This is a genomic window from Komarekiella delphini-convector SJRDD-AB1 (assembly GCF_014831675.1).
Classification (GTDB): domain Bacteria; phylum Cyanobacteriota; class Cyanobacteriia; order Cyanobacteriales; family Nostocaceae; genus Komarekiella.
The window spans coordinates 1-57671 of the sequence record NZ_VJXY01000015.1 but is presented as its reverse complement, the minus strand read 5'-3'; the positions used below and the strand labels follow the sequence as shown (position 1 = coordinate 57671).

At 42.4% G+C, this 57671-nt stretch carries 55 protein-coding genes and 2 pseudogenes; 33 read left to right on the top strand and 24 right to left on the bottom strand.

What is annotated here, in order from left to right; all coding sequences use genetic code 11:
* The first annotated feature begins 39 nt into the window (after positions 1 to 39).
* Genes FNW02_RS15320 through FNW02_RS15310 form a run of 3 tightly spaced genes read left to right on the top strand, consistent with a single transcriptional unit; the run spans position 40 to position 1782 of the window.
* Entirely contained in the window at positions 40 to 384 is a 345-nt protein-coding gene (locus tag FNW02_RS15320) for a hypothetical protein (RefSeq protein WP_191758392.1), read from the top strand.
* Between the two features lie 27 nt (positions 385 to 411).
* Positions 412 to 1011: an anthranilate synthase component II gene (locus tag FNW02_RS15315; RefSeq protein ID WP_191758391.1), complete on the top strand. Its 600-nt coding sequence runs from the start codon at positions 412 to 414 to the stop codon at positions 1009 to 1011.
* A 3-nt stretch (positions 1012 to 1014) separates the two neighbouring features.
* A complete protein-coding gene (locus FNW02_RS15310) occupies positions 1015 to 1782 on the top strand; it encodes an MBL fold metallo-hydrolase (RefSeq protein ID WP_191758390.1) in 768 nt (255 codons plus the stop codon).
* A gap of 603 nt (positions 1783 to 2385) precedes the next feature.
* Here FNW02_RS15310 and FNW02_RS15300 read toward each other — a convergent pair.
* The 4 genes and pseudogenes from FNW02_RS15300 to FNW02_RS15285 form a co-directional block, all read right to left on the bottom strand.
* Positions 2386 to 3627 (bottom strand): FG-GAP repeat domain-containing protein, encoded by a 1242-nt coding sequence (locus FNW02_RS15300; protein WP_191758388.1) that lies wholly within the window; start codon positions 3625 to 3627, stop codon positions 2386 to 2388.
* Between the two features lie 565 nt (positions 3628 to 4192).
* On the bottom strand, positions 4193 to 5020 hold the full coding sequence (gene map / locus FNW02_RS15295) for a type I methionyl aminopeptidase (protein WP_191758387.1): 828 nt from the start codon (positions 5018 to 5020) through the stop codon (positions 4193 to 4195).
* Between the two features lie 176 nt (positions 5021 to 5196).
* Complete coding sequence (locus FNW02_RS15290; RefSeq protein ID WP_225225668.1) at positions 5197 to 5628, bottom strand: cupredoxin domain-containing protein; 432 nt, start codon at positions 5626 to 5628, stop codon at positions 5197 to 5199.
* A gap of 193 nt (positions 5629 to 5821) precedes the next feature.
* Positions 5822 to 6128, bottom strand: a pseudogene (locus FNW02_RS15285) (hypothetical protein); the annotation flags it as partial.
* Between the two features lie 376 nt (positions 6129 to 6504).
* Between FNW02_RS15285 and pstC the strand changes: the two are divergent.
* From pstC to pstB, 3 genes are read left to right on the top strand one after another with little or no spacing between them, the layout of a single operon-like run.
* A complete protein-coding gene (gene pstC, locus FNW02_RS15280) occupies positions 6505 to 7461 on the top strand; it encodes a phosphate ABC transporter permease subunit PstC (protein WP_191758385.1) in 957 nt (318 codons plus the stop codon).
* A 45-nt stretch (positions 7462 to 7506) separates the two neighbouring features.
* A complete protein-coding gene (pstA, locus tag FNW02_RS15275; RefSeq protein WP_191758384.1) occupies positions 7507 to 8397 on the top strand; it encodes a phosphate ABC transporter permease PstA in 891 nt (296 codons plus the stop codon).
* A 44-nt stretch (positions 8398 to 8441) separates the two neighbouring features.
* On the top strand, positions 8442 to 9272 hold the full coding sequence (gene pstB / locus FNW02_RS15270) for a phosphate ABC transporter ATP-binding protein PstB (RefSeq protein ID WP_191758383.1): 831 nt from the start codon (positions 8442 to 8444) through the stop codon (positions 9270 to 9272).
* Between the two features lie 42 nt (positions 9273 to 9314).
* On the opposite strand, the gene FNW02_RS15265 is transcribed toward pstB, so the two are convergent.
* The 4 genes from FNW02_RS15265 to FNW02_RS15250 form a co-directional block, all read right to left on the bottom strand.
* Entirely contained in the window at positions 9315 to 12176 is a 2862-nt protein-coding gene (locus tag FNW02_RS15265) for a M16 family metallopeptidase (RefSeq protein ID WP_191758382.1), read from the bottom strand.
* Between the two features lie 147 nt (positions 12177 to 12323).
* Positions 12324 to 12764: a VOC family protein gene (locus FNW02_RS15260; protein WP_191758381.1), complete on the bottom strand. Its 441-nt coding sequence runs from the start codon at positions 12762 to 12764 to the stop codon at positions 12324 to 12326.
* A 189-nt stretch (positions 12765 to 12953) separates the two neighbouring features.
* Positions 12954 to 13463: a TIGR02652 family protein gene (locus FNW02_RS15255; RefSeq protein ID WP_431356815.1), complete on the bottom strand. Its 510-nt coding sequence runs from the start codon at positions 13461 to 13463 to the stop codon at positions 12954 to 12956.
* Positions 13464 to 13517: 54 nt separating this feature from the next.
* On the bottom strand, positions 13518 to 13691 hold the full coding sequence (locus tag FNW02_RS15250) for a hypothetical protein (RefSeq protein WP_225225685.1): 174 nt from the start codon (positions 13689 to 13691) through the stop codon (positions 13518 to 13520).
* 14 nt (positions 13692 to 13705) lie between these two features.
* Here FNW02_RS15250 and FNW02_RS15245 point away from each other — a divergent pair, with 14 nt between their 5' ends.
* The 3 genes from FNW02_RS15245 to FNW02_RS15235 all read left to right on the top strand — a co-directional run bounded on the left by FNW02_RS15245 (position 13706) and on the right by FNW02_RS15235 (position 16484).
* Complete coding sequence (locus tag FNW02_RS15245; RefSeq protein WP_191758379.1) at positions 13706 to 14233, top strand: DapH/DapD/GlmU-related protein; 528 nt, start codon at positions 13706 to 13708, stop codon at positions 14231 to 14233.
* 348 nt (positions 14234 to 14581) lie between these two features.
* Positions 14582 to 14707, top strand: coding sequence for a photosystem II protein Y (locus FNW02_RS15240; RefSeq protein WP_191758378.1), 126 nt, complete (start codon positions 14582 to 14584; stop codon positions 14705 to 14707).
* 430 nt (positions 14708 to 15137) lie between these two features.
* Entirely contained in the window at positions 15138 to 16484 is a 1347-nt protein-coding gene (locus FNW02_RS15235) for a glutamate ligase domain-containing protein (RefSeq protein ID WP_191758377.1), read from the top strand.
* Positions 16485 to 16533: 49 nt separating this feature from the next.
* On the opposite strand, the gene FNW02_RS15230 is transcribed toward FNW02_RS15235, so the two are convergent.
* Positions 16534 to 17832, bottom strand: coding sequence for an ABC transporter substrate-binding protein (locus FNW02_RS15230; RefSeq protein WP_191758376.1), 1299 nt, complete (start codon positions 17830 to 17832; stop codon positions 16534 to 16536).
* 143 nt (positions 17833 to 17975) lie between these two features.
* On the opposite strand from FNW02_RS15230, the gene pilM reads away from it, so the two are divergent.
* From pilM to FNW02_RS15210, 4 genes are all read left to right on the top strand, one after another.
* A complete protein-coding gene (gene pilM / locus FNW02_RS15225; protein WP_191758375.1) occupies positions 17976 to 19082 on the top strand; it encodes a type IV pilus assembly protein PilM in 1107 nt (368 codons plus the stop codon).
* A gap of 84 nt (positions 19083 to 19166) precedes the next feature.
* Positions 19167 to 19937 carry a PilN domain-containing protein gene (locus FNW02_RS15220; RefSeq protein ID WP_191758374.1) on the top strand — a complete coding sequence of 257 codons (771 nt, stop codon included), beginning with the start codon at positions 19167 to 19169 and terminating at the stop codon, positions 19935 to 19937.
* A complete protein-coding gene (locus tag FNW02_RS15215) occupies positions 19934 to 20701 on the top strand; it encodes a pilus assembly protein PilO (protein WP_191758373.1) in 768 nt (255 codons plus the stop codon). The genes FNW02_RS15220 and FNW02_RS15215 overlap by 4 nt, the downstream gene beginning before the upstream one ends.
* Before the next feature lie 280 nt (positions 20702 to 20981).
* A complete protein-coding gene (locus FNW02_RS15210; RefSeq protein ID WP_191758372.1) occupies positions 20982 to 23444 on the top strand; it encodes an AMIN domain-containing protein in 2463 nt (820 codons plus the stop codon).
* Positions 23445 to 23779: 335 nt separating this feature from the next.
* On the opposite strand, the gene FNW02_RS38665 is transcribed toward FNW02_RS15210, so the two are convergent.
* Entirely contained in the window at positions 23780 to 24004 is a 225-nt protein-coding gene (locus FNW02_RS38665) for a hypothetical protein (protein WP_225225684.1), read from the bottom strand.
* 114 nt (positions 24005 to 24118) lie between these two features.
* Here FNW02_RS38665 and FNW02_RS15200 point away from each other — a divergent pair, with 114 nt between their 5' ends.
* From FNW02_RS15200 to FNW02_RS15185, 5 genes are all read left to right on the top strand, one after another.
* Positions 24119 to 24760 carry a Uma2 family endonuclease gene (locus FNW02_RS15200; RefSeq protein ID WP_191758371.1) on the top strand — a complete coding sequence of 214 codons (642 nt, stop codon included), beginning with the start codon at positions 24119 to 24121 and terminating at the stop codon, positions 24758 to 24760.
* A 223-nt stretch (positions 24761 to 24983) separates the two neighbouring features.
* Positions 24984 to 25148 carry a DUF5615 family PIN-like protein gene (locus tag FNW02_RS40135; protein WP_431356812.1) on the top strand — a complete coding sequence of 55 codons (165 nt, stop codon included), beginning with the start codon at positions 24984 to 24986 and terminating at the stop codon, positions 25146 to 25148.
* A gap of 522 nt (positions 25149 to 25670) precedes the next feature.
* The gene (locus FNW02_RS15195) at positions 25671 to 25955 is read left to right on the top strand and encodes an HU family DNA-binding protein (protein ID WP_015111786.1); all 285 of its coding nucleotides are present in this window, start codon (positions 25671 to 25673) and stop codon (positions 25953 to 25955) included.
* Positions 25956 to 25981: 26 nt separating this feature from the next.
* Positions 25982 to 27034, top strand: a complete 1053-nt coding sequence (gene cobD, locus FNW02_RS15190; protein ID WP_191758370.1) for a threonine-phosphate decarboxylase CobD — start codon at positions 25982 to 25984, stop codon at positions 27032 to 27034.
* A 297-nt stretch (positions 27035 to 27331) separates the two neighbouring features.
* Complete coding sequence (locus tag FNW02_RS15185) at positions 27332 to 28786, top strand: dihydrolipoyl dehydrogenase family protein (RefSeq protein ID WP_191758369.1); 1455 nt, start codon at positions 27332 to 27334, stop codon at positions 28784 to 28786.
* Between the two features lie 413 nt (positions 28787 to 29199).
* Here the strand turns inward: FNW02_RS15185 and FNW02_RS15180 are convergent, their stop codons facing one another.
* Positions 29200 to 29907 (bottom strand): diacylglycerol/polyprenol kinase family protein, encoded by a 708-nt coding sequence (locus FNW02_RS15180; RefSeq protein WP_191758368.1) that lies wholly within the window; start codon positions 29905 to 29907, stop codon positions 29200 to 29202.
* Positions 29908 to 29910: 3 nt separating this feature from the next.
* The gene (gene trmB / locus FNW02_RS15175) at positions 29911 to 30564 is read right to left on the bottom strand and encodes a tRNA (guanosine(46)-N7)-methyltransferase TrmB (protein ID WP_191758367.1); all 654 of its coding nucleotides are present in this window, start codon (positions 30562 to 30564) and stop codon (positions 29911 to 29913) included.
* A gap of 559 nt (positions 30565 to 31123) precedes the next feature.
* Here trmB and FNW02_RS15170 point away from each other — a divergent pair.
* Positions 31124 to 32281, top strand: coding sequence for a metallophosphoesterase family protein (locus FNW02_RS15170; protein ID WP_191758366.1), 1158 nt, complete (start codon positions 31124 to 31126; stop codon positions 32279 to 32281).
* Here FNW02_RS15170 and FNW02_RS15165 read toward each other — a convergent pair.
* The gene (locus FNW02_RS15165; protein ID WP_191758365.1) at positions 32237 to 33460 is read right to left on the bottom strand and encodes an FIST signal transduction protein; all 1224 of its coding nucleotides are present in this window, start codon (positions 33458 to 33460) and stop codon (positions 32237 to 32239) included. The genes FNW02_RS15170 and FNW02_RS15165 overlap by 45 nt on opposite strands.
* 369 nt (positions 33461 to 33829) lie before the next feature.
* Between FNW02_RS15165 and FNW02_RS15160 the strand changes: the two genes are divergently transcribed.
* From FNW02_RS15160 to FNW02_RS15145, 4 genes are all read left to right on the top strand, one after another.
* Positions 33830 to 34075 (top strand): Calvin cycle protein CP12, encoded by a 246-nt coding sequence (locus tag FNW02_RS15160; RefSeq protein WP_162398606.1) that lies wholly within the window; start codon positions 33830 to 33832, stop codon positions 34073 to 34075.
* 546 nt (positions 34076 to 34621) lie between these two features.
* On the top strand, positions 34622 to 35215 hold the full coding sequence (locus FNW02_RS15155; RefSeq protein ID WP_225225667.1) for a DUF3177 family protein: 594 nt from the start codon (positions 34622 to 34624) through the stop codon (positions 35213 to 35215).
* A gap of 37 nt (positions 35216 to 35252) precedes the next feature.
* The gene (locus FNW02_RS15150) at positions 35253 to 35549 is read left to right on the top strand and encodes a DUF7734 family protein (protein ID WP_191758364.1); all 297 of its coding nucleotides are present in this window, start codon (positions 35253 to 35255) and stop codon (positions 35547 to 35549) included.
* Positions 35550 to 35820: 271 nt separating this feature from the next.
* Positions 35821 to 36024: a hypothetical protein gene (locus FNW02_RS15145; protein WP_225225666.1), complete on the top strand. Its 204-nt coding sequence runs from the start codon at positions 35821 to 35823 to the stop codon at positions 36022 to 36024.
* On the opposite strand, the gene FNW02_RS15140 is transcribed toward FNW02_RS15145, so the two are convergent.
* The gene (locus FNW02_RS15140; protein WP_191758363.1) at positions 35993 to 36376 is read right to left on the bottom strand and encodes a winged helix-turn-helix transcriptional regulator; all 384 of its coding nucleotides are present in this window, start codon (positions 36374 to 36376) and stop codon (positions 35993 to 35995) included. The genes FNW02_RS15145 and FNW02_RS15140 overlap by 32 nt on opposite strands.
* 106 nt (positions 36377 to 36482) lie before the next feature.
* Between FNW02_RS15140 and FNW02_RS15135 the strand changes: the two genes are divergently transcribed.
* From FNW02_RS15135 to FNW02_RS15110, 6 genes are all read left to right on the top strand, one after another.
* On the top strand, positions 36483 to 37073 hold the full coding sequence (locus FNW02_RS15135; RefSeq protein ID WP_225225665.1) for a carboxymuconolactone decarboxylase family protein: 591 nt from the start codon (positions 36483 to 36485) through the stop codon (positions 37071 to 37073).
* Between the two features lie 204 nt (positions 37074 to 37277).
* A complete protein-coding gene (cbiD, locus tag FNW02_RS15130; protein ID WP_191758362.1) occupies positions 37278 to 38393 on the top strand; it encodes a cobalt-precorrin-5B (C(1))-methyltransferase CbiD in 1116 nt (371 codons plus the stop codon).
* A gap of 226 nt (positions 38394 to 38619) precedes the next feature.
* Entirely contained in the window at positions 38620 to 40242 is a 1623-nt protein-coding gene (gene guaA, locus FNW02_RS15125; protein ID WP_191758361.1) for a glutamine-hydrolyzing GMP synthase, read from the top strand.
* A 312-nt stretch (positions 40243 to 40554) separates the two neighbouring features.
* On the top strand, positions 40555 to 42000 hold the full coding sequence (locus tag FNW02_RS15120) for a cytochrome ubiquinol oxidase subunit I (RefSeq protein ID WP_191758360.1): 1446 nt from the start codon (positions 40555 to 40557) through the stop codon (positions 41998 to 42000).
* Positions 42001 to 42008: 8 nt separating this feature from the next.
* Positions 42009 to 43022 carry a cytochrome d ubiquinol oxidase subunit II gene (gene cydB / locus FNW02_RS15115; protein ID WP_191758359.1) on the top strand — a complete coding sequence of 338 codons (1014 nt, stop codon included), beginning with the start codon at positions 42009 to 42011 and terminating at the stop codon, positions 43020 to 43022.
* 330 nt (positions 43023 to 43352) lie between these two features.
* A complete protein-coding gene (locus FNW02_RS15110; RefSeq protein WP_191758358.1) occupies positions 43353 to 44522 on the top strand; it encodes a homocysteine biosynthesis protein in 1170 nt (389 codons plus the stop codon).
* A 170-nt stretch (positions 44523 to 44692) separates the two neighbouring features.
* Here the strand turns inward: FNW02_RS15110 and FNW02_RS15105 are convergent, their stop codons facing one another.
* Entirely contained in the window at positions 44693 to 45691 is a 999-nt protein-coding gene (locus FNW02_RS15105; protein WP_191758357.1) for a hypothetical protein, read from the bottom strand.
* Between the two features lie 378 nt (positions 45692 to 46069).
* Between FNW02_RS15105 and FNW02_RS15100 the strand changes: the two genes are divergently transcribed.
* Positions 46070 to 46966, top strand: coding sequence for a tetratricopeptide repeat protein (locus FNW02_RS15100; RefSeq protein ID WP_191758356.1), 897 nt, complete (start codon positions 46070 to 46072; stop codon positions 46964 to 46966).
* A 91-nt stretch (positions 46967 to 47057) separates the two neighbouring features.
* Here the strand turns inward: FNW02_RS15100 and FNW02_RS15095 are convergent, their stop codons facing one another.
* From FNW02_RS15095 to FNW02_RS15070, 6 genes are all read right to left on the bottom strand, one after another.
* Complete coding sequence (locus FNW02_RS15095; RefSeq protein WP_191758355.1) at positions 47058 to 47678, bottom strand: TMEM165/GDT1 family protein; 621 nt, start codon at positions 47676 to 47678, stop codon at positions 47058 to 47060.
* A 313-nt stretch (positions 47679 to 47991) separates the two neighbouring features.
* Positions 47992 to 48453, bottom strand: a complete 462-nt coding sequence (locus FNW02_RS15090) for an SET domain-containing protein (RefSeq protein ID WP_191758354.1) — start codon at positions 48451 to 48453, stop codon at positions 47992 to 47994.
* A gap of 1 nt (position 48454) precedes the next feature.
* Entirely contained in the window at positions 48455 to 48766 is a 312-nt protein-coding gene (locus FNW02_RS15085) for a DMT family transporter (RefSeq protein ID WP_191758353.1), read from the bottom strand.
* Positions 48767 to 48842: 76 nt separating this feature from the next.
* Positions 48843 to 49703 carry a fatty acid desaturase family protein gene (locus FNW02_RS15080; protein ID WP_191758352.1) on the bottom strand — a complete coding sequence of 287 codons (861 nt, stop codon included), beginning with the start codon at positions 49701 to 49703 and terminating at the stop codon, positions 48843 to 48845.
* A 621-nt stretch (positions 49704 to 50324) separates the two neighbouring features.
* Positions 50325 to 52052 (bottom strand): succinate dehydrogenase/fumarate reductase flavoprotein subunit, encoded by a 1728-nt coding sequence (locus tag FNW02_RS15075; protein WP_191758463.1) that lies wholly within the window; start codon positions 52050 to 52052, stop codon positions 50325 to 50327.
* 230 nt (positions 52053 to 52282) lie between these two features.
* Complete coding sequence (locus FNW02_RS15070) at positions 52283 to 52600, bottom strand: hypothetical protein (RefSeq protein ID WP_191758351.1); 318 nt, start codon at positions 52598 to 52600, stop codon at positions 52283 to 52285.
* A 264-nt stretch (positions 52601 to 52864) separates the two neighbouring features.
* On the opposite strand from FNW02_RS15070, the gene FNW02_RS15065 reads away from it, so the two are divergent.
* Positions 52865 to 53563, top strand: coding sequence for a Uma2 family endonuclease (locus FNW02_RS15065; protein ID WP_191758350.1), 699 nt, complete (start codon positions 52865 to 52867; stop codon positions 53561 to 53563).
* Positions 53564 to 53699: 136 nt separating this feature from the next.
* On the opposite strand, the gene FNW02_RS15060 is transcribed toward FNW02_RS15065, so the two are convergent.
* Together FNW02_RS15060 and FNW02_RS15055 are read right to left on the bottom strand one after the other, a co-directional pair.
* Positions 53700 to 54404 (bottom strand): cytochrome b/b6 domain-containing protein, encoded by a 705-nt coding sequence (locus FNW02_RS15060; protein ID WP_191758349.1) that lies wholly within the window; start codon positions 54402 to 54404, stop codon positions 53700 to 53702.
* Positions 54405 to 54694: 290 nt separating this feature from the next.
* Entirely contained in the window at positions 54695 to 56335 is a 1641-nt protein-coding gene (locus tag FNW02_RS15055) for a purple acid phosphatase family protein (RefSeq protein ID WP_225225663.1), read from the bottom strand.
* A gap of 670 nt (positions 56336 to 57005) precedes the next feature.
* Here FNW02_RS15055 and FNW02_RS15050 point away from each other — a divergent pair.
* Both FNW02_RS15050 and FNW02_RS38660 read left to right on the top strand, forming a co-directional pair.
* On the top strand, positions 57006 to 57200 hold the full coding sequence (locus FNW02_RS15050) for a hypothetical protein (RefSeq protein ID WP_191758348.1): 195 nt from the start codon (positions 57006 to 57008) through the stop codon (positions 57198 to 57200).
* 135 nt (positions 57201 to 57335) lie between these two features.
* Positions 57336 to 57482, top strand: a complete 147-nt coding sequence (locus tag FNW02_RS38660; protein WP_225225662.1) for a restriction endonuclease subunit S domain-containing protein — start codon at positions 57336 to 57338, stop codon at positions 57480 to 57482.
* 73 nt (positions 57483 to 57555) lie between these two features.
* On the opposite strand, the pseudogene FNW02_RS38655 reads toward FNW02_RS38660, so the two are convergent.
* Positions 57556 to 57671: pseudogene (locus FNW02_RS38655) on the bottom strand (IS630 family transposase); the annotation flags it as partial.

Sequence of the window (57671 nt, the reverse complement as noted above, 5' to 3'; positions counted from 1 at the left end):
TCGTATGATTTATTACTCCTAATCCAAGGATTACAGTTAATGCAAGTTCTAAAAAGAGCCATCAAACCAGAAATCTATATATCGTTCCTCTACATCTACCCAACTACTTGGGGAACTGCTGGTGATATCTGTTTAATCCGTGAATCTGTAGCTAATTCAAATGCATCGACAAAGTTTGTCGGTCACAAACTCCAACTAGCCCTTCCAAAAGGGATGGAGCGCGATCGCATCGCCGGCTTGCCGGTGATCAAAGTTGCAGGTAATGTAGGCGACGGGCATCCTAAAGAGCACCCGCTGGAATGGGAAGCTTATGAAGGTGTAGATGCAGAAATAGCGATCGCGGCTCTGAAACCTTGGGGCTTCAAATTAATTGAGTCCACGTAACCCCAATCAAGCTAGGAGCTATTAGTTTTGATTATAGTCATTGACAATTACGACAGTTTTACATACAACTTAGTGCAATATCTGGGAGAATTAGCGGCAGAGTTCCCAGTAGCAGCTGATATTAAAGTTTTTCGTAACGACAAGATATCCATAGATGAGATTCGGGCGTTAAAGCCGGAAGTCGTAGTCATTTCCCCTGGGCCTGGTCGCCCAGAAGATGCTGGAATTTCCCTAAAATTGATTGAACAACTAGGGCCTCAATTACCAATTTTGGGTGTCTGTTTAGGACATCAAAGTATTGGTCAAGTGTTCGGTGGTAAAATAGTTTCTGCTCCAGAGTTAATGCATGGCAAAACTTCTCAGGTGTCTCACACTGGGGTAGGAGTTTTCCGGGGATTGGAAAATCCCATGACCGCCACCAGATATCATAGTCTGGTGATTGATCGCGAGACTTGCCCTGATGTGTTGGAAATCACTGCTTGGGTTGAAGATGGCACTATTATGGGAGTGCAACACCGGAACTATCCTCACATTCAAGGTGTCCAGTTTCACCCAGAGAGTGTCCTGACATCTTCGGGAAAGCAGTTATTGCGAAACTTTCTGGAACAGTTACAGTCGAGAGAGTAATTAATGAAACGACGAAAGTTGATGGGCTATGCTGGGGCGGGGTTGGTCACAGCTTTCATTACTACCTTGAGTTCTGAATCTCAAGCTAACGCACAATCTAGCGGTTTATCAGTTCAGTGGTTGGGTCATACTTGCTTTCTATTTACCGGTGGCGGTGCGAAAATTCTCGTCAATCCATTTCGGACGGTCGGCTGTACTGCTAAGTATCGTCCACCAAAAGTTGCAGCAGATTTAGTACTGATTAGTAGTCAACTACTAGATGAAGGTGCGGTAGATGGACTACCGGGAAATCCAAAGCTAATCTACGAACCTGGAGTTTACGAGTTCCAAGGCATCAAATTCCAGGGAATTGCCATAGACCACGATCGCAAAGGTGGGAAGCAGTTTGGCTCAAACACCGCCTGGAGTTGGAAGCAAGGAGGAATTAATATCCTGCACTTAGGGGGAGCCGCTGCACCCATTTCCATTGAGCAAAAAATCCTCATGGGGCGTCCCGATGTGGCATTCATTCCAGTAGGAGGTAGTGCAAAAGCCTACAATGCCCAAGAAGCAAAGCAGGCGGTTCAGGTATTGAATCCCAAGCTGGTGATTCCCACCCATTACCGGACGCAGGCGGCTGACGCTGCTACATGCGACATTTCGCCACTGGATGATTTTCTCACTTTGATGCAAGGCATGACAGTACGTCGTAGCAATGGCGATACTATTTCTCTTAACCCTAGTAAATTACCAGAGAATGGGGAAATTCAGGTTTTGAGTTACAAGTTTTAAGCCTAACTGAACCGTATTGGGTTAAAAGGTGAATTTCATCTAATAGCAATTTAAAAAAAGAATGTGACAGATAGACCATGTAGAGACGTTGCAATGCAACATCTCTACCAAAGGATTTATTGCAATCATTAATTGTAGGACTTACGCACTGAAGGCTGAAACATAGATCCCCCCTAACCCACGCCAGTCGCTCATGGGGAGCCACCCCCTTGCGGAGGTTGCCGACACTCGTTCGCCCAGCGTGTCGCAGACAAGACTCGCTCTAAGCGTTGGCGAAGCCTCTCGAAGAGAAGCCATGCCGTTGGCGATCGCGCAGCGTGTCGCAGACAAGCCTCTCGAACAGAAGGCTTTACGCTGCGCTATCCGTTGTGGGGAGTGGCGTGGAAACCCCCTTGGCGCTAGCCTCTCCCTTTGGGAGAAGACCGCGCTGGCTCCCCTTCAAAAGGGGGGAATTTATAAAGCCCCCTTTTTAAGGGGGTTGGGGGATCTGAGTGCGTAAGTTCTGAATTGAATCGGTATAACGCATTGGGCATTTGTAACTTCTTCTCCATGCCCAAAAACTCCACCCCACTTGTGGGATGGAGTGTTTGATTCAGCAATATTTTAAGCGGTGTACCACTCTGGGCCAAGCTTATCTGCATCGCTTACAGCAGTCTCAGTCGCTCTCGTTCCGTCCATAGTCCAAATGGTGTCTGCACCTGATGTCTGATCACGCCAGTAAACGTCTGTCTTGCCATCAGCGTTGAAATCGCCAAGCGATGGTGTCAAAGATGCGCCATTACTGGGGAGAAAAGCTTGACTACTAACTGTTGTACCATCCATCAACCAAGCGGTGTTCTCACCGGTTGCCTGATTGTGCCATAAAATGTCGGTCTTGCCATCACCGTTGAAATCGCCAATGTTGGATTTCCAGTTTGAGTCAAGTGTTCCCACAGCACCCTCAGTTACGATAATGCCGTTCACTTGCCAAATCTTGTTCTCACCTGTTGTCTCATTGCGCCACAGAAGGTCAGTGCTTAAATCGCCGTTGAAATCGCCACGGGTAAAAGTCCAGCCGACATCTTGTGATTGCAGAGCAAAATTGCTTACTTGCGCGCCATCCATAAACCAAACGTTGTTTTCACCCGTTGTCTCATTGCGCCAGAAGATGTCGCTCTTGCCATTGCCGTCGAAATCAACCACGGTAGGAGTCAAGCCTGTAGTTGTAGTCTCTAGAACAGTCGCGCTGAGAACTGTTGTGCCATCCATCTGCCAAAGAGCATTTTCGCCGGTTGTGCCATTATTCCAGAAGATATCGGTTTTGCGATCGCCGTTGAAATCACCAATGTTTGGAGTCCAAGCTGGATCAACTCTGTCCAGAGCAACCGCACTCGCAACGTTGACTCCATCCATTATTGCAAGATTATTCTCACCCGTTGTTTTGTTACGGAGTAAAAAGTCTGTCTTGCCATCACCGTTAAAATCGGCAGTTTTATAAGTCCAGGCGGATATGTCAAACTGTCCCAAAGAACCTTGTTGGAGAACTTGTGTCCCATCCATTAGTCGAACCAAAATCTCACCGGTTTGAGAATTGACCCAAAGTTTGTCTGTTTTTCCATCACCGTTGAAATCAGGAAGAATCGCCGCATTAGTTATGTAAGGATTAGGATTGGGATTTGCAGCGGCTACTATAGGCTGGGTCAAAGATTGACTTTGGAATGTTTGTGAAGAACTCTTATTTCCAAAAGTATAATCAGAACTTAAATTCTCAACGGAAGATGTCAAGATTTGTGATTTGGCAAAAGAGTTTTTTGCCCATTGAGATGTATTCAAAGATAAGTTTGACGAAGTTTTACTTTCAAACATGATGTGTTCTTATGGGTAGTTGTCATATTTTTTTAACTTTTTTTTGCAATATCTTTCTGTTATCAAATAACATTTGCCAGAGCTTAAATATTTCTTTATAACTCTTTTTTTTTAATGAATGTCAATTTTTAAAGACAAATATTTGTTTGTTATAAATCATTTATTATGATTTTTCAAGTTGGATATAAACAATTAGGAAATATTAGTTTGTATTCTATGTATGTCAGGATTTAAAGATAAAATCTCCCTTTTTAAATATTCGTGAGAGAGGTTTAATAGCTGAATTTAAAACATACGTATATTTTGGAATGTTAATCAATTACATAAAAAATATCTACACTTGTAGCGATTATCAAATAGATATGATTTTTACCTCACGCAGAGACGCGAAGCCGCAGAGAAGATATTTGTATAAACTTCAGCCTTGGCGAATAGAATTCGCACGTCAGTTGCTTCAAAACGGGTTTTGCCTGTGTAGATGAAATTTCTGTTCAGACAAAAATAAAGAGGTAAAACGTTTAAAAACGATTTACCTCTCTTAACAATAAATAACTACAACTAGTAATTACACCTTAGTGCGATCGGTTAAAATCTCATAACCCGTATCTGTCACTAAGACTGTATGCTCAAACTGTGCCGATAGAGCATTATCTACTGTTACTGCTGTCCATCGGTCAGATAATGTTCGTGTATGTCTAGAACCAGCATTCACAATTGGCTCAATTGCCAGCGTCATCCCTGCACGGAGCTTAACATTCGGCATTTCGCGAGTTCGGAAGTTGAATACTGACGGTTCTTCATGCAAGTTACGACCGACACCATGTCCGGTGAATTCTTCCACTACACTAAAGCCATTGGCTTTCACATGGTCTTCAATTGCTCCGGCCAAGTCAAGCAGGTATACACCGGCTTTCACTTGTTCAATACCTTTATAAAGAGCTTCTTCTGCTACACGAATTAATTTAGCCGCTTCAGGGGTAACTTCGCCGACAGCAATTGTAATGCAAGAGTCCCCATGAAAGCCTTGGTAATAAGCGCCTGTATCTACTTTTAATACATCTCCAGTCCGAATAACTTTCTTGGGACTAGGAATACCATGTACAACTTCATTGTTAATACTGGAGCAGATAGAACCTGTAAAACCGTGATATCCTTTAAAGCTTGGTGTTGCATCCATTTCACGAATGCGTTTTTCTGCATAAGCATCTAAGTCAGCTGTAGTCATTCCTGGCTTTACTAGCTCAGAAATCTCTTTGAGCACGGTAGCTACAATTTTTGCTGATTGCCGCATAATTTCAATTTCACGCGGCGATTTAATTTCAATTCCTCGGCGTTGTTTTTTTGGAGGAGTAGACTGAGTTGCTTGAGAAAGTAAGTTACTGAGAATGTTCATGGGGAATTAATAATTACTGGCGTCTTGCGGCTTAAAAGTGAATGTTTTTTCTAGATTAGTTGAGAAATAATATCTATATTTAAGTTAACTTATTTTTCGTTACACACTCTGCTTCATAGCTCCAGTGCATTGAATTAACACATCTGAACATACTACCAGGATTAATCAAATAATTCTTAATTGCTGATGGCAATCTCTCCAGTCATACCTGCTTCCGTGTGTCCTGCAATTGGACAACGTAAGCCATATTTACCTGGTTTCAGGGGGACAAACACCCATTCTGCTTCAGCACCCGGCTTTAGTTCCAGTTCGTGAATAGCTCCTTTAATTTCTACTTTGCCTGCTTCGACTTTCTGTGTCCAGATGCCATCGGCAAAATCTTTTGCAGTGAAATAGTGCTTCTGTTGGCTGGGATTAATGAGCCGTAGTTGATAGCGTTTACCAGCCACTAATTCTAAGTGATTTGGCTCAAATTTGAGTTCATTAGCCGAATTACCTAAGCTAACTGTAATTTCTGTGGCTGGTTGCTTCAGCAAATTGCTAGACAAATTAGCGGCTACGGCTGGAGCAGCACTGGTAAAATTCCAGCATAAAAGCAACGTTAACATCACGCATAACCGCAGTATTGCTTGTAGCCGAATAGAAGTGAAGGAGGTGAAAATTACAATTAAAATTTGGTATAAATGCTTGTAAATTTGCGTAGATAACCCGATCATTTCCGTTACTAGTTTTAGTACTAATTCGTAATGTGCTACACCCCGCTGCGTACACCTACATAGAAACAAGCTATGGAGAGTGTCTTGTAGAGAAGACTTTGCCAGACCAAAAGTACCCAATTAATTCTGCGTATTTTGGATTACTATACAGGTTTTCTATCACTGTGTCATCAACACTTAAAATCCCTCCTTCTAAATTAATTATGTCCTTTACAATATCAAACAAATTTTTTGGTTCGTACCTTTTTCTTAGCAAAAAGTGGTTCACACTCTCATGTCAAATATCTTCTAATATCTCTGCTAATCTCCTGCACCCAACCTGCTTTGGCTCTGAATAGTAAAAATATAGTGTAATAAGGGTCTGCTAATTTCTCTAGTTGTCCGATACCTATTTATAAACTACACCTGTGGTTTAAAACACTATTTTATCACTCTGTCAATGCGTAAGTTCTAGATATGATACGTATTTAATTAAAATTTAACCTTAGAACTTAATTCCTTAAGACTAAATCTATCGCAAGTTGTAAAAAATTCAACAAGGTAAGCTATACAATACTACGTGTTAATCATCAAAATACTTCAGTTTATTGCTTTTTTAAATTGTAGATAAATAAAGAGTAGTAATTGTCAATTATTGAGATCAATTATTCATTCAGAAAAATATCTTTATATTCACTGTGTTTGCTGAGAAATATTTTGGATAGAAAAACCTCACGTAATAAACATTAATTGCATACATTATTAGCTTTGTTTTGATAGAGGTAATATATGACTTTAACAACCAGCAACGAATCTCAGATAGACTCTGAGGCAGCGCGATCGCAGACTGAAAAAACACTAGACCAGAGTTTTTTGTGGATAACACGCATATTAGCATTTGCTGTTGCAGCATTATTGCTTTGGATAGCTGTACAAGTCGCTATAAACTCAATACCTGCTATTCAAGAGTTTGGTCTACAATTCCTGATTAAAAGTGCTTGGAACCCTGTAGAAAACCTTTATGGAGTGTTACCCATGATTTATGGAACACTCTTGAGTTCATTAATTGCCTTGCTTTTAGCTGTGCCAATTGGTTTAGCAAGTGCAATCATTTTGAGTGAGAATTTTTTACCGTTATCAATTCGCACTATACTAACTTTTTTAGTGGAACTGCTAGCAGCTATTCCTAGTATTGTGTATGGTCTTTGGGGCATTTACGTCCTAATACCGTTTTTGAAACCTATAGGCAATTGGCTTTACGATAACTTTGATTACATACCTATTTTTTCCACACAGTATATAGGGCCGGGAATGCTACCTGCTGGGGTAATTTTAGCCATTATGATTTTGCCCATTATTACAGTGATTTCCCGCGATTCCCTTGCTTCTCTACCTTCCGAACTTCGTTGGGGATCTTATGGTGTGGGGTCAACCCGTTGGCAAACAATTTTCAACATTTTGATCCCAGCAGCTTTTTCTGGAATTGTAGGTGGAATCATGCTGGGATTGGGGAGAGCATTGGGAGAAACAATGGCTGTAACTTTGGTAATTGGTAACAGCAACAATTTAAATTTCTCTGTGCTTGCACCTGCAAATACAATTGCTTCTTTGTTAGCTAATCAATTCGCAGAAGCTAGTGGCTTGCAAAGAGCTTCCTTGTTTTATGCTGGTTTAATTTTGTTTGTAATCACACTCATAGTTAATATGCTTGCCGAACTTGTTGTGCGCCGAGTTAAAAAGTTTTAGTAGCGATAAAATTTCATCATCCAATTACAGTTTAGGTAGGCAATTATGACATCTAATAATCAAGCTAAACACTCTCTAAACACAGATGAGAGCATGGAATTTTCTTATGCTACTCGCCGAACATTAATTGGGGCTGTACTGACAGTATTAGCATTTCTTATGCTAGGTATTGCAATTCTGCCTTTAGGGTTAGTACTTGGTTATGTGATTATCCGAGGAGGTAGTCAATTTAATCTGGAACTATTTACTGGACAGATACCAACCGCGTTGCAAGAAGGTGGCGGTGTTAGTCCTGCTATTGTAGGAACATTAATTGTGGTGGGGATTGCTTCAGTATTGAGCATTCCTTTTGGGATTCTGGCAGCAGTTTATTTATCAGAGTTTAGTTCCGGCAGAATAGTTAATTGGATTCGCTTTGCTACTAATGTACTCAGTGGTGTACCCTCAATTATTGTGGGACTGTTTGCATATGGCGTGGTAGTCGCAACTACAAATCAATTCTCAGCTGTGGCTGGGGGTTTTGCCTTGGCGGTTTTGATGTTACCGATAGTGGTAAGAACTACTGACGAAGCCTTACAACTAGTACCTCAACAAGTGCGTTGGGCCTCAACAGGGGTAGGAGCTTCTAACTTTCAAACAGTTTTACAAGTTGTTTTACCATCAGCGATGGGGGCAATTATTACAGGTACGACTTTAGCGATCGCTCGTGCAGCCGGCGAAACTGCACCTTTAATTTTTACCGCTTTGTTTTCAAAATTCTGGCCTACAAGTATCTGGGAACCAATTCCCACTTTATCAATATTAGTTTATAAATTTGCCACCGTTCCCTACGACAATCAACAAGAAATTGCCTGGGCAGCTTCACTCATTCTAGTTTTATTAGTACTGATTACTAGCATTATTTCTCGCTTGGCAGCGCTTAAAAGTACTTATTGAAATTGCTCAATATTCAATAGTAATTTAACCATACAGGATTAACAATGTCTGCCCAAAATCAAACCAATAATCATCACAATACTAAAAATCCAAGCGAAACTACAACAGTTTTGCAAACAGAAAAACTCAGCGTTTACTATAGTGATACTTTGGCGCTACGAGATGTTTATATGGAAATACCAAAACAACGAGTAACTGCTTTGATTGGGCCTTCTGGCTGTGGTAAAAGTACCTTACTACGTTGCTTCAATCGTCTGAATGATTTGATTGACAAATGTCGGGTAGAAGGCAAGGTACTTTACCGGAATAAAAACCTCTATTCACCTAAAATCGATCCGGTAGAGGTGCGGCGGCGAATTGGCATGGTATTTCAAAAACCCAACCCGTTCCCCAAATCAATTTATGAAAATATCGCTTACGGAGCCAGGATTCAGGGACACAAAGATGATATGGATGAATTAGTTGAGCGATCGCTCCAGCGAGCTGCTTTATGGACTGAAGTTAAAGATAAACTCAAACAAAGTGGTTTATCTCTTTCTGGTGGACAGCAACAGCGTTTGTGTATTGCTAGAGCGATCGCCCTCAAACCAGAAGTAGTCTTGATGGATGAACCTTGTTCTTCTCTTGATCCGATCTCTACTGAGCGAGTTGAAGAACTGATTCAGGAACTCAAAGAAGAATACACAATTATTATCGTCACCCACAATATGCAACAAGCCTCGCGGGTGTCAGATTTTACTGCTTTTTTCAACGCAGAAGAGTCAGACAAGGGAAACCGCTTCGGTTACTTAGTAGAATATGACGAAACAGGAAGAGTTTTTGGCAATCCCCAAGCCCAAGCAACCAAAGAATATCTCAGTGGTAAGTTTGGGTGAAGTTCTACCACTGATGCTTTGCTTCTTAACATGTTCCTATTTCTATTTAATTCTTTGTTCTGCCAATACCGCTGGCCCAGCTGTGACAACCACAATTTGATCTGGGTGGAGTAACTCACGAGCTGCTTGATTGACTTGGGCAAGAGTGACTTGCTGAATTTTTTGAGTAAATGAGCGTAATTCTACTGTATCGAGTCCGTACACCTCATTCATTAGAATTCTATCTGTTAATTCCTCTGGGTTTGCTAGAGAAACGTTGTAGTTGCTGATTAGGGTGTGCTTTGCTGTCTCAACTTCTGGTGCGGTAACACCTTGTTGATGGATTTGCTGTAGGAGTTGGTGGGTGCTAGCGATCGCCTTTCCTGTATCTTCTGGGCTAGTTTGCATCTCAATCAAAAACGTCCCGACTTTCTTCCCGGCTTGAAAGTAGCTATAAATTCCATAGCTCAGACCTTGGCGATCGCGTACTTCTGCCCCCAGTCTACTTGATAAGGTATCGCCTCCTAAAATCTGATTTAACACTAAGGCTGCATGAAACCGGGAATCTTGACGGTTAATACCTGTGTAACCCATATAAGTGATGGCTTGGGCTTTACCCGGTAAAACTGGGTTAACACGCACTATTTTTTCTGGCAGTGACACTGTGGGATATTTTAACTTTGGTGGTTGCCCGATAACTTGCCAGTCACCAAACTTAGCTTGAAGGAGCGATCGTACTTTATCTAGCTCAAAATCTCCAACTAGCGCTATCACTAGCGTGTCTGGACGATAATGTTTTGCTTTGAAATCAATCACATCCTTACGGCTAATATGCTTTAAACTCTCCTGTGTGGGAAAGGTGTGTAAAGGATGTTTTTTCGGATAAATGGATTGAACAAACGTTCTTTTTGCTACTTCCGACGGGTCATCTAATTCCAGTTCAAGAGTAGTTAAAGTTTGTTGGCGATTTAGTTCCAACTCTTTTATTGGAAATGTACTATTTCTAACTACATCTGCTAAAGTTTCCAGGAGTATAGGTAAATCTTCTGCTAAACTATCGCCCTCAATACGCACGCCTTCGCGGTATGCTTCAAAGTCCAAACTTGCCCCCCTTTCTTCTAAGGCTTTAGCAATAGCTAAGACATCTTTGGCTTTAGTACCATTCATCAAGTTGTCTGCCACAACAGCAGCTAGTCCAGCTTTATCGGCTGGGTCAAATTCCATCCCTGCTTCGATGTAGCCACTCAAGGTGACGGTAGGAGTACTCTTGTCCGGTAATAGTAATACCCGCAGACCGTTGCTAAATGTGAATTGCTGCGGTAAAACTCGCGTGATGGTATCTGTTGCCGCTACAGGTGGTAAGTACTTCACCACTTCCGATGAAAGCTCAGGTGTGCTCAAAGAAAAATTTTCTGTAGTTTGTGCGGAGTGTGGTTTATTACTAATTTCTTTGAACTGCTTTTGAGTTGGTTCAAAAAAGCCTACTGTACGTACTTCTTTTTTCAGGTATTTTTTGATCACAGCCACAACATCTGCCTCTGTTACCTGGCTGACGGCTGCTAAGTAGCGATCTGTATAGCGATAATCATCAGCTGTTGTCTCGTCGTTGCCAAGTTGCATTGCTTGACTGGTGATATCGCGGTTACTTAAAATTACATCTGCTGTTAGTTGGGTCTTAGCTCGCTTTACTTCCTCTGGTTTAATCCCTTTTTCTACCACATTAGCGATCGCCCGACTCAGCACTGAATCAATTTTTTTCAATTTTTGATTAGGTGCAGCCGTAACCAACAACTCATACCAGCCTGATTCGCGCAAACTGGTAACACCTGCTGTTACTTCATTAGCTAAACCCGATTCTACCAATACTTGATAAAGGCGAGAATTTCGCCCCTCTGTCAAGATGTAATCCATCACATCCAACGCTGGCACATCTGGTTGATTCACATCCGGTAGCGGATACACCACTTGCAACAGCTGCCCTACTCCCGGTTCTCTTAATACTATGGAAGTGTTGGCTGTTGACTTTTGACTGTTGACTGTTAACTGTTGACTGTTGACTGTTGACTGTTGACTGTTGACTGTTGACTGTTGACTGTTGACTGTTGACTGTTGACTGTTTGGTAATTTCCCAAATACGTCTTTAACCATTTCAAGAACATTTGCAGTTTTAAAATCTCCGACAACTACTAATACAGCATTATCAGGATTATAGAAATTTTGATAGTAGTTTCGTACCTGCTCTACCTGAAACCTATCGACATCAACTTTAGTACCACCCACTGGCAACCCATAAGCGTGATTGGGAAATGCCGCTTGCATCACAGCGCGGTTGAGGCGGTATTCTGGGCTATTTTCGTAACCTTGTAGCTCAGAAATTACTACCCGCTTCTCACTTGCTAGCTGCTCTGCATTAATTAGAGAATTCTGCATTCTATCTGCTTCTAGCACTAAGAGCGCTTTGAGTTTATCCCGTTCTACAGTGCCGTAATATGCAGTTTGGTCATAGCTGGTGAAGGCATTTGAGTCGCTGCCTAAAGCACTAAACAAACGTCCAAATTGAATAGGACGATTTTTTGTGCCTTTAAACATCATGTGTTCTAACTGGTGAGCAATGCCATTTACTCCCGGTTCTTCATTCCGCGAACCGACTTTATACCATACTTGCACTGTCACTACTGGCGCAGTGTGCACTTCTTTTGTCAGGACAGTCAAACCATTTTCCAGCACTATTTTGCGGACGTTCTCTGTCACTGTTAGGGGCATGATTCTTTTTGCTACCAAGGTTGAATAATGATTTTTATTGTTATATGTTTCTATATGTTGGCTAGCAGCAGGCTTATCACTAAGTAAAAACACTGCTACTAACCAAAGTATAAGTATTAATAGCGGAAAACGATATCGATACCAAATGGAAGATACAGACATGTGTGTGGCGGATATAGCATGTCAATTATTTTACATATGTCTTGATGAGGATGACTATAGTCTAATTTTCGGTAAAAACATCTTACTTCGGTAACACTACAAAGATTAAGTATTTTATTAACAAAAATAATCAATAAAAAGGCTAGATTATGAGATTTTTTCTAAGATTCGGATGAATTCTAACGGTAAACCATCAGTATCGGCAATGAAAGCAACTTCGTAAATGCGATCGCCTATCTGTTGCTGTGTCGGTTCTAAAAGTACCTTTAGCGCTGGTAGTTCTGGTTGATTTTCTGCCGCTAATAATACACGTTCTTGTAGACTTGTCAACCAACTGGGTAAATCTGGTGTAATTTTAGTTAAATCAAATGAAAGATGATAGTACCCTACATAATGTTCGTCAGCGAATGCATCTGGGGCAGGTTTTGGTTGGGGAATTTGAATTAGTTCAATTCTGCCTCCTAATCCTTCCATCCAACAAGCTAGGGTGTAGCCTGTAGTGAAGCGTTCCGAAACTGTAAACCCTAACTGTTCATAAAAAGCGATCGCCTGATGAATGTTTGCCGTCCGAATCGAAGCATGGTGCATAATTTTGTCCTTTCTTACAAAGTTGAGCCAGTTGCTTGGGCGGGTTCCCCGACTTATGCATTAGCGTAGCGGTAGCGACGCAGGAGCGTCACTGGTGTTTGCTCAAAGGAAACCTCCGCTCAGACTTTGCGCTTTGTTCTTAGTCATTAGTCAAATGACCAATGACCAATGACTAATGACTAATGACAATTACTCAAATAATCTGAAATAAGGATAGCGTACAGGGACTCCAGGCTCTTTTTCCAAGTCAAAATTAATCACTTCCCAACATGGATCTTCTGGGGAATCAGGGCTAAACTCCACAGGTAAGCCGTATAGTCGCGCAGCCGTGATTTCCGGTTGTCCAGAACGCCAAGGTGTGCTGCGTTCTAAATAGCCACTCATCAATTCCTGATAGCGTCGAGCAATGATCACTCGTGTTGCTCGATAGCCTTGGGTATACAGCTTGTCTAATGCTTCGTGAATTTCAAACCGAATACCATCAGGATGGGTATGTTGTCTGTACCATTCATTATTCCATCTTCGCCAATGACGCCCAGACTGGAGATGGATTAATTCTCCGTTTTTGGGATTAGCTTCAAAAGCGCCATGACGCGGACATAAATACGTATCAGTTAGTGTCAGCGCCGGAATAGTCTGGCGACAATGGGGACACTGTATTTCAGGGCCAAATATTGGGTACTGCAAGCCTGGATTCATCATGAAGTGCGTACAAACATAGTTTTGTTTTCACCAGCACCAGTGGGTTGGATTTTACACTTCGGCTCCGTCACTTTGGGTTACTTGCTCACTGCTGCACGGATACGGAGTTGCGGCAGGAACATTTTTCACTAGTGTTTGCCTCAGCGTAGAGGCTTGACGCTGTGATATTCTGGTTGTGCAACCAGCCTCAATGGTTGGAGTTTCTCCAGTGTTCCTGGGTACCATATTCATATTCTATCGTGTCTACCGCTTCTTACTGGACATCTGTCGATTTTTCTCAAGCTGCCTTCGTCGCAGCCAATGCTGTTGTAGTCGGCTCTGTAACAATAGCAGCAGGAGTGAGCATTTGGTATGGAGCTGTAGTTAGGGGAGATGTAGAACGTATTGACATTGGCGAATGCACAAATATACAGGATGGAGCAATTCTACATGGTGATCCTGGTTTTCCAACAATTTTAGAAGATCATGTTACCGTAGGGCATCGCGCTGTGGTGCATTCCGCCTACATTGAACGTGGAACTTTGATTGGTATTGGCGCAGTTATTTTGGATGGGGTACGAGTGGGTACTGGTAGCATTATAGGTGCTGGTGCTGTGGTTACTAAGAATGTACCGCCTATGTCCCTTATCGTCGGCATTCCTGGCAAAGTGCAGCGTCAAGTAACAGACGTTGAAGCCGCAGAATTAATCGAACATGCTCAACGTTACCAAAAGTTAGCTTTGGTTCATGCCGGTCAGGGGACTGATCTAGGTTTTAACAAGGACTAGTGGTAGGGAGAGGAGGGAAGCAAGGGGAGCAGAAGAATTTTAGATTTTAGATTTTGCGGAAAGTTGTAAGGAGGGTTTCCCTCCGTAACAAACTTTTCAAGACAGATTTTGGATTGAACAATCTAAAATCCAAAATCGCAAATCCAAGATTGAATGTGCAGGGAAAGCAGAGGAAGAGAATAATTAATTACTCCTGTCTCCTAACTTCTGTCTCCTGTCTCCTGTCTTCTATCCCAACTTTAAACATTCTTTACACATTGATTGGGAAAAATTGCCCACTTCAGCTAAAAATAAAAATGAGAAGAGTTGACAAAAGTTTAATTTCTACTTAGCAGAGGGGTTCTAGACATGGATATTGATTTCCGTATAGCGATCGTTTTAGCACCAATCGCCATTGCTGCTGGCTGGGCAGTGTTTAATATTGGCGCTGCGGCTTTAAGACAAATTCAAGGCTTTTGGGATAGAGAAGCTTAAATCAGTAAACAGTAAACAGTAAACAGTTATCAGTCCTGACGGCGGCGTATGGTGGGGGATTTAAAACCGCTAGATAGTGTCTGCCACTAATCGACTTTGGGTTATTAGTTTTCGGTTGGAAGCGATTACCCCCTTAGTGGTTCTCCTTAAACCCAATTATCTTGACTGATAACTGTTAAATTCGATTCAATATCATCATTTTTTAACCGACTGTTTCTCTTTACCAAGACAGTCGGTTTTATTCATAATCAGTCAATGAGTCATTTATCATTAGTCACTTGTACTGAGCAAAGCCGTAAAGCCTGCGACATAGCTACGTTTAGGGCGCAACCTCTGTCTACGACACGCTACGCGAACGTAGAGAAGTATTTGTGATTAATTATTCTCTTCCCCTTGCTTCCCCTGCTCCCACAATCCCCAATCCCCAATCGTGGATATCGATTCTGTAATACAACCCTTTCAACGCTTTGGTGTCCATCTAGGACTCGATCGCATTGTGAAATTATTAGCAAAGCTCGGCAATCCCCATCACCAAATCCCAGTAATTCATGTTGCTGGTACTAACGGCAAAGGTTCGGTCTGTGCTTATCTTTCTTCTGTACTTACCGAGGCTGGTTATCGTACAGGACGCTACACTTCTCCCCATTTAGTCGATTGGACGGAACGGATTTGCCTAAACGAACAGCCAATTTCCTCTGAGGAATTGAGCCAATTATTAGAAAAAGTCCAAGCAGCTATTCGTGCAGGTGATGAGCCTGCAACTCAATTTGAAGTAATTACAGCAGCGGCTTGGTTGTATTTTGCTCAGCAACAAGTTGATATAGCAGTGGTAGAAGTGGGATTAGGAGGTCGTTTAGATGCTACTAATGTCTGTTTGCAGCCTTTAGTTACTGTCATCACTTCCATCAGCCGCGAACACTGGCAGCAACTTGGTTCTACTGTCGCTGAAATTGCCAGAGAAAAAGCTGGTATTCTCAAACCTGGATGTCCCGTTGTAATTGGACTATTGCCACCGGATGCCGAAAAAGTCGTGCGATCGCGTGCTTTAGAATTACAATGCCCAATTTTTCAGCCTCAGCCTTCTCGCCAGATAGCCCCAGGATGGGCGGAGTATGAAGGAGGGATAGTAGGGAAGCAGGGGGGCAGGGGAGTAGGGGAGCAGGGGGAGCAGGGGGAGATAGAAAAACTACGCCATCACTTTATTAAGTATCCTTTGCCATTAGCAGGACAAATTCAGTTGAGTAATTCGGCTTTAGCTTTGGCTACTTTAGAAATTATCCAACAGCAGGGTTGGCAGATTTCAAAAGAAGCGATCGCTCAGGGTATGGCAAAAACTCAATGGTTAGGGCGGATGCAATGGACTACCTGGAAAAACCATAAATTATTACTCGATGGCGCTCATAATCCAGCCGCCGCCCAGGTTCTTCGTGAGTATATCGATAGCTTAAACACAGTTAACAACAAGCCCATACATTGGGTTATGGGAATGTTCTCTGACAAAGATCACGCTGATATTTTTGCCGCCTTGCTGCGCCCAGGCGATCGCCTTTACTTAGTACCAATACCAATAGAGCCTTGGCCAGGAAGAACCTCCGCTGACTTACACAATTTAGCCAGCCTAGCTCACAACCTCTGTCCAAATTTAAGCGATCGCCAAATACATCCAGATTTATTCACAGCCCTAGATTCTGCAACCTCAAGCGCTACCACCAACGATTTAATCGTCTTATGTGGTTCGCTTTATCTAGTAGGAGAATTTTTACAAACACAAACATAACTCGTAAATCATAATTACGAATTACGAATTACGAATTATGATTTACGAATTACCTTTGATTCCACTGTTGCGCTGCATCTTCTACAGCTTTATCTACCGTCTTCTGGTCTAGCATTGCTGCTTGTAAGTTCTCGTAAACGGCCTTTTGCAGTTTTTTGAAATCCTTCAAAGTAGGAGTTAATATTTCTGCCTGTTGCAGTTGTTGAGCGGTAATAACTCTTGCTTTTTCTACTGTGGAAGCAGTAGCCGGGACATCTTTAAAGTAGCTGTCAGATAGCGCTTTGACTGTAGAAGGCAGGACATTTGCAGCTTTGGCAAAGGCTAGCTGATTTTCGTCATTGGTGACAAATAGAGCAAATTTAACAGCAGCGTCAGGGTTTTTAGTTTCGCGGGGAATAACTATGTTCATCACAGCTACATTTTTCTTCCCTGTATCACCCGTTAATTGAGGTGCGATCGCTGAGGCTTGAGCAATTTTCGGGGCATTATTGGCGATCGTTTTGAGAAACTCTGGCCCTGAAGCTAGAAACGCCGTTTCTCCAGCTTGGTATAAATCGATCGCATGGCGATGTCCCTGCGTTAACACCTCTTTAGGAAGCAACCCTTTTTTATACAAGTCCACCCAATACTGAAACGCTGCTTTACCTTGAGGAGAGTTAAACGCTGCTTTACCGTCAGTATCAATTAGAGTGACTCCCATCTGCACAAAAGATTCCAGCACTTCACCGGAATCTTGCGGAACGAAAGTCACAAAAAAGGCATATTTGCCAGTCTTATCTTTAATTTGTTGTGCCGCTTGTGCCAATTCTGCGTAGGTTGCAGGTGATTTATTGATACCTGCCTGTTTTAATAAATCAGTGTTATAAATGGTTAGCCTTGTGGTGAGATACCAGGGAATCCCGAAACTCTTGCCATTGAGTGTGCTTGCTTTCCAAATATTCGGCAAATAGGAGGAACGGACTTCATTCGGGACTTTTGTATTCAAATCCAACCAGGCATTTCTACCGGCGAGTTGGGAAGCAAAACCTGGATTGAGGTTAACAACATCAGGTGGCGTTTTTGCTGAGACAGCTGTTAAAATTTTGTTCTCCATTGCCGCCCAGGGTACATCTACCCAGTTAACCTTTATACCTGAGTTTTTCGATTCAAAATTTGTAATCAGGCTTTGGAAGTAATTGGTAAATTGCGGTTGGAGTTGCATCGTCCAAAACTCAACAGTTGTTGCTCCTGAAGTAGCCTGTTTTGTACTTGTACCAACGTTACCTGTGCTGCAACTTACAATCCAACTGGTAAATAAACCAAGTAGTGCCCAAGCAGCCAGTTGTTTGAATTTTCGCAATTGAATCATCTTACCAGTATTTTTACGCTTGTTCGGGGTGAAAATCTTATGCAAAATTGTCGAGATTATAAGCTAAATCGATTACCAGTAGAGACGTGATACATCGCATCTCTACATTAAATTTTCAATTTACCAGTCTAGCAGGCACAACTGTGGTTAAAAGCTTCAATAGTCTGTTTGGCAAATCTAATAAAGGGGTTGGCATTGAACTTGCCCCAGAACGGGTAAATGTAGTTCAGCTACGCAAACAACGTCAAGGCTTAAAAATAGAAGCCTTTACATCAGTAGCAGTTCCAGAAGGTGTAGTTACCGATGGTCAAATTACTGACCCTCCAGCAATGGCGCAGTTAATTCAACAGGCGCTAGCTGAGAGTAAAATCAAAGCCTCTCGTGTAGCTACTGCTGTACCAGGGCGTGATTCTATTGTCCGTCTGATACCTGTGCCGGCAGAGTTAGATGATAAAGAACTGCGAGAAATGGTAATTAACCATGAAGCAGGTTTGTATTTACCCTATCCCCGCGAAGAAGCTGATGTAGATTATCAGAAACTTGGGTACTTTGTAGACGAGGATGGTATTGAAAAAGTACAGGTACTTCTAGTTGCCACCCGCAAGGACGTGACTGATACCTATATAAGTACATTCGAGCAGGCAGGATTGCAAATTGATGTTTTAGAAATTAACAGTTTTGCTCTGCTTCGGACTATTCGCGATCAATTGCGGCAATTTGGGCCGCAAGAAGCAGCGGTACTAGTTGATATAGAGTTCGATAGTACAGAAATTGCCATCATTGTTAACGGAGTGCCGCAATTTTCGCGCACTGTGCCTATTGGCACTTATCAATTGCAAACTGCCCTAGCGAGGGCTATGAGCTTACCTACATCACGAGATATGGAAATGTTGCAGGGAATGACCATTCCCTCAACTCCCGTAGATGGCGGCAAAACTGGGGTTACTGGAATCGATCCTGGGATGGCGGCCATTGTCAGAGTATTAGCAGAACTAACAGATGAACTACGCCGTTCCATCGATTTTTACCTCAATCAGAGTGAAAACTTGGAGGTAGCACAGATTCTCCTAGCTGGGCCAGGAGGCGGACTTTCACAGTTAGATGAGTTCTTTACCCAACGCTTAAGCTTGCCAACTACCCAAATAGATCCCATTGGCTCTTTGTCCTTGGAAGTTGACAACGAGAAATATCCCCAAGTGCAACGCTCTGGTTTAGCGATCGTACTCGGTTTAGGAATGCGGGAGGTGTGATAAAAATTTTGGATTGTCTATTTTGACAATCACGCTGTTTGAGAATTCTCAAACCATAGTATTTATCTTAGTTGGTGTGAGAACATGTACAGTCTTGATGTTAATTTTCTTAAAGACCGCCCAGCGTATCAGAAAAAGCCCGACAAGAAGGCAGGACTAACACTTCCTACAGGGAATTTAACACCCGCCTATTTGGGAGTCGGTCTAGGTGTGTGTCTTCCAGTTCTGGTGGCAGGTGGTTGGTGGTTTTTGCAAGGCAAGATTACTGAATTAGAGGGGACAATAGCACAACTAGATCAGGAAAACAAGAGATTAGATACAGAAATAGGAAATATTAACAAAATCAAAGCAGAGACCAACGCAGTTAAAGCGGAAACGCAAGCTTTGGTTACTGTGTTTGACCAGATTCGTCCTTGGTCAGCCATGTTACAAGATTTGCGCGATCGCATACCAGCATCAGTGCAAATTGAGAATGTCAAGCAAACCCTACCTACTCCAGCAGCACAAGGGCAGCCACCAAGCAATCCTGCTGGAGGATTAGAAATTACTGGATTGGCTCGCTCCTATAACGATGTCAACGATTTCTTATTAACTCTGCAACAGTCTCAGTTCTTTAAGTCCTCAGAAAGCAAAATTATCACAGCAACCTTAGTAGATGCGCCAATACCACCAAATGCTGTGAGATCTCCTACTGCCATACCAATTAAGCCACCCCAAATAGTTAAATACACCATTCAATCGAGTATGAGTGATATTCCAGCTTCGGAGTTAATCCGAGAGTTGGAGCAAAAAGGCACAGTAGGACTAGTGGCTCGAATTCGCAGTATGCAACAAACAGGAGTCATTTCAAAATGACAGTAAGTGATGATTTAAATTTTGCAGAACAAGGCGGTGAATTTGACTCAGCAACGCCAGCCTACCCCGTCGTCTTTGGCATTAGCTTCACACCCAAAATCATAGGTATTTTGGCAGGAGTTTTTGGTTTAGCGGCAGCAGCTTATATATTATTCAATCTGGTGATGCCAGCTTGGGAAAATTATCAGCAGCAGCAAGCAAAAAGCGCCGAACTGCAAGGGCAAATTCAGCAAAAGATAGCCAGCCTCAAACAGATTGACAAAGTAAAAGACGAACTAGCACAGGCAAAGCAGCAAAAAGTCCAGGTTTTAGGTTTATTTGCTAACGAGAAAACCTTAGATACATTACTGCTTGACATGAATCGCTTGGTCGAGTCTGGGAATGCTCAAAAAGCTTCTTTTAATACAGAGAGAGCTAAATTGAAGAAGTATGTGCCAGCTTCACAGAAACCAGAACCGATTACCGATGGAACTCTGGGAACACAAGTCGATGGCAAGCTTAAACGTAGCAGTGTCAATATTGAAATTTCTGGAACTTATGAACAAACACAATCGATAATTCGTAACATTGAGCGCTTACAGCCTTTATTAATAGTTAGAGACTATCAATCAACCTTAGCTCCAGCAGAAACTAGGGTTTTACCTGATAGAACGGTGGTGGTGCGGTCTGGCCCTGCATCAATCAATACATCCTTCCAGCTACAGGCATTGATGCCACTTACTCCAGAGGACATAGCAGCAGCTCAACCTGTTGCCAAGAAGTAACAATAAACAGTGCTGAGTTATCTTGCACCAGTACCAATAACCACTATAGGTTATAAACCTATGGCTCATAACGAAAGTCCTCTTAAGAGGACTAAATTCTTTCCAGACTTGCTTTTCAGTCTACTTGAGTAGACTTAAGCTATTAGCCCATAACTTGAGTTCTGGGCGGGCGAGGTTGCTAATTGAGAATGCTGCCAAACATCAAATACTCAGCACTCATAGCGGCATAACTACTCAAAGATTATTGGTTAACAAGGTTTTATTAAGTGAGGAATGAACTGTGAAACAGCTTCACGGTAATAGTTTAATTTTGGGTGCTACCGCTTTTGTATTTTTGGCAGCTCAACCAGTATGGGCACAAATTACTCAAATTACTGATGTACAGTTAAATCCAGTTAGTGGTGGCATTAGTGTTGTTTTGAAAACTTCATCAGGCTCGCGCCCGCAAGTTTTTACTACAAAAAGAGGCAAAGCTTTAGTTGCAGATATTATTAATACGCAACTACGTCTACCACAAGGTAATAGTTTCCGTCAAGACAACCCATCTCCAGGAATTAGCTCCGTAGAAATTAGTCAGCTAGATGCCAATAGTATCCGGGTGATGGTGATTGGTAGCAACAACGCCCCTGACACTCAACCTGTGGAACGCAAGCAAAATGGAATTAGCCTCAGCTTTACCCCATCTGCAGGCACAACAGTATTAGCACCAACACCAAGGCCAACACAAACAACACCAACACCTCCAACACCAACAGCATCGCCTGCTCCCGCCCCAGCTCAACCAGGTCAAAAGCCAAACGTTCTCGTTCCCAATCCACAAGTCACAATTGACGGCACACCTGCACAAGCCGCGGGCCCTGGTCAACCTGTAAGCCAAGCTCCACCTTTCTTACCTAGAGCCGTTGCCCCACCCGTAGGAGATATAGCCATTTCCGCTACCGATGCCTCTCCTAGCACTGTTGATTTGGCAACTCAGGAACGCGTTCCCCGCTTAGTATTGCGAGATGCCCCAGTGCGCGAGGTTTTGTCACTGCTTGCCCGTGCGGCTAGTCTGAACTTGGCTTATGTCGGAGGCGAAACCGCAGGAGCGGCATCTGGTGAAGGTAAGCCTGCTTCAGGGGGTGATGGTTCGACAATCTCCCTAGATATAGAAAACGAGCCAGTGCAAGATGTTTTTAACTACGTCTTGCGCCTAAGTGGTCTAGAAGCTAACCGCAGCGGCCGCACAATTTTTGTCGGGCCTAAACTGCCTAATGCGACCCGTGACATGGTTATGCGTAGCTTGCGGCTCAATCAGGTTACAGTAGGAGTCGCCTTAAACTTTTTGGTCGGTCTGGGGGCAGAAAGCGCCGTCAGCCGCGAACGGCAGGTTACTAGCGTTAATGCTGTACCTGTGGGCGCTGGAGCTACTCCCATTACTCAAACTCAGACCACTACAGAAACCAAAGTTGAAACTCAACGCGTTGATTTTAAAGACTCTAACCCATTACTCAGAGGTTTACAGGCATTAGGTGACGAGCGTACTAATTCCTTAACTTTGATTGGGCCTCCTAGGCTAGTTGAGATGGCAATGGCTCAACTAACTCAGCTTGATATCCGCCGTCGTCAAGTGGCAGTTAACGTCAAAATTATCGATGTTAACCTCTTGAACACTCAAGACTACAACACTAGCTTTTCCTTTGGGATAGGCAATAACTTCTTTACTAATGATGGCGGTGCAGCATCTCTCAATTTTGGTGGTTCTAGACCGGCCACTAGAGCTGAAGCAACAAGCAGCGTGACTGGTACACCAGTCATTAGCAATCCAGTTACAGGACAACCCTTCCTTGACCCAAATAGCACTGTAGCTGTTCCAGGAACTACCCCAGGTACAATAGTAGTAGACCCAAGCGGTAACATTACTAGAGTTGCAAACCCAGGAAGTGGCAACTTCTATAGACCTACTGCACCTACTGGAAACCCTTTACAGCCAGGTTTTTCTGATATCACTCCAGCAACCGATAACATCATTACAAGAAATGCTGATGGTACATCTAGCATTACACAAGGCGCTCTTGGCTCGGCTACTACAACTCTGCCAACTTTATTCCAATTTCCTAAACGTCTTCTTGCTAGCTTGCAGGCTCAGGTTACAAATGGTAATGCCAAGATTTTGACTGACCCAACCTTAATTGTGCAAGAAGGACAAACCGCTAATGTCAACTTGACTCAGGAAGTGGTAGGCAATATAAAAAGGGAAATAGTTCGCGATGCAAATCTTGCCACAGAAACGATTTCAGCTGAGAAAGACCGAGTAGGTTTAACCCTAGGTGTCAAAATTGAACGTATTGACGATAACGGTTTTGTTTCTCTATCGGTAGCTCCTGTCGTCAAAGCACCCCAAGCTCCAGCTACTATCAATGTTGGAGGGGGTGGTAGCCAACAAATATTTTTGGTGTCTGAGCGTTCCCTTAATTCTGGGTTGATTCGTCTGCGAGATGGTCAAACGCTAATTCTCTCAGGCATCATTCAAGATACAGACCGGACAAGTGTTTCCAAAATTCCCATCTTGGGTGATCTTCCGCTGATTGGTTCGTTGTTTAGACAAACGAACAGATCTAATCAGCGCCAAGAGGTAATTGTGTTGCTCACACCTCAGATTATGGATGACACAGAAAACTCTTCCTACGGCTATAATTACACTCCCAGCCCACAGGTGCGGCAAATCCTTGAGCGCCGTGGATTAAAGACTCCCGCAAGGTAACAAAGATGATGAGCAGGTGAGTCAACTCTGGCTCAAATCCTGTCCAACTACTGTTAAGCAGTTCATAATTAAATCCTGTTTATTTTGACGCTCCCACGGCTTGAAGTCGTGGGATTCTTGTTTAGTCCAGCCTACTTGTCTAAACAGGAGAAACAGTAATTTGAAAAAATATGAGTTTTCAGCTTGTTAAATAGGTAGGTATAATTAAATATAAAAAAATAAAATCCTAGTTCGTAGTGAGCGATTCATCGCTCAAAACAAAGATTATCAGAACTAAAATCCTTACTAATAACTTTAATTTGTTTACGCCTAGCTACTTACTTAAAATAGCGAGACTACACTAATTTGTATCCATTTAGTACATTATTCAAAAGGATTTGGGTTTCCTTTGTTTTCAAAAAACGCAAAAAATTAAGTGTTTCGGCTAAAAGTGCATCTGGTGCTGATTCAATTTCTTGCATAAGTTGTTCTTTGATTGCCATATTCGCACTTCTTAAACTTGCATTTTTTAGCATAGAAAATATACCTGGTAAATGAAATTTGTTATAGCTGAACTTCATAATGCACCGTTTCCTGATAACTTGGTGCTGACACTCTTTACTAGCATATTTATCCTTAACTGTAATATTAAGGGGTATAGTACTGGAAAAAAGTTTGTTGCGGAGAACTGAACTATGGTGGCGACAACAATACCCGCAGAGACTAGGGTTTTACTCCAAAATATCAGCTGGCAAACATTTAAAATTATGCTGGCTGAAATGGGTTCGGAGCGTAACTCCCGATTTGCTTATGACAATGGAACAATAGAAATTATGAACCCACTGATGCCGCACGAAAACTCAAACCGCCTAATTGAAGGCTTCGTTGTTGTGCTGTGCGAAGAATTGGGCTTGGAGATTAGACGCGCTGGTTCACTGACTTTGACGCGGGATGACTTAGAACGGGGAGCCGAGCCAGATAGTAGTTACTACATCCAAAACGAAGCGTTAGTTCGAGATAAAGAAAATATTGATATAGCCACTGACCCACCCCCAGACCTTGTGCTGGAGGTAGAATATTCCAGGTCTGCAATAGACAAGTTTAGGCTTTATGCTGCGATGGGAGTCCCGGAATTCTGGCGTTATAACGGCAGTGTGTTGCGGGTTTACGCGCTTGAAGGTAGGCAATACTCAGAAACCCAAACTAGCCCTACTTTTGCGCCTTTGTCAATCAAGGAGATTCCCCGATTTATTCAACAGGCTAAAAAAGATGGGGAAATTGCTACTACCCGTGCTTTTCGTGCTTGGGTGCGACAGCAAATTTCTGGTATTAGTTGAAATTGATAACTTGCACCATTCTCAATTAACGCCAGTATCCACCTGGAACTCAAAGTTCCAGGCTAATAGCCAAAGTCCACTCAAGTGGACTGAAAACCAAAGTCTGGAAGTAATTTAGTCCTCTGAAGAGGACTTTCGCTATAAGCCATAGGTTTCTAACCTATGGCGGTTGTTGGGACTAGTGCAAAATATCAGTTGAAACGGACTCAGTTTTAACTGAATTGTGCGCGCGTGCAGCTTTCACAGTGATTTTGTTGATTTGGCTTGTTGGTTAGGGACACCTCCACAAATCCTTTGGCTAACTTGTGGCAACGTCACAAATCGTAATCTCCGGCAGATTCTCAGGGCTACATTTCCAGATACTTTAGAGCGGCTGCGACAAGGTTAAGCGATTATAGAAATTAGTGTAGACATATAGCGGGCAGTGCTGCGATCGCAGACCTAATATTCGTATTTAAATTTTAAAATAGCACGAGATATTTATCGAACTCATGACCAGATTTTAGAAAAACTGCTAAATCTAGTTAATAAAACTTCTATATGAGTAATTAAACCTAACAAATACTGACTACTTATCTCTTGTCCTCCACTCCTTCACTTCCCTGTTTTTCTGGAAACAGGGGTTTTTACTAGGTATTTTTTCCTACTTTTGTGGTGTTTTTAGTGAAACAACCACCCTAAAATTACAAAAAATCCTGAAATCTATATAAATTAATGGTTTCATCTATCCACTACAGGCTACAACACCTTAGAATGATTCATTGAAAAGTCGAGCCGATGGGATTTACAGCGATCTTGAGTAAAAATACTCCCAAAGGATGACTTTTGTATTTCTCCAAACAGAGATTTTAGTAAAGATGTATCAAGGTACATCCGTAGAGAATCTCAAATAAACCTCAAGGAGTCTCATATGAACAAAGGTGAATTAGTTGATGCTGTAGCTGAAAAGGCTAGTGTTACCAAAAAACAAGCCGATGCAGTCTTAACAGCCGCTTTAGAAACGATCATTGAAGCTGTTTCCTCTGGCGATAAGGTAACGCTAGTCGGATTCGGTTCATTTGAATCACGGGAACGTAAAGCCCGTGAAGGTCGAAATCCAAAAACAAATGAGAAAATGGAAATTCCGGCAACAAAAGTGCCTGCCTTCTCGGCAGGAAAGCTGTTTAGAGAAAGGGTAGCACCCCCAAAATCATAGGTTCTGTCTTTGGGAATCTTTTTTTGATGCGGCAACCAGCACACGGGGGAAATTTAGCCTGGGCAGCAGCACTGGCTGGCTGTCCCCGTGATGCTATTCTGGATTTTTCTGCTAGCATCAGCCCGTTGGGGCCGCCAAATAGCGCGATCGCTGCTATTCAGTCCCAAATTGGTAATATTAAGCACTATCCAGATCCAAATTACAGTGAACTGAGACTAGCTCTCAGTCACTTCCATCAACTGCCGCCTGAGTGGATTCTGCCGGGAAATGGCTCAGCAGAATTACTTACTTTAGCAGGTCGAGAATTGGCACAATTAGCCGCAGCAATATTAATCACTCCAGCCTTTGGCGACTACTACCGAACCCTGGCAGCGTACAACGCTAAAGTCCTGGAGTGTCCTTTGTCATTAGTCATTGATGATTCGTCATTGATCGCTGATCAAGGACTGTTACTGAATAATCCACACAACCCGACGGGGAAGCTATTTTCGCGCGACTCAATTTTGCCCTACCTAGAGCAGTTCGCTTTAGTAGTAGTGGATGAGGCGTTTATGGATTTTGTGCCCCCCGATGAGGAACAAAGTCTAATTTCTGTGGTGCAGGAATATCCGAATTTAGTAATATTGCGATCGCTAACGAAATTCTACAGTCTTCCAGGACTAAGGTTAGGATATGCGATCGCTCACCCCGACCGCCTATCGAAATGGCAGCTATGGCGCGACCCCTGGCCTGTAAACACGCTGGCGGCTGCGGCTGCAATTGCGGCAATTCAGGATACAGAGTTTCAACAGCAAACCTGGACATGGCTACCACCTGCACGAAGCCAACTCTTTCAGGGTTTAACCTCAATTTCAGGATTGCATCCCCAAGAAAGTGCTGTTAACTTTTTACTGGTTGAGTCAAAACAGTCTACTTCGCAGTTACAGCAGCAATTACTTAAGCATCACCAGATTTTAATCCGCGATTGCCTTAGTTTTAAAGAACTAGGCGATCGCTTTTTCCGGGTTGCTGTACGTTCTGAATCCGATAATCAGCGTTTACTAGCAGCACTACAGTCAGTGCTCAGTAATGAGTGCTGAGTTTTTTGTCAGTTAATAGGGGCACAACACATACGTGTCAACTTAACGTGAAATCCATATCCCGCAAGAAACTGAAGTTCCTTGCTCATAGCAAAAGTCATCTAAAGATGACTATATATCGCCCAAAATCCTGAGTCTACTTTAGTAGACTTTCGCTGTTAGCCAGAGAATTCATTCTCTCTTGGGTGAGGAGACTAACAGTAAAGCTATTTTTAGCTGAAGTTGACACCAATGGGTATAACAGTGCCCCTACTGTTAGTTGTTAGTTATTTCTTATTTTCCAATGATCAATGACCAATGACCAATGACTACGATGTCGTAATTATCGGTGGCAGTCTTGCGGGACACTACGCTGCCCTTGCTGCGACCCAACTACGCGCCACAGTTGCTTTGGTAGAATCCAAAGTAAATTATGGATTCATTTATCACCAGGCTATTAACGAAATTAGCAACCTCGCACAGAATAAAGATGATGTAGCTGGTTTTGGTATTCATAGCAGATGCTCTGATAGTTCACAAACATGCGACAGATATGTGGCATGGCAAGAAGCAATGCTGTACGCTCACGGCGTTGTCTCAAATATCCAAGAACACAATTCTCCCGCCATCCTAGCCGCCCAAGGCGTTGATGTTATCGTTGGCAATGGTCAATTTCAATCCTCACCTCAACTAGCTTTTATCGTCAACAATCGCCCACTACGCGCACGTACTTATTTGCTAGCCAGCGGTTCCCATCCGGCGATTCCAGAGATTGACGGATTGCAAGCCACTGGCTACCTTACCTTATCTGATATTTGGCAATCTTTAAATCAAAGGACATTAGCTAAAAATTGGGTAATTATCGGCGGTATTCCCCAAAGTATTGAAATAGCTCAAACTTTAGCAAGGTTAGGTTGTAGCGTCACGTTGGTAGTCAAATATCCTTATATTCTGCCTCATATTGATCCCGAAATAGCCGTACTGCTTCAAGCGCAGTTAGAAGTTGATGGCGTGCGCGTGCTCACGGAAAAGCTAGTAACTCAGGTAAGGCGAATTGAAGATAAAAAGTGGGTACAGGCAGGAGATAAAGCGATTGAAACTGATGAGATTTTAGTAGCAACTGAACAACAGCCAAATCTTGAATCCCTAAATTTGGCAACAGTAGGCGTGAAATGGCATCAGCGTCGCTTAGTGGTAAATGATAAACTGCAAACCACTAACCACCGTATTTATGCTTGTGGTGATGTAATTGGTGGTTATGACTTTGCCAATATCGCTAATTGTGAAGCGAGAATCGCTCTGAAAAATGCGCTCTTTTTCCCCAGGCTCAAAGTCAACTATCGATGCATTCCTTGGGCGATATTTTCTCAGCCAATGCTGGCGCAAGTGGGTTTGACAGAGGCGCAAGCAAAACGCCAATTTAATCAAGATGAAGTTTTAGTTTTGCGGCAATATTTTAAAACAGTGGCAGCAGCTCAACTGCAAGACGAAACCACTGGCATCTGTAAATTAATTGTGCTGCGTAACGGTGAAATTTTGGGAGCCTCAATATTAGGGAAAGAAGCTGGAGAGTTAATTAATTTGATTGCCTTGGCAATGTCCCAAAAAATTACAATCAGGCATCTAGCAGATTTATCTCCCGTCTATCCCAGTTTCTCAGAAATTCTGGAACAAACTGCAAGCGAGTGGAGTAAGCAAAGGCTAAATAGTAACACTGCTTTGCAAGAGTTTCTAGAAGGTTTCTTCTACTTCCGCCGCAATTGGAATTTGTGAGTTATACCAATTTAAAAAAAGAATGTGACAGATAGACCATGTAGAGACCTTGCAATGCAACGTCTCTACCTGAACCGTATTGGAGCAGAGGCACAGGGGAGCAGGGGATTTTGGAATGCAATAATCAGTCTTTGATACTCGTTAATGGAGCTAAGAACTCCGTTAATGAAGTTTTGAGCTTCATTAACGAATCTTTGATATTCGCGGACGAATCTTTGATATTCACGGACGAATCTTTGATATTCGCGAACGAGTCTTTGATATTCACGGACGAATCTTTGATATTCGCGGACGAATCTTTGATATTCACGGACGAATCTTTGATATTCGCGGACGAATCTTTAATACTCGTTAACAAACATAAAAACTTTGCCCCCCCCTGCTCCTCATCTCCCCCTCAGCACTTGTTCAAGTCAAAAACGTTGTACAATCCACACTACCCCTGCTGCTACTAGTGGCACGCTAAGGTTATCCGTACCGTGGGGCGAAACTGCCTCCGCTAGGGTTGCAAAAGTAGCACTTACTAGGGCCACTAAAATAGCCTGTCCCAAACCCAAAGGCATTGCTAGGGGACTGAGAGATGAACCAGGTAGCAGCAACAGTACCAAGAATATGGCCGCTGTACTCGCCACAAACATTGCTGCTGAACCCTCCCAAGAACGCACAGAATTGCCTACCTGATATTTGTGCTGCCCGAAGCGCCTACCAATTAATGCTGCTAAAGCATCGCCCCAGGTCATCGCCATTATCCCAGCTACAGCAATTGGGGCGCTATCTATGGGGCCATCTGGTCGCCACAGTAACCCAAATAGTAACGTTACGGAGACAGCAAAATAAACTGTGCCAGGTGAACTGTCCTCAGTATCCATTGCACCAACAACTCTGTAGCGATAAAACAGGTAATTAAGTCCGATAAACGTAGCAAAGGGTATAATTCCGATTTTCCAGTTATTAAATAGCAGCAGGACACCAAAAACCCACATCCCTGCACCAACATGAATCACCTTGCGGGTCAAATCTGGTTGGACACCAAATAGTCTACACAGTCCCTCGCCAACGATAAGCAGGCCAAAGGCGTAGATATACGAGGCTACCAGCCCGATAAAATCATTGTTTGTCATAAGTCATAAGTCAGTATTCACAACTTCTCGCCGAACAAACAAAGCTCGATAAACAGGTTCACCCCGCGATATGACGCTTGTTTCTCGTTCTGTAGGAACTGATAGCGGATTTTCTGCTAACCATTCTTCTGTGTTACTCTGATAAGCTGGGTGAGCAGCAAAGCGATCGCGCATTTCCACAGCCACAAATTCTATATCTGATTGGAGAAATACAACTCCCCCAACTACGAGATAATTAGCTAATTCTGCCACTAATTCTGGTTGCACTACACGACGTTTAGCATGGCGAGTTTTAAACCAAGGATCGGGAAATTGAATAGTAACGCGCTGCAAAGTTCCTGTAGGAAGAGAAGATAAAAGCGATCGCAATGAGTTATTCACATTGCAAAACAAGTAGTGCAGATTTGTTAAACCCAACTCAGAACGCAACTTATTCGCTTCTACTACCAGCGGTTCCCGAATTTCCAAACCGAGAAAATTCCAGTTGGGTTCTATCTTTGCTGTATCTAATAAAAAGCGTCCTTTAGCGCAGCCAATATCTAGATGTAGCGGTTGGTTTGGCTTTGCATAAACTTTTTCCCATTCCAGGGGACTTGCTGGCGTTTGATACTTGTTGGCAAGCGGGTTAACATGTTGGCGGACTCGGACAGTTGCCAAAATTTACTCTCCTCTACGTAAAAATGTCTTGTGATACTCTGAGCTTGAATCGAGTCTCGCCCCTTAATCTTCTCTCTTATAAAAAGGCGTCGAGAAAACCCATTCCTTTTAGAGATAGGATGAAAGACGCCTTTTTAGACTGTTGACGGTCAACAGTCAACAGTCAACAGTCAACAGTCATTCGTGTTATCCCATCCCCTTTTATGGGTGGGATGAGCTTAACAGTTATGTCAAAGCAAAAGCTATAACTCAACTTGAAAAACGATTTCATGTTGCCATGACTGATAAGTTACTACTTATTTATTTTGACATTTTACAGATGTCAAATTGTAGAAAATCGGATTGGTTAATTTTTAATTTTAAGAGAAGCCTAAATACTGAGTTCCGACGTTTATAACTACGGTAATTTTTAAGTGGACTATGCTATGTAATCGATTCTCAATGTATATAAATATTAAGGTTAAGTGGACGTGTTCTTCAGCAGGAAAACAAAGCAAAGGTTATACTCTTTGGAAAAGAGTTGTTTTAACCCCCCAACTTTTAACATTTTATTAAATCAATGGCCCTCAATTTTCGCTTTGCAATAGTAAGTGACTTACACCTCGCGCTTCCCCACACAATCTGGAATCATCCTAGCCGTTTTCATTTGGTGGAAGTTAGTATCCCTGCATTTGAAACTGTATTAGAACATCTGACACAACTCGATTTAGATTTCCTCTTGCTTCCAGGAGATTTAACTCAGCATGGTGAACCGGAAAACCATACTTGGTTACAACAAAGATTAGCTCAGCTACCTTTTCCTGTCTATGTTGTTCCTGGTAATCATGATGTTCCTGTGCTGATGGCAAATCAGCAATCAATTGCTTTTGCCGATTTCCCATACTATTACTCTAAGTCTGGCTATGATAATCCACAGCAAATTTACTACACTCGTCAGTTGTTGCCTGGAGTGAGGATAATTGGACTGAATTCTAACTCTTTTAATGACCAAGGTGAGCAGGTGGGGCGTTTGGATATCAAACAGCTAAGGTGGTTAGAAGAGGTGTTAGCGGCGGCTGGGGATGAATTAGTCTTGGTGATGGTGCATCACAATGTTGTTGAGCATTTGCCCAATCAATCGCGTCACCCTATCGGAAATCGCTATATGTTGGAAAATGCACCAGAACTATTGCGGCTGCTACGACATTATGGAGTCAGGCTAGTATTTACCGGACATTTACATGTTCAGGATATTGCTTGCTCGAAAGGAGTATATGATATCACTACTGGTTCTCTAGTCAGCTATCCTCATCCTTATCGGGTGTTAGAGTTTCATCGAGATAACTTAGGTAGAGAATGGTTGCAAATTCTATCACATAGGGTAGAATCAATACCTGATTTTCCCGACTTGCAACAGTCATCGCGGCAGTGGATGGGCGATCGCTCTTTCCCGTTTATAGTTAAGCTGTTAACTCATCCACCCTTAAACCTCACATTATCCCAAGCAAAAGAACTAGCTCCTAGTTTGCGAGACTTCTGGGCAACTATTGCTGATGGGGATGCTGTTTTTGAATGCCCCCACTTTCCCCTAGAAGTGCGGCGCTACATTCAGACATATAGTGCATTGACGCAGCCCACCGCAGGCATCGCTACTAGTGGAACTCTGACTTTGATTGACAACAACACCACACTCTTACTGGAAAGGAGTGCTGACTTGGCGGCAAATCCCAAATGCTGAAGTGTAGGCGTGTAAAAAAGTTCTGCCACCAACTGGGCCAATTTCACCGCCACAGAAAAAACCGCCTACGGGGATATTTTGAAGGTAACGCCTAAATAGCTCCGAATCAAAATTGGGTTTGCCATACAGTCCTTCACCTCTTCCCAGACAGGAAAACATCAAGGCAGCTACCGCAGAGGGTTCAGAGTCTCTTTGGTGTTGATAGCTTTGTAAGAGTAATTCCAAGTCTTCAGCGGAGGCTTCGGCATCGCGCAGGTGGAATTGCAGGCGTTGACCGGGACGGACGCGATCGCCAATTGCGATCGCCCCTGCTGTTGGATCTACTCCCAGGATGCCGCGAATTAAAAAGTCTCCCTGTTGCAAAGAAAGCTTAAACTCATCCATTGCTACACCGACAAACAAAGAGTGTTGTGCTAGAGTCTTTTCTTTTTCGCTGAGATTGGCAATCAAATCTCGCAATACAATCAAGGGTACTTGCTCATCCAACTCTAAGATAATATTGCGATCGGCTTTTGTTACCTGCAACGGTTTACCAATTGGTCGGCATCCTTGGGCAACAATTGTTTCCATCACAATGTTGCCACTCAAAGCTATACCGACTGTACCGTCACGATAAAGGCGATCTTTACAAAATAGAGCAATCCGACCACCCATACCCCCGCCACTAGCCTGCCCCCCTACAATCACCGATCCAGGATAGGCAAAATCCAACCCCTGCAATAAGTCGTTAATTCCCGAAGAAAAAGAACTGGACAGCAAAATAAACTGGGGTGTTGGTGATGGTGGCACACCAATCAAATCTAGCCACGCATCTGGCGGACTATCCAAATCAGGTAATTCTTCAGCAATAATATGAAAAACTTGAATTTTCACCCCTGGCAGATGCGCCAAAGTCAAGCTAATGGCTGGTTCTGCTTCCAGTTCTTGAGTTTGTCCACTAACTGTTGTCCCGATAACACCTCCACCACTACAGCCAATTAGTACTGGTACAGAAAGTTTCTCAGCCATCAAAGGCAAGAGTCGAGAATACTCACTCGTAAAAGCAGACGAAATGAATACCAATCCTAAATCTGGAGGTGCTGTTAACGATGAGACAGCTCGTTCCACCACATCTGTAACAGCTGCTTCCAAAGAATGACGGGTTGATAGGGCGTTTGCCCACTGCATTTGGTCTGCCATGAGTTTTAGGCTTTTTTCTCTGTTGACGTTAGTAGTTTTTGATTTTTTATTTTGAGAAGAATTGCATCCTACAAGAGTTGACGCCAGCCCTTTGTATCTCCTAATCCCAGGAAACTGGAGTTGTCATTCCCTAATATATGCATCTAAATATATTGTATGATTGTTCATCTGTAGTACTGGCTCCACAAAATCTTAAAAGATAAAGGTGAATGCAGTATAGATGCGGCAGTGTGCTGTATTAGTATATGGATCATCAGGCTCAAACACTAACTTATCAGCTAAGTGATTAGAATGGTGAGCCATAGAGCCAAAAATAGTCATTTTTGAAGTTTTATACTAGTATTAACAACTCACAACGAGACTAAAGCAATGACCAACATCCAAGAAAAAGCAAACAGCGACATCCAAGAAAAAATCCATGAAGAAGTGGAAGAAGCTCGTGCTGTCTGTGATGCGGCAGGTAGCAACTCACCAGAGTGTGCTGCGGCTTGGGATGCAGTAGAAGAATTACAAGCCGAAGCTTCCCACAAACGCCAAAGTAAGCCAAAAAACTCTCTAGAACAGTACTGTGATGACAACCCAGAGGCAGCTGAGTGCCGGGTTTACGAAGACTAGATATTTAGTTGGTGAACTTTCTGTTCGTTTGGTCGGCAAGCAACTAAGAGCTATTTACTTATATCTTGAGCCTTCACGCTACTCCTACACAACATCTCACTTACCCAAAATCATCATCCCCAAGTAGTATAAACTTGGTGATTCCTCAATAATTTGGGAGGTTTAAAGACTTTCTTCTAAAGAAACCTTTAGCTTTTAAAAAGATAGAGATTTGTGTAGGAGTGGCAGATGCATAGTAGATTAAGATGAGTTTTGAAACTCTCCTTAATATTGCTAAATGTAAGAGCAAGATTTAAGTTAAAGAACTTTTAGTTGCTTGTTTTTTATTTAACAGAGAAATGAGGTATGGAATTTGAAGTAGTAAAATTATCCTTATTCATCGGCGTAAACTCCTATACTGCCTTTCTTTAGACTCTGTGATGTTTGGTTTGATTAAACTGTTATGTAAGATATATAAACTACTAGCTAGCTAATAGCTGACAGCGATCGCAGTTATTGATACTCACTTTTGGCTAAAAGTATTTTATTTATCGTCTGAGAAAAATTATGAATGATATTTGGCTTCGCCCTTTCATCTGGATTGACTACCGAGTAGCAGTTTTATTTGCCGTGATTATTCCCCTAATTCTCTTGATTTGGGCGTTTGTCCAAAAAGTGGAAGGGATACAACGCTTGTTAGGTATTTACTGGCGAGTATCAAGCTTACTAGCAATCACGGTTTATTTAATGATTGCCCAATACCCAGTCAGCTTTATCTCTGGGTTGATGGCTCTGATACTGATCCCCATTTCACTGTGGTTCTGGGTGGATATAAACGATGAGATTGAGTATCAAACTAGTGGAGCGTTGAAACTGGTTTTTACTTCTTGGCGCTGGGCTATGAGTGTTTATTGTATTTTGAACGCGCTAGCTTTTATCCCTTTTTTGGGTTGTGCTTTTTCTCAAAATGTGGCAAATGCTCCCTATTGTCGCCTCTGGTTTGAGGCCCCATTACTATTTAAGGAATACTTTCATCCTAATACTAAGCCTGGGTTCTTGGGCTTTCTTGCCATAATTAGTTTAGTAGTTTATGTAATCTACTTAAGCTACTTCGTCCTCATAAAGCTGGGTAAGCAGGGGCGCTCAGCTACACAACAGTAACCGTCGCTACGTCACCTAAGTATTCGAAATCCAAAAAATGAATTCCATTTGCAAGCGACTGGAACAATATACTGCTAAACGTCAGCAAGAAGTCTTAATTGTGACGGTTGAAATTGCTGATGAGCAAGACAAAATTGTTATTTTTAAAGGCTTTTCTAGTTCTTTGATGCGCCCCACGGCATTTGATGCAGATGTGCCTGTACTGCCAGATGAGGCAACAATTATCAGTATTGACCGCATAGCAAGTCCTTATAATCCTGAAGCACCCCGTTATATTCAACAAGGACTCTCCTGGGAAGCTATGCAGACTCTATTGTTAGAAATAGGTGTCTAACTAATACTAATTCCTAATTTTGTGGAAAGATTGTAGCGTTTACTGCTACCGAACGATGACTGAACTGCTTCACAGGCGCTCCCCAAATTGAAAAACTCCCACACAATCAGCAAGATGCGATCGCGGCTCGATTTCTGGCGGAGCAAGATGAGCAAAAATGGGAAGCTCGTGCCACTACAAAGGATGATCAGTGGGATCAGATGGCTGCGGTACGCCAGGAAATTGCAAGGAGTGAAACCGTTCCACTTGATAAAGTTTTTCCGTTACAGAAATGAAATCAAGTGTCACCAAAACGTTTCGTAATCGGCTGAGTGTTCTTCCTGCATCGGTTCAAGAGCAAGCTGCAAAAGCTGATACACTCTGGAAAGAAGATCCCCATCACCCTAGCCTTCAGTTCAAACTAGTCAGCCAGCAACAACCAATTTATTCGGCTCGTGTTAGTTTTAACTGTCGTGTTCTGGAAGGTCTTTGTTAGGGCGATCTCTGTCTATTCTAAATTTGTGTTGTAAGGTTTCAATCTGATTGAGGATCTCAGCAAACTCCTGGCCAAACAGAGTTAAGTGATACTCAACACGGGGCGGGATTTCTGGATAACTTAATTTCTCTACAACTGCGAATTGAGCTAGTCTCGTCAAACATTCATTCAATACTTTTGTTGTCAATCCCTTCTTAGTTTTCACTAACGCGCTAGGACGATTTGTTCCACAACGAATTTGCGCCAGAAGGTGAATTGTCCACTTACATCCCAGGCAATCCTCAAACATCGAAATCAGGCTGGGTGAATAATTGGAAGAAATTTCTGAGTCTTCTTTCACCGATAATTCCATATTTGTAACCAAAAAGTATCTACCTTACTAAAAAGTATCTGCTTGAACCTGAGCTAGAAATCTTTTATCTTTGCTGACGGAGCACAATTCATGAAGTGTAAAATCAATGGCAATGTTTCCAATTCATGACGCGACGACTGCACCAGAAGCTTCTAAGCCACTACTTGAGCAAGCTAAAAAGAACTTCGGCATGATTCCGAATCTGGAAAGGGTAATGGCTGAATCGCCTGCCTTGCTTGAGGGATATGTTCATCTTTGGGAGCTATTCGATACCACGTCATTATCCCCCATCGAACGGCAGGTCGTTTATCAAACAGCCAACTTTCAGAATCAATGTGAATACTGTATTCCTTGGCACACTAAGCTATCGCAACTTGCTGGTATGGCTCCGAACGAGATCGAGGCACTGAGACAAGGAACAGAATTGGCAGATTCGAAACTTGAAGCATTGCGGCAATTCACTAAGTCTTTGATCTTAAATCGAGGAAAAATAGTAGAAGCTGAATTAAAAGCTTTTTTTTCCGTAGGCTATTCTTCCCAACAAGCGCTTGAAGTGATCTTAGGGATTGCAGTTAAAACAATGAGCAACTACACAAACTCCATTGCAGGCACACCTTTAGATAAAGCAGTCGAGAAGCTGAGATGGAAAAAGCCAATTATCTCAATGCGGGAGAATATGGATGCAGATGCAGTGTAGGCCCGATCAAACAACCCGGTTGGAGCGGACTATAGAAAAGCCTCTGATGTGCATGTAAAAGTTACTGGCAGCCGCTCAACTGGAACATTACCCTGAAGGAAGCAAGCTACAGAGCCTCAATTGTGGTCTGAAAGTGTCTTCACTTCTCTACGAGCGGCTGCGCTAACATTTTTGAAGAATTATTTTGACTTTTAAATTTAAAAAATGTCCCGTTCTGGATACACACTTCCTGTATTTGCATGTGCTGCTGCTGTTGCAGCTTTACACTGGTTACACGATCGCCAACCCTTAAGTACAGCATCGATAGATTTAATTGAACCAGCCCAAATTGCAGAAATACCAATTGAACAGGTAGCGGGACTATCTGAGAATATGGCTTTGGCGATCGCTCGCAGTGACCCTGGTGATAATCTTGACTTGACTAGAGATACACCGATTTGGGCAATGGTGGAATGGCGAGAAGACGGGGAAGAAGCTGTAATTATTCAAGGAGGGGAAGGGATTGGTAGGCAGATGAATGCGGGTGACAAGCCTGCTATTTATGCTTATGCTCATCGGTTGTTACAAGAGAATTTGCGACCGATGCTGGAACCGGGAGAAAAAATTACGGTGACGATTATTTTACCAGAGGGGCGATCGCTTGCTGTTCGTACTTCAAATGCGGCTTTCGGTGTTGTTGAAGGACTTTCTCTTTTAGGAACAAGCGGCATTTCTCAGCCTTTGAGTACACCTGATCAGCTTGCAGCTTTTCGAGCTGAGTTACAAGATAAAGCCAGTCGTTTCGAGAGTTTGGTATTCTGCATTGGCGAGAACGGCCTAGATTTGGCGCGTAAACTAGGTATTGATCCCGAAAAATTAGTAAAAACTGCTAACTGGCTTGGGCCAATGCTAGTAGAAGCTGATTTACTAGGCGTTAAAGAAATTTTATTATTTGGCTATCACGGCAAACTGATGAAACTAGCAGGGGGAATTTTTCATACTCATCACCATGTTGCTGATGGACGCCGGGAAATTCTGGCAGCACATTGTGCCCTAGTCGGGTTAAAGTCGTCAGATATACAAGTAGTATTTAATAGCGCTACAGCTGAAGCAGCACTGACATACTTACGATCGCTTGATGTCTCAACTGGCAGTGATTGGGTAAATCAAGTTTACAGTGCGATCGCCGAAACTATTGATGCTCGTTCTCAAGAATACATCCAAAGCCATAGCAGTCGGGGTGCGGAGGTAACTGTCTGTGGCTCTGTTATGTTTGATCGCGATCGCAAAATTATTGTAAAGAGCCAAACTGCTGCTCTGCTGATGGGAAAACTATGTTAATTTATTATGAATAATCGTAAACAATCCAAATAAATAATTTTTTCAGTAGCCACTCTAGGGTAAGTTTATCGTTTTAATACCATTTCAGACTTATAACCTCAGCAGACGCACTTAAGTTTACGTTTGCACAAGTTCTTCATACCATTATCAGCCTGACCAGGCAGCGGAATGGTGGCACGTTAGACACCACGACGATTTATCCTTAACAGACATACATCTACCGGTCATGAATACAGCGGTGACTCTACTAACAGAACAAGCGCCTCAGACGTTAGAAAATTTTAAACGGCTTGATTGCCAATTGGTTGTGATTCTGGATTTCGGTTCTCAATATTCTGAACTGATTGCCCGTCGCATCCGCGAAACTCAAGTATATTCCGAAGTCCTGTCCTATCGTACTACAGCTGCACATTTACGCCAACTCAATCCCAAGGGAATTATTTTCTCTGGTGGCCCGAGTTCAGTTTATGGTGATAACGCTCCCCATTGTGACCCAGAAATCTGGAATTTGGGAATACCTATTTTAGGTGTGTGTTACGGTATGCAGTTGATGGTCAGCCAGCTCGGTGGGGAAGTGGCAAAAGCTGAGCGAGGTGAGTACGGCAAAGCATCATTATACATAGATGATCCCACAGATTTGCTCACTAATGTTGAAGATGGCACTACGATGTGGATGAGTCACGGTGACTCAGTGACGCAAATGCCACCAGGGTTTGAATTGTTGGCACATACAGAAAATACTCCCTGTGCTGCCATTGCAGACCATGAAAAGAAACTTTACGGCGTCCAGTTCCATCCAGAGGTGGTACATTCCATTGGTGGTTTAGCATTAATCCGCAACTTTGTCTACCACATCTGCGATTGTGAACCCACGTGGACAACAGCAGCTTTTGTCGAAGAAGCGATTCGGGAAATTCGCGCTAGAGTTGGCGAAAAGCGGGTATTGTTGGCACTGTCTGGGGGAGTAGATTCTTCTACCTTAGCCTTCTTGCTGCATAAAGCAATTGGCGACCAACTGACTTGTGTGTTTATCGACCAAGGCTTTATGCGTAAATTAGAGCCAGAACGGTTATTGAAACTATTTCAAGAACAATTTCATATTCCGGTAGAATACGTGAATGCTCGCGATCGCTTTCTGGCGATCGTTGCTGGTGTCACAGACCCCGAAGAAAAGCGCCGTCGCATCGGTCACGAGTTCATCCGTGTATTTGAAGAAACATCCAAACGCCTCGGTCACTTTGACTATTTGGCTCAAGGCACTCTTTATCCCGATGTGATCGAATCCGCCGACACCAACGTTGATCCGCAAACTGGTGAACGTGTAGCAGTAAAAATCAAAAGCCATCACAATGTTGGTGGATTGCCTAAAGACCTGCGATTTAAACTAGTGGAACCGCTGCGGAAACTATTTAAAGATGAAGTCCGCAAAGTTGGGCGTTCAATTGGTCTACCAGAAGAAATTGTTCAACGGCAACCTTTCCCTGGCCCTGGTTTAGCAATTCGGATTCTGGGCGAAGTCACCGCTGAGCGCTTAAACATCTTACGCGATGCCGATTTGATTGTGCGGCAAGAAATTAACCAACGCGGCATGTATCATGATTTCTGGCAAGCGTTTGCTGTGTTGCTACCGATTCGCAGTGTCGGAGTCATGGGTGATCAACGTACCTATGCTTACCCAATTGTCCTGCGGATTGTTACCAGTGAAGATGGCATGACTGCTGATTGGGCGCGTGTGCCTTACGATGTGCTGGAAGTAATTTCTACCCGGATTGTCAATGAGGTCAAAGGTGTTAATCGGGTGGTTTATGACATCACTTCCAAGCCGCCTGGAACCATTGAGTGGGAGTAATCAAGTTTTGAATGTTAAGTTGACTTAACTAAAAGCTCATCGCTCTTTTCTATGGATTAGATTTGCATACTTAAAAAGGGCAATGCCGATTTAACTCATTTTCAGTGTCGGTATTGTCTATTTTTTATATTCACAAATAGTACTATTTTGTCAAGTCTATTCCCTTGGTTTAATTCTTAAAACCAAATCTTTGTATATAGTTGTGACACTGTAAAAAAAGATTTAAGTAATGCAACCGTAAACTTTTAATGCCGCAGTCTGAGCATTGAAAGGTTTATTCTGTTAAGTGTGACTAGCTAATGGAGAAGATTCGTGGAATTTTTATCCGATTCAGTTGTGCTATCACGCATGCAGTTTGCACTGACTGCACTATTCCATATGCTTTGGCCTGTGCTGACTACAGGAATGGGGATTTATTTAGTCATTGTTGAAGGACTATGGCTAAAGACTCGTAATCCAGACTATTATCTCCATGCCCGCTTTTGGGCTAAGTTCTACATTCTGAACTTTGGGATTGGTGTAGCAACAGGCATCCCAATGGAATTTCAGTTTGGCACTAATTGGGCACCCTTCTCCGAAGCGGTAGGTAATTTTTTCGGTAGTGTTATCGGTTTTGAGGCTTCTTGGGCGTTCATGCTCGAAGCTGCTTTTTTAGGAATTATGTTATTTGGCTGGGAGCGTGTTAATCCTACTATTCATTATCTTGCTACTATTTTGGTTGCTGTTGGCGCCAACCTCTCAACCCTATGGATTTTGACAGCAAATTCCTGGATGCAAACTCCATCTGGTGGAGAAATGGTTAATGGCAAGTTTATTGTCAGCGATTACTTTCAAGCAATTTTAAATCCTTTCATGGTTAACAGTGTACTGCACATGTTCTTTGCCACACTGGAGACTTCTTTGTTTGTGATTGGTGGAATTAGCGCCTGGTACATTATCCAAAGACGCCATCAAGCTTTCTTTTCACAGTCTTTGAAGATTGCCTTAGCTGCTGCGATCGCAGTTGCTCCTTTACAAATCTACATTGGGCATTTGAGCGGTGAACAAGTCCATCACTATCAACCCACAAAACTGGCAGCAATGGAAGCCCAATGGGAATCTTCACCTGCCGGACAACCTGCTGATTGGAGCTTGGTAGCTATACCCAACGAAAAAGCACAGAAAAATGATTGGGAAATTACTGTTCCTAATGCGCTGGGATACATTCTGGAATTCAAAAAGAATCTCTCTGAACCAGTACGCGGATTGAAAGAGTGGAAACCAGAGGATCGTCCTCACATGGTGGGTTTAATTTACTACGCTTTTCGCATCATGATTGCCATTGGCTTTTTCTTCGCTGGATTGATGCTGTTGAGTACGCTGCAATGGTTACGTGGCAAGCTCTCAGCAGAAAATATTACCCAGCAGCGATGGTTGATGTGGGCCTGGGTGTTTGCGGCTCCTCTGGGATACATCGCTGTAGATTCAGGCTGGATTGTACGCTGTGTGGGACGACAGCCGTGGACTCTTTACGGGCAAATTCGCACAGTTGATGCTGCTTCTCGTCTTCCCGCTAGCAATGTTTTAGTCTCACTAACTAGCTTTGCAATAGTTTACAGCTTTTTATTTATTGCAGTCTTGTACTTTGGTAGCCGCATTATTCGTAGAGGGCCAAATCTCGACTTGCCAGTACCAGGCGTAGAAATTACCAAACCAGCCGTGGATACTACCCCTGGAGAGTTTGTTCCAGATGAACGGCCTGTAGAAGCACAACAGTAGGAGATTACATGGAGACGCTAAAGTATTTTCTTCCCCAAGTATGGTTTGTAATTTTAGCTCTCTTTTTATTCCTCTATGTAATGCTCGATGGATTTGATTTAGGGGTGGGTATATTATCTCTTACCTCGTCTGATGATGAACGCCGGGGCATCTTAATGACCAGTTTGAGCAATATTTGGGATGCCAACGAAACCTGGCTAGTTTTAATGGCGGGTGGACTGTTTGGTGCATTTCCCTTAGCCTACGGCACAATTTTAAATGCTCTGTACATCCCCATTTTCGTGATGGTGTTTGGGTTCATCTTTCGGGGGGTGGCATTTGAGTTTCGAGAGTTAGCAAGCCGCAAATTATTTTGGAATTTTGCCTTTGGCGCTGGTAGTTTTGCCGCGGCACTTGGTCAAGGATTCGCCCTTGGTGCTGTGCTGAAGGGTATTGCAGTTGATGAGGCGGGACATTTTATCGGCACAACTTGGGACTGGCTGAGCTTACCATCGCTACTGGTGGCTTTGACGTTAATTCAGGGATATGTGTTAATTGGTTCCACTTATCTTGTATGGAAAACCACAGGGGAATTGCAGGAAACTCACTATAAAACTGCTAAAATTGCTGCTTGGACAACAATGCTTGGGGCGATTTTTATTACGATTACGACGCCGATATTTTATGAAAGTGCTAGATTGCGGGTGTTTCAACCACCCCTAGTTTTTATCTTTGCCGTTATTCCCCTACTGGGGGTAGTGTTGGTTTCGCAACTTCTTAGCAGTCTCAACCGTAAAGAAGAAAGAGCACCTTTCGTTTGGACTATTCTCCTATTCGTACTGTCATTTATTGGTTTAGGATTGATTGTCTTTCCCTATATCATTCCCACTGAGATAACTATCTATGAAGCAGCAGCCGATCCCAGTTCGCTGGTGATTATGATCATCTTTATTGGCTTTCTTATCCCCGTGATGCTCTTTTATAATCTCTACCAGTACATTGTTTTCCGAGGTAAAGTTACTGGCGGTAACTACGGGGAATAGATATACAGTTAACAGTAAACAGTTAACAGTAAACAGTTAACATAATTGGGTTTAGGGGAAACCACTAAAGAGGCGAGTATTGATAACTGAAAACTAATAACCCAAAGCTAGTAAACATAATTGGGTTTAGGGGAAACCACTAAGGAGGCGAGTACTGATAACTGAGAACTAATAACCCAAAGCCGATTAGTAACAGACGCTATCTGGCAGGTTTAAATCTCCCAACTGTTTACTGTTCACTGTTCACCAGCACTTAGCACGATTAGGTGTAAATGTGTCACCAGGGTTTAAATCCCCCAACTGTTTACTGATTTAACCGCTACATCTAAAATGCGAACAATTGCGGAAATTAACGAAAAAATCAGTCGCCAACTTGCAGTAGTTTTGACAATTGAAGAATTAAAAGCACGAGTTGCAGAAATAGGTATTAACAAAGCTGCGAAAGAAGTGGATGTAATTACCACTGGCACTTTTGAGCCAATGGAATCAAGTGGTGCAATTATTAATCTTGGACATACTGACCCACCAATAAAAATTCGTCGCTGCTGGTTAGATGGTGTTCCAGCATACTCTGGGTTTGGAGCAGTAGATTTATATCTGGGTGCGAGTTGTGCTGTGGAAGTGATGGATGGAGAAGAGATCCGAGAACGCGGCGGTGGTCATGTAATCGAAGATTTGATAGCTGGTAAACCTGTGCACGTAAAAGCGCAAGGTCAAGTAACAGATTGTTACCCCAGGGCAACGTTTGAAACTACAGTTACCAATGAAACAATAAATCAGTTTTATTTATTCAATCCGCGCAATCTTTATCAAAATTTTATTGTGGGTGTAAATGGGGGCGATCGCTCACTTTTCACTTATCTCGGCCCTTTACAACCGCATCTGGGAAATGCCGTTTACTCAAACCCCGGTGCTATTTCCCCTCTACTTAATGACCCCGATTTGCAACTGATTGGCATTGGCACGCGGATTTTCTTAGGTGGCGGCATCGGTTACGTTGCTTGGGAAGGTACGCAGCACTTTCCTTTACAAAAGCGTTTAGCTAATCGCACTCCAATTGGGCCGGCTGCGACTTTAGCTTTAATTGGTGATGCTAAGCAAATGGATGCCCGCTGGGTGCGGGGTTGTTATTTCAAAAGTTACGGCCCTTCATTGATGTTGGGCGTTGGTGTTCCACTCCCTGTATTAACCGAAGAAGTAGTAGAACACTGTGCCGTGCAAGACAAAGACTTAGTAGCCCCAATAGTGGATTTTTCCATTCCTCGACGTGTCCGTCCTACCTTTGGTTTAGTGAGTTACGCCCAACTCAAGTCTGGGCGTATCACTATTGAAGGCAAAGCTGTACGCGTTGCACCTCTGGCAAGTTTATTTTTTTCTAGGCAAGTCGCCCTAGAGTTGAAACAGTGGATCGAAGCAGGTACTTTTACCCTCACCGAAGCTGTTTCCCCAATTCCGATGGAGCGATCTTTTTTACCCCAAGACCGCTGGACGGATTTTTGATACTGGGGATTGGGGAACTCGGGGCCCCCTCTGGGGATAAGGGGCAATGGGGACTAGGGACTAGGAGAAATAGGAGGAATTATTGAACAAGTCTCCACCCTTTCTTTTGTCTACCTTTGTCTACCTTGTCTGTTCCTAATTCTCAATCCCTAATACCCAATCCCCAGTCCCTAATCTTGGGTTGGCTTGGGTCGTTTGATCGGCTTAGGAGCGGGCGTTTTGGGTATAGGTTTTGACACCGCAGAGGGGTCGCCGCCTGTTTTCTTGATTGGACGTGGGGTTTCTCCATTGCGTCTGGGGGGGAATGGTTTTCTGCCACCGCCAGCACGAGGAGCACCTTTGAAAGGTGGTCGGCGTTTTTTGGGTAAATCAGCGATCGCTTCAGCTTTATCTACCACTAATACATCAGATTCCCTTTTAACTTGGAAGTCCCAGAACTTTCCTACTGCTTTGGTACCAAGTACACCTCTAAGTTTCAACTTAAAATACTTAGGTTTATCAGTTGGTTTACGTGGAGCCTGCTTAATTTTGACCACTAAGCTTTTAGCGTCAAAAGACTGGTAAACTACTTCGCCACGAACAGAAAAACCACCATCTGTAATCTCTGATGAGGGGGTCTGAACACTTATAGTTTCGTCATTCTCGGATAAACCATCATCGGGCGTCTGTAACTCTTGTGACTCTGAATGCTCATCTTCTTCTGTTGGCTGTTTAGCGAGATTTTCTGGCTCCCAAACTCCAACAATTTGGAGGTGCAAGGTGTCATTTTCTTGCCTTGTGCGCGGATAAACCACCCACAGATGTTCTTTTTCCAAGTCTAGGTGATTCTTGACTAAGCTCATAATCCGACCTAAAAGGACGGCGTTGAGTTCTACATCATCTGTGGTCAGCAGTGTACCTTGAGTGAATTGTTCGCTGCTAGCATGGTAGCGACCACGAACTAAACCGATCGCTCGGTACTGCATTGGTTCACTGGGAGGTGGAATCGGTTGCTGCCGATTAGCTAAGTTCTCATTTGAGGCATCACTAGAGTTAACGGGCGAATTCTCTAGCTTAGTGACTTTGACTGGTACAGTATTAACATTAGCGGCTGGTTCTATATTAGTTGGGCCCTGGTTAGAGGCAGAAGAATTAGAAGGTTCAGGCAACGGCATCAGGTCGGAATTCATAAAAACTCCTTGCGGCGGAGACACATCCCATTGTGGGATTTTACTAAGGCGGCTGAAAAGAGCGTTTGTGCGGCTGGTGAAAGTATATTTTCTTTCAACAAAGTTACATCAGAGCGCCCTATACAATTCTAAAGACGCTAAATTCATCATTTATATACTAAATGTGTCGTTTAGCGCCTTTACACTAGTTTCGGAAGCATATCATAGCTACGATTCTGGCGGCTCCTCCTAAAGTCATCACTTACTTTAGCAGTGTGGATAGTTATTTGTTATAAAATTCACAGGCAATTGGCGGAATTCCGCAAGGTTTTGGAAATTTTTAACTTTCCAATTTGTGTAAATGATAATGTCATTAGAGTTCAGGAGAAGGACAAAATTGTGTCTCAACCACGCAATCGCTGGATAGTAAAGGTCGTTTTGGTCATAGCAGTTCTTGCTTTTGTGGGTGTTTCCGTAGTTCCCATAATTAGAGCATTTAATAATACGCCACCTTCAAACCAAAATACTTCTAATACCAGAGGCAGCTCACCTTCCTCTGACCAAAAATCACAATTAGAAGACCAAGTACGGGGTTATGAACTGGTTTTACAACGGGAACCAGAAAATCAAACTGCGCTCAAAGGTTTGTTACAGGCACGGTTGACATTGTTAAGTCAAAAAGCAAAAGGCGAGGTGCAACCGACTGATATTCAAGCGGTAATTGAACCTTTAGAAAAGTTAGCAAAGCTGAATCCAGAACAGTCAGAATATGCAGTGCTGCTAGCTCAAGCAAAACAGCAAATTGGCGACAAGGAAGGAGCGGCTCAAGCTTATCGCTCAATTTTAGCCACGAGACCGGGTGATCTGAATGCTTTGCGAGGAATGGTAGCTCTGTTGCTGAGTCAACAACGCCCGGAAGCAGCTATTGGTTTGCTCCAAGATACCCTCTCTAATGCTGCTCAAGCGAATAAAATTCAACCTGGAAGTGTAGATGCGATCGCGGTGCGGGTACTATTAGGAACTGTTCATGCTTCTCAGAAGAATTATCCACAAGCTACCTCTGTATATGATCAAGCAATTCAAAAAGATCCTAAGGATTTTCGTCCTGTTTTAGCAAAGGCAATGCTTCTGAAAGAACAAGGCAAAGTCGCAGAAGCAAAACCTTTATTCGATACTGCCTTGGCTCTAGCACCTGCTCAGTACAAAGACGAAATCAACAAGACAGCAGCATCTCCATCTCAGGCTCCTGCTGTACCTCCTGTACCTCCTGTGCCCTCATCTGATACACCTAAGTAGGGGGAGTGGAGGAGCAGAGGAGCAAAAAAATAATTCTCTTTTCCCATGCTCCGTCCAATCTCTAATAGCTTCTCCCCCTCCTTTTCTCTCCTCACGCTCCTTCAATGGCGGCAACGACACCAAAGATGAGAAATAGGCATCCACCGACAAAAGTGAGTTGACGCTCCGAAATACGACCAGCAATCATTTTGCCACCGATAACAGCGATCGCAGCACAAATGGCATGACCTAAAATTGCACCCATCGTTACCCCAATTGGGTTGTTTCCAGCTGCTAGAGCAATGGTAGCAATTTGCGTGCGATCTCCCCACTCTGCCATAAATGTCAATACAAAGGCTTCTATTAAAATTGCTAAGGGGGTTTTGCGTTTTGGTAGCTGCAAATCTGCCTGTTCCACTGCTGCTTTTGCTTCTTCTACAACTTCTGTGTCACAAGTAGAGGCAGACATTTTACTCGCTTCGTACAGCAGCTTAATACCAAAAACAAAAAATAAAGCTATTTCGGCGTAATGAATATAAACTTTTGGCAACAAAGCCGCTGTTTGCCCTAACAGCACCGAAAGGATTGTCATCGCAGCTAAAGCGGCTGTCACTCCTATGAATACCAGCCGCCGCGAGTGATGCATTGCCAAAATTACAGCGATAAAAAATGTTTTATCACCTAGCTCTGAAACTGTAATTAATAATAAACCTGCGGTAAAAGCTGTTAACACTCTCTCAAGCTCCTAAAGAATCGTTTACCGATGTGAGCTTGACAAGAGCCAAAAGACCTCACCAAGCACACACTTTTTGATGTGAACTTAGTGAAGGTCTCGCTTTCAAATATTAATTATTTGCCACCTGAACCAGGCTTAATGCCAGTATGTTGATTCAGATGCACTGGCTTTTAATCTTTTTAGCCAGTAGCTACTCCCCTTCTATACGTTAGGTATTGTACATCTGCCCCAGTTGTGAGTCAAGGTAGTCAAGGAAGAGAGCAAAGGAGACGGAGAAGAAACTTGTTTCATTGGAACTGCTTTAATAAGTTCATGCAGAGATATGTGATTCTTGAAAAATTGGAGCAGTCTGCTGCATTACTTGATTAAAAACTAGAGTTGTTTTAGACAAATGCGGCATACCGACTCGCATAAAATATGTATCGTCATAGCAGTTGTAATCGCATAACAGTTCCTCTCCTGGTAGGATGTCGCGTGCTGTCACATCTTGTCGGGGAGTAGAGATAATGTTCGGAAAATCTGGCTCATGATTGATGAACCTTTGATCATCAGAACAGAGGACATACAGCCCTAATTCTTTATCATAGTAAGCATACTTCCAAAAGATTTCTCTAGCCGGAGCAGGCATTCTTAATATGTCAGTTTCAGAATAAGCAGAGTCAAAATCGGGATGATATTGCCATGTTACTGTTCCTTTGGGAATAAATTGGTCGGCAAATAATCCAATACCATGAACTTTGCTAGATGCAATCTGTGTTTTTACTAAAAGCATTTTAAAGTATCCTTAAACCCATAACACCAAGAACAATCAAACCAATGCAAAGAGAGCGAAATAGTCCGTAGCTCTCACCAAAGAAGACAATATCTGCAATCACAGTACCGATAGCTCCAATACCAGCCAGTACCGCATAAGTAGTTCCAACCGGAAGTGTTTTTAGTGCTTGTGATAAAAAGTAAAAACTCAGGATTGTAACAACAGTGGTTGCTGCGGTTGGTAGAAAGTTTGTAAATCCGTTACTCCACTTTAAAGTGACTGCCCATGTTGTTTCTAAAAGACCTGCAATCAGAATATGTATCCATGCCATAAGTTTGAAACACTTAATTTAAAAAATTTAGGACAGCAATTGACTTCTCCAATAACTGTTATCATTACTGCACAGTTTATCTAGCTGAAGTCTCAATCTTGCCGATGTTATTTAGGAAGCCTAGCGGAGGTGGAAATTTCAATATCACTCTAGTCACATTGTCTAGTTCATCACGAAGATTTTGATAGATTTTAGGTCTTTGACTCCAATGAACGTTTGGTCGCAGATGATGTTCTTGGTGATAACCTTCATTGCAGAAAAGTAGATTGTAGATGCGACCATAATGACTGGTTGAATTGGCATAGAAATTTTCAGGTGTAGCGCCAAAGTGTTCATAATAATTCGCTAAATACGTTATGAACCAACCAAAATAAAATATGGGAAGCACAAAGAATAAAAAAAACTTCCATGAAATCAGCAAGTATCCAATAATTGCCAAAATACAAGCACCTGATTCTAAATACAATTGAACACTTTCTTTGTGTTTCTCCGCGTGATGAAATGAGTTAGTCATGTCATCCCGAAGAATTGCCAAAGCACAGTAAGTTATGACATTTTCACTTTGACCATTTTTACCATAAGCAAAGGTAGAAGAAAGATCTTGAGTCTGACCGTGTGCATCTTGTCTATCGTTACCATAACGATGATGATTGAAATGAATATGACGGTAATGCGTTACAGGAGAAATTAGATTAGCAGAGTTTACTACCGCATATAAATTATTCAGGAATTTTGAATGAAACCAAGGTGTATGGACAAAATTGTGAGTTGCAACTAGAGCGTTGTACCAAAATATAAACAGACAAAGCGGATAATACAGAAGATTATCTAAAAGACTGTGCGATTCCCAAGTTAACGCCAAGTAAATATTTAGCACTAACTGAAAAATTGTCATAGCAAAAGGAAGGCTATCCCACCAAGAATACCTGAACAACATTCTTATTTTCTTTGCTTGGGTAAATGTCAAAAGATGTGTGAAAACTATTTGGTGATCAGCCAAGCATTTCGTAACATCCTAAATCTCTATTAGAAAAGATGTAATACTTGCGTAAGCAAATTTTTTACAACTTGCTACAGCAAAATAAACCTCTGTAATACAGTGGCTTTAATTGATTAAAGGTTTGCGAGATTCATAGCCGAAATTATCCTCTTTTTACGGAGGAACAAAATAGGGAAAACATTTAATACTTGCAGATACATCCTCTTAATATAGAGGTGTATTAATAACCTTGACGAAGACCCTGATGACAAAACTGTCAAAGGCTATGTTTTAGTGATAAAACTTTTATTTTTTCTTCATCTTTATACGAGTTTCCCAGTATTTACACTTCGTGTCAAGTAAATCAACAAGCTTTGCGAAATAAACATCCGTATTTACACGAATATGAAGTTATTCCGTATTTAACTTGCATATATTGATCAAGATAGTCAGCAAGTAGATGATTATTTAGACACTATCTGGCGTTTCTAAATCAAGATTGTCGCCAAAACTTATATTTGCTGCATGATTTTGTGTCTTAAGGACTAAGAAAAGTATTTTTTAATCCTCAAGACACAATTAATATCTCCGCTCTTTTGGCTCAAACATGGTAGTTACCACTGGTCGATATTGAATATCAATTCCTGCTGGTGAATAGTAAGCCATTGTGTGCTTAAGGAAGTTAGTATCATCTCGTTGGGGATAATCTTCGCGGAAGTGTGCGCCACGGCTTTCCTGGCGATTTAAGGCTGATGCTAAAATTGTTTGCCCTACTATCATCAAACTCCGTAGTTCTAAAGCCTCCACGATTTCTGTATTCCAGCAACTACCTTTATCATCTAAATAAATTTGTGGGTATTGCTGTTGTATCTGTGCTAATTTCTGCGAACCTTCACGCATTAGTTCTTCGGTGCGGAAAACACCACAAAATTGAGTCATGCAATCTTGGAAGGCTTGACGAATTTGGTTGATGCGGTACTGTCCTGGCTGCTCTAGCAAAGCTTGGATTTGTTGCTGGGCTTCTGTTACATAACGTTGCTCGTCTACAGAGGGCAATTTACGTGTTTGTACATACTGAGCGATCGCAGCACCAGTTCTCTTACCATAAACCACGCATTCCAGCAGGGAATTACTACCAAGGCGATTTGCACCATGAACAGAAACACAAGATGTTTCCCCAGCGGCAAAGAAACCATCAACTAGACCATCGCCACTACTACGGACTTGACCATCAGTGTTAACTGGGATACCACCCATACAATAGTGAATTGTTGGGCGGACTGGCATCGGCTGAGTTACTGCGTCAACGCCTACTAGGCGGTGTGCTTCTTCCCAACAGAAGGGAACGCGGCTCATGATTTTTTCTTTGCCCATGTGGCGCAAGTCAAGATAGACAAAGGGGCCGCCAGCACTACCATCAGGATGAATACCGCGACCTGCGCGAATTTCGTAAGTGATCGCCCGTGAGGTAATATCACGAGGAGCCAGTTCCATGCGACTAGGTGCGTAGTTCGCCATAAAGCGATCGCCTTCACTATTGATCAGATACGCCCCTTCGCCCCGTACTGCTTCGGAAATCAGCACACCTACAGGATACAAACCCGTGGGATGAAATTGGACAAATTCCATATCTTCTAGGGGCAAACCTGCGATCGCAGTCATTGCTAAACCATCACCAGTGGAAGCGTAATCATTTGAGGTGGTGTTATAAACACGACCATATCCCCCCGTCGCAAACATCACCGCTTTAGCCCGCACGACCTCTATATGCCCATCTATGAGGCTGTACATCACCACACCCTTCGCCTGACCCTCTTCCAAAATCAGGCGCATGACATACCACTCTTGATAAACTTGCACACCATAACGCCGCAAGTTGTTTACCAATTCGTGCAGAATCGCGTGACCGGTCTTATCAGCGGCGTAGCAAGTGCGGTTGTGGGAATGTCCACCAAAAGCCCTTTGAGCAATGCGACCATCAGGCAAGCGAGAGAACAAAACGCCCATGTGTTCCAAGTCAATCACCACATCTGGCGCTTCTTTGACGAGAATTTCTACTGCATCTTGGTCTGCTAAGTAGTCGGAACCTTTGACAGTATCAAAAGCGTGTGCTTTCCAACTGTCTTCTGAATCAACATTTTTTAGTGAGGCTGCCATACCACCTTGAGCAGCCACCGAGTGAGAACGAATGGGGTGGGTTTTGGCAACCACAGCAATGTTTAAGCTGGGGTTAGTACGGGCGATTTCCACAGCAGCGCGACATCCCGCCAATCCGCCCCCAACAATAATCACGTCATGTTCTAGCATAATTAGCCCTCGACTGCAAAAAGCTGCTGTTCTATTGTAGAGACGTGATTCATCAGACAGTGCGTTGTAGAGAAAAGTTTGATGCTCAAAAACCTCAGAACTTCCGCATCTCAACAAAAAAATTCCCTGTCTTTAGGCAGGGATATCATTTCAACTTTGGATTTTGATTTTGTGAAAAGCTCCAAGCAGAAGCTAGTATGTTGGTTTTCAGATTTGAGTCGGAAAATTACTCAGCCAGCCGCTTGTACAGGTTGTTGCTGAGAAATATTACCAGGTATAGGTTCGGTCTTGGTTGCTGCATCTACAGGAGTTACTTCAATATGATTTAACAATGTAGTGACAAATGCAAACAGCAAGAAAGGTAGCGATAGCAGAACGACAAGACCCACCGTTGCTAAAGCATACACTGGTCGCCTAGCACCCATTAGCGCCAAGGCTGAGGCCAAACTTAGGGTAATTGTGATCAACCAAACAATTATTTGACCATATATATCACCAAAGGTCAGGGTACAGACAAACCGATATTTTTGAATATTACTCGTGGTCATCACATTTGCCTCAAGTCTCTCCTATAAATTCTACGTTAGAGCCATGTTTGGTTTCTAGACAATTTCTAAATATTTTTGCAAGGTTTGTAATATCGCTTTACAATTAACTTCTTTTGTTAATGAAGGAAATTTTTCAGTTAACTGTTAATATTTTTTACGAACGAGTGATGTTACCTACAGACCACAAATTATGAAAGATAGCATCAGACGATCCTTTAATGACGATAATATAAATTAGCCCCAATAGTGGTGAGGCACAGCCAAATGGTTTTGACTCCTCAACAACTAGACGCCATCATGCCTGACGCTAGTCAGCTATATAGCGATGAGCCGGAAATGGAAAGTTCCCTGCATTATATGCAGCTATTGCTGCTTGTCACTTGCTTAGAATGGCTGTGGCGTGACAGAAATGATTACTTTATTGGTGCTAATCTCACCATTTATTTTAGTCGCCAACAACTGCGAAATCGTGATTTTCATGGCCCTGATTTTTTCTTAGTTAAACAGACACAAAAGCATCCCCGCAACTCTTGGGTAGTGTGGGAAGAAGATGGTAAATATCCTAATTTGATTATTGAACTCCTCTCAACCAGCACCGCCGATATAGACCGAAATTTGAAAAAAAACCTATATCAAGACCGTTTCCATACACCAGAATATTTCTATTTTTCTCCAGACACTTTAGAATTTGCTGGTTTGCGCCTAGTAGGAAGTGAATATCAAGATATTCTACCTAATGGTAATGGCTGGCGCTGGAGTCAGGAGTTAGATTTGTACCTGGGTATAGATTCAGGCAAACTACGTTACTTTACTTCTGAAGGTGTTTTAGTGCCAACACCAGAGGAAACCGCATTACAGACACAATTGGAGTTACAACAACAAAACCTAGAGTTACAACAAGAACGCCAACGGGCTGAACGGTTAGCAGAAAGACTGCGATCGCTTGATATTGATTTAGAATGAATTAGTGATTATTTCAACTTAAATTCATCAAATTTTATAACCTCTGAATCTGGCTTGCGGGTATCAAAACGTCGATAATTTGTAGTCAATTTTCTACTAACTTGTTATTGAGCCAATACAAAAACTGTGTGTTCGACTACTTAAAAAGTGGAATAATCCAGGCAGCCGTAATGCTAAGCAAAATTATAAACTCTATGACAGCCAATGCAAGCGGTGACTGGAAGCCTTTTGACCATGAACCCCGACGCAGGTTCGTCCACCATCTGGAGAGATGAGTAGACCACAGAACCGGACTATCTTTGTCACGGAATTGCCAATTTAGCATTGATAGTAGTAGCGTTAGTCCACCCACCCTTGCATTCATGAGGATGTGAACAGCGATGGAAACAACCATAATCACCCAGGCAATTAAGTGTGCGTAGTACCAGGTATGGTTGAGTTCTCCCTTTGGCAGCCATGTTTCATCCATCATCTTACCGCTGAAGAGGGCAAAGTTTAATGCAAAAAGCGTAAACGTGTTGGTAAAACGGTTTAACGTGTACCACCAAATTGGTTTACCAACTTCAGCTAATTTAGAGAAAGAATCGGGTTGAATAAGCCGCTTTTGCCCCCTATGAAACGCATAGAGAACAAAGGTAGGGAAAATTAGCAAGGTACACAGCCCAAAAGTTCCGTGCAAACCTTCAATTTCTTTATAGGAAGGAAGTGGAATTCTTCCCCATCGGCCATCATAAAGATCATAAGTCCAGAAAGCAGTCAGAATTGCAGCAATGAGAAAAAGACCAGTGAGTCCATGCAGAATACGCAAGAGCAACGGTTGATAAGGCTGAATTGATTTCATAAAATAAAATTCTACTAATACGCGCTAGCTTTTGCAGAGCAGTTTCACTCTTCATCTTGCAACTCTGAGTGCGATCGCCCTATTCTACTAAAAACTTCAGAATGAAGCTTTCTGGCAGCTTCGCTGCGTTAACTGGAAGAATCGGCAGATTAGACTTATAAGTGCTATGAGTACCAAATCAGCTCGCTCTTAATGCCCCAATACAGTACAGATAAGCCGAAAACCCTGATTTAGAGACGCGATAAATCGCGTTTTCAAAGACTTTATGTTGATTTAGAATAAATTAGCGACTATTTCAGCTTAAATTCATCAAATTTCACAACCTCTGAATCTGGCTTGCGGGTATCAAAACGATAACTACTTATCGTACCTGTCCCCGTATCAAAGATACTGAAAACCGTAATATCCTTACTGGCAATATAGGGCATTGGTTTACCATCTTCGCCTAACAAGGGTGCGATCGCTGGTACTATAGGTTCTAAACCATTAGGATTGCCTTGCTTAACATAATCCTCTTGATACCCAGTTGGTACTTCTCGCTTTCTTTCACCCCAAGCAGCGCCATAAGTGTTACCAACATTAGATGTTTCTAGAAAGTGCATTCCATTAGGACTAACAAAGCGGTTCCACAAATGGGAATGTCCATAGAATACTAATTGTACATCAGCCGTTTCTAGCAAGGGGACAACATCGCGGATAATATAATCTGCGTCTTTAGGATATTCGTAACGCACTGCTTTAATTTTGCCATCATCCCGTTCAATTATCTGTACTGGGTCTGTATATGCAGGAACGATATTATCACCCAGTGTGTGAGGTGGATGATGAAACATCACAACTTTGTATTTTGCTTGTTTAAACTCAGGGCTTTTAAGTTCTGCCTTTAACCAATTGTACTGCGTGCTGCCTTTAGCAATTGGTTCATAAATAATCTGTCCATAACCCCACTTTTCAGGATTATTTAAATCTTTTTCTGCTTCCCGATATCTACCTTTATTCTTTCCATCTAAGCTGGGAGTCCGCCACATATTAGTAACATACAGTACTACCAGACGCACATCACCAAAGCTAACTGCATAATACCTTTTTCCACCCTCTTTACTTTTTGGGAGAGTGAAAATTTCTTCGTAGGTAAAAGTATTAAAAGAATTATCTATTAGGGATTTACCGCTATACAATTTTTGGGAAATTGCACGAGGAATCGTATTATCAAATTCATTGTTTAAACTTCCCGTACTAGCAAACCGTCCCATCACCTCATGATTACCAATGCAAGTAAACATAGGTGCATATTGAATAATTTTCCCGCCAGTGTAAGTTGTTTTAACGCCATTATGGGTTATTTCATATTTGGCACGACCTTGCAAACCGGGAAACAGCGCACCACCACTATTATCATCAAACCATTCTGAGGCGCGATCGGGCGTATTGATTAAATCACCAGCAAACCATACTCCGTCTACTTGTCCAACTGTCTCCACCACTTTTTGCAGATTTGCTGCTGTCATCGGTTTCAATTGATGGTCAGAGGTCAGCAAAATCTTCAGCGGTGTACCTGGTTTTGGCGTGGCTGCAAGGGTAAAAACATCGCTGCTAACACTCTCATCATCTTTGTGCACACTTGTGATACGATAAGGAACACGCATACCGGGAGTTAAACCAGTCACCTCAGCTTCATGTCGCCAAATGTCGCGTTTAACAGGTTCTTGATAAACTTGTCCGTTTTGGGTTTGGCTTGCTACCCGCGATTGCTGGTCTTCGCGTATGCGACTGAGTTGAGTAGTACTTGCCTTGACAGTTTGTTTGAGATTTTCACCGTAGCTGACTATGTGTTTAACACCAGCAAACTCAGTAAACCAAACTACTCGTACTGAAGTTTCAGTTGGCAATTGCAAAAAGGGGTCGGTCAGCAGTTGGGGTGCTGATGTCATAATTGTTTGACCAAATGAATGCACGCCTACCAGAGTAAAGCATATAACAAGCACAAGCACAGCCATATAAGGGATTTTACGGCTGCTTAAGCGTCTGACCATGAGTAATATACCAAATATTTTTAGGGTGTTCACGATTGACCGCAATTCTATTATTAGCTTTGTCGGCGAACACCTTAAAAAGTTTCTCCGTTTTGCTTTATATCGCATAAAGCATCTATTTCAGTATTACACTTCACTTACGGAGTTTTCCAAAGGTTTATAACTTTTATACCATTCCTTGCCGATTTCAGTGATTTTACTGCGGTAGCAAGGTATGGGGTAAATTAAATTTGATTTGTAGCTTTCTTTGGTAAAACTACTTTTAGAAATATTTAATTACAGAGTAGTTAATGTGTTTCAATTATAAGTTTACTGTAAAAAATACTATTAATCAATTAGCAGTAGCTTGCTACTTTAATTTACAAAATCAGGCTAAAAACTGACTATATATTAGGCTTTGTTTACCTATTGCATAAACTTTGGACGTAACCGCAGCAGATTTTAATGTGACTAGCGGCAATTTTTAATCCTCTAAAAATTTCAGAATTACTGCGAGGTGTAAGCCTTGTGGTCAGATTTTGTTGCGTTTTTTTAGGAAAAACATACAACTGGCACAGGTTTGATATTTATGTCTGTATTGAAACTGCAACAGTCTGTCTTAAATTCACTCCAAAATCTGAAAAGTTTTGATGCAGTCAAAAAATTATTTTGGAGTCAGTTGAACTACGAACGAGTTAATAAAGAGCTTTCTCATAGAACATTTACTGATGCAGTTGCTAATGAACTTGCAGATGACCCCTTATTATTAGCATCCGCTTATTAGCATTCGCTGGTACTAATAATATTTTTCACGTAATTTATGCACGTCTGAAATCTTAACTCCTCAAATGTCTGGGAATATTTTAAAAGTATGTGTTCTGAACTTTTAGGCAAAAGTTTAGAATTACGCAGTATTTACATGAATAAAATTCCCATACCTAACGCTTCTGCTATTGAACGTGAAGTCATATCTCAACTAGTACAAAGCTTAGACGCAAAAGGCGTTAACTGTGAAACATGGGAAAAAGAAATAGATGAACGAGTTGCCGCCCTTTACGAACTGTAATAATTGCTAATTCCTAATTCAAATAATATTAATAACTAAACTTATTACAAAAGTCCTGATTTCTATAGCAATCCTAAGTCATTTCTGAGAAAACACCATACTCATGAAGCTTTGGGTAGTCAAAAAATTGACAATGAATTGAGATTTCAAATAACGCTTTGACTACAGTAAAAGAATGACAGAAAAAAT

Coding starts and splice junctions, on each gene's coding strand:
- FNW02_RS15320 (WP_191758392.1), top strand. CDS start 40: ATGCAAGTTCTAAAAAGAGCCATCAAACCAGAAATCTATATATCGTTC.
- FNW02_RS15310 (WP_191758390.1), top strand. CDS start 1,015: ATGAAACGACGAAAGTTGATGGGCTATGCTGGGGCGGGGTTGGTCACA.
- FNW02_RS15300 (WP_191758388.1), bottom strand. CDS start 3,627: ATGTTTGAAAGTAAAACTTCGTCAAACTTATCTTTGAATACATCTCAA.
- map (WP_191758387.1), bottom strand. CDS start 5,020: ATGAACATTCTCAGTAACTTACTTTCTCAAGCAACTCAGTCTACTCCT.
- FNW02_RS15290 (WP_225225668.1), bottom strand. CDS start 5,628: ATGTTAACGTTGCTTTTATGCTGGAATTTTACCAGTGCTGCTCCAGCC.
- pstC (WP_191758385.1), top strand. CDS start 6,505: ATGACTTTAACAACCAGCAACGAATCTCAGATAGACTCTGAGGCAGCG.
- pstA (WP_191758384.1), top strand. CDS start 7,507: ATGACATCTAATAATCAAGCTAAACACTCTCTAAACACAGATGAGAGC.
- pstB (WP_191758383.1), top strand. CDS start 8,442: ATGTCTGCCCAAAATCAAACCAATAATCATCACAATACTAAAAATCCA.
- FNW02_RS15265 (WP_191758382.1), bottom strand. CDS start 12,176: ATGTCTGTATCTTCCATTTGGTATCGATATCGTTTTCCGCTATTAATA.
- FNW02_RS15260 (WP_191758381.1), bottom strand. CDS start 12,764: ATGCACCATGCTTCGATTCGGACGGCAAACATTCATCAGGCGATCGCT.
- FNW02_RS15255 (WP_431356815.1), bottom strand. CDS start 13,463: ATGAATCCAGGCTTGCAGTACCCAATATTTGGCCCTGAAATACAGTGT.
- FNW02_RS15250 (WP_225225685.1), bottom strand. CDS start 13,691: ATGGTACCCAGGAACACTGGAGAAACTCCAACCATTGAGGCTGGTTGC.
- FNW02_RS15240 (WP_191758378.1), top strand. CDS start 14,582: ATGGATATTGATTTCCGTATAGCGATCGTTTTAGCACCAATCGCCATT.
- FNW02_RS15230 (WP_191758376.1), bottom strand. CDS start 17,832: ATGATTCAATTGCGAAAATTCAAACAACTGGCTGCTTGGGCACTACTT.
- FNW02_RS15220 (WP_191758374.1), top strand. CDS start 19,167: ATGTACAGTCTTGATGTTAATTTTCTTAAAGACCGCCCAGCGTATCAG.
- FNW02_RS15215 (WP_191758373.1), top strand. CDS start 19,934: ATGACAGTAAGTGATGATTTAAATTTTGCAGAACAAGGCGGTGAATTT.
- FNW02_RS38665 (WP_225225684.1), bottom strand. CDS start 24,004: ATGAAGTTCAGCTATAACAAATTTCATTTACCAGGTATATTTTCTATG.
- FNW02_RS15200 (WP_191758371.1), top strand. CDS start 24,119: ATGGTGGCGACAACAATACCCGCAGAGACTAGGGTTTTACTCCAAAAT.
- FNW02_RS15195 (WP_015111786.1), top strand. CDS start 25,671: ATGAACAAAGGTGAATTAGTTGATGCTGTAGCTGAAAAGGCTAGTGTT.
- cobD (WP_191758370.1), top strand. CDS start 25,982: ATGCGGCAACCAGCACACGGGGGAAATTTAGCCTGGGCAGCAGCACTG.
- FNW02_RS15185 (WP_191758369.1), top strand. CDS start 27,332: ATGACCAATGACTACGATGTCGTAATTATCGGTGGCAGTCTTGCGGGA.
- FNW02_RS15180 (WP_191758368.1), bottom strand. CDS start 29,907: ATGACAAACAATGATTTTATCGGGCTGGTAGCCTCGTATATCTACGCC.
- FNW02_RS15170 (WP_191758366.1), top strand. CDS start 31,124: ATGGCCCTCAATTTTCGCTTTGCAATAGTAAGTGACTTACACCTCGCG.
- FNW02_RS15165 (WP_191758365.1), bottom strand. CDS start 33,460: ATGGCAGACCAAATGCAGTGGGCAAACGCCCTATCAACCCGTCATTCT.
- FNW02_RS15160 (WP_162398606.1), top strand. CDS start 33,830: ATGACCAACATCCAAGAAAAAGCAAACAGCGACATCCAAGAAAAAATC.
- FNW02_RS15155 (WP_225225667.1), top strand. CDS start 34,622: ATGAATGATATTTGGCTTCGCCCTTTCATCTGGATTGACTACCGAGTA.
- FNW02_RS15150 (WP_191758364.1), top strand. CDS start 35,253: ATGAATTCCATTTGCAAGCGACTGGAACAATATACTGCTAAACGTCAG.
- FNW02_RS15145 (WP_225225666.1), top strand. CDS start 35,821: ATGAAATCAAGTGTCACCAAAACGTTTCGTAATCGGCTGAGTGTTCTT.
- FNW02_RS15140 (WP_191758363.1), bottom strand. CDS start 36,376: ATGGAATTATCGGTGAAAGAAGACTCAGAAATTTCTTCCAATTATTCA.
- FNW02_RS15135 (WP_225225665.1), top strand. CDS start 36,483: ATGGCAATGTTTCCAATTCATGACGCGACGACTGCACCAGAAGCTTCT.
- cbiD (WP_191758362.1), top strand. CDS start 37,278: ATGTCCCGTTCTGGATACACACTTCCTGTATTTGCATGTGCTGCTGCT.
- guaA (WP_191758361.1), top strand. CDS start 38,620: ATGAATACAGCGGTGACTCTACTAACAGAACAAGCGCCTCAGACGTTA.
- cydB (WP_191758359.1), top strand. CDS start 42,009: ATGGAGACGCTAAAGTATTTTCTTCCCCAAGTATGGTTTGTAATTTTA.
- FNW02_RS15110 (WP_191758358.1), top strand. CDS start 43,353: ATGCGAACAATTGCGGAAATTAACGAAAAAATCAGTCGCCAACTTGCA.
- FNW02_RS15105 (WP_191758357.1), bottom strand. CDS start 45,691: ATGAATTCCGACCTGATGCCGTTGCCTGAACCTTCTAATTCTTCTGCC.
- FNW02_RS15090 (WP_191758354.1), bottom strand. CDS start 48,453: ATGCTTTTAGTAAAAACACAGATTGCATCTAGCAAAGTTCATGGTATT.
- FNW02_RS15085 (WP_191758353.1), bottom strand. CDS start 48,766: ATGGCATGGATACATATTCTGATTGCAGGTCTTTTAGAAACAACATGG.
- FNW02_RS15080 (WP_191758352.1), bottom strand. CDS start 49,703: ATGTTGTTCAGGTATTCTTGGTGGGATAGCCTTCCTTTTGCTATGACA.
- FNW02_RS15075 (WP_191758463.1), bottom strand. CDS start 52,052: ATGCTAGAACATGACGTGATTATTGTTGGGGGCGGATTGGCGGGATGT.
- FNW02_RS15070 (WP_191758351.1), bottom strand. CDS start 52,600: ATGACCACGAGTAATATTCAAAAATATCGGTTTGTCTGTACCCTGACC.
- FNW02_RS15065 (WP_191758350.1), top strand. CDS start 52,865: ATGGTTTTGACTCCTCAACAACTAGACGCCATCATGCCTGACGCTAGT.
- FNW02_RS15060 (WP_191758349.1), bottom strand. CDS start 54,404: ATGAAATCAATTCAGCCTTATCAACCGTTGCTCTTGCGTATTCTGCAT.
- FNW02_RS15055 (WP_225225663.1), bottom strand. CDS start 56,335: ATGACATCAGCACCCCAACTGCTGACCGACCCCTTTTTGCAATTGCCA.
- FNW02_RS15050 (WP_191758348.1), top strand. CDS start 57,006: ATGTCTGTATTGAAACTGCAACAGTCTGTCTTAAATTCACTCCAAAAT.
- FNW02_RS38660 (WP_225225662.1), top strand. CDS start 57,336: ATGAATAAAATTCCCATACCTAACGCTTCTGCTATTGAACGTGAAGTC.